This window comes from Stenotrophomonas sp. Sm2128 (genome assembly GCF_030985535.1).
Lineage (GTDB): Bacteria > Pseudomonadota > Gammaproteobacteria > Xanthomonadales > Xanthomonadaceae > Stenotrophomonas > Stenotrophomonas maltophilia.
The window spans coordinates 1-57,005 of record NZ_JAPTFQ010000021.1 but is presented as its reverse complement, the minus strand read 5'-3'; the positions used below and the strand labels follow the sequence as shown (position 1 = coordinate 57,005).

Below are 57,005 nucleotides of genomic sequence, written 5' to 3'. Positions count from 1 at the left end.
GATGTCGATGTTGTCATCGATTTCCGGCGACACGAACACCGAGGTGAAGCTGGTGTGGCGGCGGTTGTCCGAGTCGAAGGGCGACTTGCGCACCAGGCGGTGCACGCCGGTTTCAGTCTTCAGCCAGCCATAGGCGTAGTCGCCTTCCACGCGCAGCGTCGCCGACTTGATGCCAGCGACGTCGCCGCCGGAGACTTCCATCAGCTCGGTCTTCCAGCCGCGCGATTCACACCAGCGCAGGTACATGCGCAGCAGGATCTCGGCCCAGTCCTGGGCTTCGGTGCCACCGGCACCGGCCTGGATGTCGACGAACGCAGCGGCATTGTCCATCTCGCCGGAGAACATGCGCTGGAACTCCAGCTTCTCCACGTGCGCCTGGTGCTTGTCCAGGTCGGCGACCACCGCCAGTGCGGTGTCCTCGTCCTGCTCGGACTCGGCCAGCTCGAGCAGTTCGGTGGCGTCGTTCAGGCCATCCAGCACCGAGGCGATGCCGCCCACGGTCTTTTCCAGGCTGGAACGTTCGCGGCCCAGGTTCTGGGCGTACTCGGCGTTGTTCCAGACGTCGGGGCTTTCCAGCTCCCGCGTTACTTCTTCAAGACGCTCTTTCTTGGCGTCGTAGTCAAAGATACCCCCGAAGCGACAGCACGCGATCAGTCAGATCGGTGATGCGCTGGCGGACAGGATTCAGTTCGATCATGTCGGCGGTTATGCATTCAAAAGATGACTGCCAATGATACCGCAGGCCGGGGGCGCCCGGAATGAGGGACCAGCCCCGCAGCTGGGAGCCAACCACTGGTAGACCCGCCTCAGTAGAGTCGACTGTCAGTCGACTGCTTTTCATTCAGGTTGCGGTGGAGCCCGCGCTGCGCGCGATAGTCGACCGACAGTCGACTCTACCCGCGCCCGCGCCGCCCAGCGCCTGCCGCAGGACCGGCAGCTGGCGCCGGCTGCAGGGCACTTTGGCTCCATCGGCCATGTGCAGCAGGGCCTCGCCTCCGTCCAGCGGCTCGATCGAGCGCAACTGGCCGCGATTGATCAGCCAGCTGCGATGTGGGCGCAGGAACTCGCCCGGGTCCAGCCGCTGCTCCAGCACCGCCATGGTGATCCGCAGCGGGTAGTCGTGCCCGCGCACCCGCAAGTTCACGTAGTTGCCCGCCGACTGCGCGTACTCCACATCTGCGGTGGCAACCAGGAATTCCTTGCCCAGCTTGCGCACCAGGAAGTGCTGGGGGCGCTCGACCGGCTCCACCGGCGGGCCGACGTCGGGCTCGGCCAGCAGGCTCGCTTCGCCCTGCCTGCGCCTGCCGAACCAGCTGGCAAAGTGCTCGAGGGCCACGAACATCGCGAACGTGCGCACATCCTTCAGGTACTCGTAGGCAAAACGCTCCAACAAACCGGCATCGTCCTGGTAGCGGTAGCCCAGCGACGCGTAGGCCAGATGCCGCAGCAGCATCATCCCCATCACGTGCAGCAGCGACCAGCCGACGCTGGCCAGCAGATACAGCGGCAACCGCCGCCTCCAGGTATCGGCATGCAGCGGCCAGCGCTCGCAGCCCCACCACAGCAACGGCAGGGTCAACAGGATCAGGGCGAGGCTGCTGAACTCCCAGATCATCGGCTCCCACAGCCCAAGATCCGCGCCGCGGCGACTGGCGTCCATCACTTCCACCAGCGCATTGGTCACTGCCGAGGCCGACAGGATCGCCGCCCATACCAGCAGGCGGGTTGACGTACGCCAGCGCGATGGTCGGCCCTGGGTCATTGCTGCATCCATGTCGTTGCGGTGCTCCAGCCTGCCTCAAGGGACCAAGGGTAGCGGCTCCATTGGTCCCACCACCCCCGCCATTGGTCACTGCGTCGGTTCCAGCGGCCCCTTGCCAGTCGCCGCAAGGATCCGGACGGCGTCACCTTGGCTCGACTCTCCGGCACACCACCACCATGCCCCGACGCTACGACATCGACGCCCTGCGCGTGTTCGCCTTCGCCCTGCTGATCCTCTACCACACCGCCATGGCCTACGTGGACGACTGGGGCTTTCACCTCAAGAGCGTGCATACCGCCGAATGGCTGCAGTGGCCGATGCTGTTCGTCAACCGCTGGCGGATGTCGCTGCTGTTCCTGATCTCGGGTATCGCCATCGCGCTGATGCGGCCGGAAGGCAGGTTGCTGCGCTTCGCCGGCCTGCGCACCTGGCGGCTGCTGCTGCCGCTGCTGTTTGGCATGTTCGTGATCGTGCCGATCCAGCCCTACTGCGAAGGCGTAGCCAACGGCCACGTGGCACCCGGCTTCGGCCACTTCCTGCTGCGCTATTGGCAGGTGCGGCCGTGGCCGGAAGGGAGCTTTGCCGGTTGGCAGTACGGCATCACCTGGAACCATCTGTGGTACCTGGCGTATCTCTGGAACTACACGCTGGCCCTGGCCCTGTTGATGCCGTTGCTGGGAACGGCGGTGGTGCGCCGCGCGGTGGCGTTCTGCGCAGCATCGCCGATGCTGCTGATCGGCCTTCCGTCCGCCCTGCTGCTGGCCTGGGTGATCTGGCTGGAGCCGATCTATCCGTCCACCAATGCCCTGCTTGGCGACTGGTACCAGCACGCCAAATACGCAACGGTGTTCCTGGCAGGCTACCTGCTCGGTCGCGAGCCGGTGTTCTGGCAGCGTGTGGTCGCCCTGCGCCGCACCACGCTATGGCTGGCGCTGGCCGCGATCGCCTGGTATCTGGGGTTGCGCATCCTCGGCGAGGTACTGCCGGCTGATTCCTTGCTGCGGCAATGGCCTGAAACGTTCTGGGACCTGCAGGGCCGCACCAGCCAGTCGCTGTACGTCTGGACCGCGCTGCTGACCATCCTGGGCTGGGGCAAGGTCGCCCTCGACCGCCCGTTCGGCTGGCTGCCGTACTGCACCGAGGCGATCTATCCCTGGTACGTGCTGCACCAGAGCCTGATCATCGTGCTGTTGTTCTGGCTCAAGCCGCTACAGCTGGGGCCGTGGGCCGAACCGGCCCTGCTGCTCGGCGGTACCGTCGGCGGCTGCCTGCTGATCCATGAACTGCTGATCCGTCGTTCGCGCTGGCTGCGGCCGCTGTTCGGCCTGAAAGCCGATCCGCTATCGTCACCGACGGTACGCGCCGCGACGGCGCAATGAGGACAACGGATGTTCCAGACCCATTGGCACCTGTGGCTGCAGCAGACCTTCGATGCCGGCTGGGTGCTGTCGCAGATGCAGTTCGTCAGCCTGCTCGGCTACGAAACGGCCTATACCGCGCTGATACTGCTTTGCGCGTTTGGCGGGCGACTCCGCGCCGGGTTGTGCGTGATGCTGGCTGCCTAGGCGGCGGTGTGGCGCTGGCGAGGCGGATTCCGCGTGGGACCTGATACGGGCAACGGATACGCGCCCCTTCACGGCATTTGCAACTATTCGCATTGGATGTTCCACATCGCCCTGCCAGCCTAGGAGGTCGCCTTCCCGCCAGAAGGCCCCTTTGCCTGGAGACCTGCAATGGATCAATCCGACCTCAAGCTGCTGGTAGCCTTTGTTGACTCAGAAGAAGCTGCGCTTGCTGAGAAGCGTCAAGGCGACATTTACCCGGCTTATCACTACCAACTCGGCGTACTTGCACCGAAAGCAGGTCGCCACCTGTCTGGGGACATGCTGCAACGCTTCTACTTCCACTGGCTGCGAGTGGGGGACTGGAAGGTCGCCGGACTTCCCGAAAAGGATCTACCGGCACTGAATGCCGCCTACCGTGAACTCACGCGGCTTCCTGTTGGCTATTACTCGCGCCTGCCAAGGCTCGGCCTTGAGCATCTTTTCTGCTTCGGCTTCGACGAGAACGGCGAGCTCCCAAGTGGCTCTCTTGGCAGCGCGGGAGAGCTCAAGCAGCGCGTGCGCCTGGTCGAGCATTGCAGAAAGTACCAGTCGTACTACGCCCAACGTGACAAAGTGGAGAGATTTCTGCCCTATCGCAGCTTGGCACCACAGGTCCTCGAAGCCATTCAACACGTTCAACACGATGCCGAACAGCTCGACAGCATCCTGTACTGGGGCATGATTCTGGTCACGTTGCTGGATACTCGAACCCGCCTCGGCGCGCTGCGAATTCAGCTTGATCGCGATCACGCAGGGAGCGCAGCCCGTGAACGATTTCTCTCGCTTCTCCACTACACAGCGATGGCAGCCCAGCCGCATGGTCCTGAAGACCCGGCGTTCAACACCCTCTGCGAACAGCTGTCGACACTGCACAACGAGCGCGTCATGGCAGGCGCCGCCATTCAGTTGGTCCAGAGGCAGGCATGGACGGTGGAGAACATCCGAGACTGGAACGCGCGTATCACGCTGTATCAGGATGGCGAGTACAGCTCCCAGAACGGCCATCCACGTGTCAGCCTCACTCTCAGCAGCTGGCCCGATAGTTCGTGGTCGATCAGTTTGTCCGCAGGTGATGGAACGTACGAGGCATATGGGGACCGGCCCATCAGCAATGACCTCGAACTGCCGCCAATTACAGGCGTCAATCTTGCACAGTTCCCACAATGGATCAGGCAGGTCAATGCACAACTGGGCATCAATCTGGCACCAGGCAAAGGCATGGTCGCCAGCGCGCACAAGAACCGCGTGCTGGCAAAACAGCTGGATAGCTGGATACGCGGTTAGAGTAAATGGCCGGGTGGCGCTGGCGCGATGGATTTCGCGTCAGTACCGGCTCGATGAATAAGGCCGGATTGATTTTGGCTCTTCTGTCGCCGGAAGCCGAGCATCCGAATCTGCGTGGCGTGCGTACTGAGTGGCTCGTCTCGGAATGGGCACACTGGATCTACCCGGAGTGCCCGGTCGGAAAAGTCCGGGTCCTCCGCTCCTATCCTGCACCGCTTGCGGGAGAAATGCAGAGTCGAGCAAGCTCGACTCTACACGGGTGTCCGGGCGTTCAACGCACCTCGAACTCGCCCACCAGCACGGTTTCGGCACGATCCTTCAGCCGCATCGTCACCATCTGGTCCTTCTGCTTGGCCGTGCCCCAGTGGGTGGTCAGGCGCAGCATCAGGGTCGTGGCACCGGTCACCAGCTGCTGGCGGCTGCCGAAGTAGTTCGCTTCCACCTTGTATTTGCCCGGCTTGGCGGTACGCAGCGAGAACTGCTCGGGGCCATAGCCGCCGGTGAAATCCTGCGACATCTGTCCGCCCTGGTAGGTCAGGCGGTTGCCGTAGTACGCGCGCTCGCCGTTCGGGTCGGTCACCCACAGGTCCATGTCGCTGTTGTCGGCATCCCACGACAGCACCACGCGCAGGTCCAGCGGCATCGCCTGCAGCAGGCGCGGGTCGATACTGGTGGTATCCAGCCGGGGCGTGCTGCGGGCCACCAGGTTGGTCAGTTCATCCAGTGCGATCAGGGCGATGCCATCGAAGCGGCTGTCCCACGGCCGCACAACCACCTGGTACAGCGGCGCCAGCGCCTGCTGCGGCTTGCCGGCCGCGGCCAGTGCCAGGCCCAGGTCGCGGAAGCTCTGCGGCTCTTCTTGGCCCATCGCCAGCACCTGCTCGAACACCGGCACCGCCAGTGCGGGGGCATCAGCCTGCATCAGCCGGTAACCGAGCACGCGCAGCAGGTGGCGGTTGTCCAGGTCCATCTCGGCCAGGTTCGACAGCACGCGCAGTGCCAGGTCGCGCTTACCCTGCTCCAGCAGCAGGTCGGCCACGTCGAGGAAGAACGCGCTGCTGTCGGCATGCGCATCGCGCTCGGCCAGGTAGCGGTCATACAGTTGCGACGCCGGGCCCTGGCGCAGGCGCCGGGCGATGGCCGAATCCGGCTGCCAGGCCGCCAGCTGGATGCCGAGCTCGCCCTCGTTGGCGGCAGCGGGCGCAGCGACACGACCACCAGTGACCGTAATTGAATCCAGGGCCTTGTTCGATGCAGGCGCAGAGCGACGTGCACGCGCGCTGCTGGCTTCCATGCGCTGCTCGGCGGCGGCTATCGGTGCCGGGGCGGGCGGTGCCGCAGGGGCCGGCGCGGCGAGCATTGCCACCGGCGCCGATTCCATCGCATGGTCCGCCGAGGCCACTTCCAGTGCCCCGCCCTTCGCCTGCGGTGGCACACCCTTCGGCCAGCTGCGGCTCCACCACTGCTGGCGCTCCTTCCAGCGTGCCGCCACCTCATCCAGGCGCTGGCGATCAGCAGCGGCGCGGTCTGTCACCTGCCGTGCGAACCGCGCGTCGTAGTCCGCGCGCAGCTTGCCGGACGGACGGATGGCATAACGCAGGTAATCCTCCAACGTCTCCAGCACGATCAGCGAGGTGTCCGGGCCGACCAGGCCAAACTGCTGCGACAGCCGCTGCATGGCCTCGCGGTTGCCACGGCGGTCGGCAGCCAGCTGCTGCAGGCGCGCCTGCGCCCACAAGCCCGCCAGCAGTTCACCGTCGTTGCTCTTCTGCGTGGCGGGCAGCGCCTGCCATTCGCCGCCACCCACGCGCACCCGCATCGGCACTCCGTCGGCCGCCAGTCGTGCGTGCAGCCACAGCCAGCCCTGGGCTTCACTGCGACGATCGATCACCACGTCCTGCACGCCGCGCCCCGCATCGACCTGCACATCCAGCGGCGACGACAGCAGCTCGCGCGCCGCCGCATCGACATCCGTACCCAGCGCGACGAAGCGACCGCCATGCGCCTCGCTCCAACCACGCAGTCGCACGGCATCGGTGCGCGCACCGGCGCTGCTGACCGCAAACAGGCGTTGATCCGGCGCCATCGCCGGCAGCTGTTCCGGCCCGTAGGTCAGCAGGCCATCGCTGACCAGCAGGTACTCCTTCACGCCCGGCTGCGACTGCCACTGCGCCAGCGCGCTGGCACCGTCCGGGCGCACCGCCTGCAGTGCTGCGCGCAGCTCACTCCAGTTACCGGCGCGGATGCGGAAGCGACGCACCGGTTCGGCGCGATCACGCAGCACGGTCAAGGCCACGGTGCCCTCACCCAGCGCGGCGAAATAGCGATCCAGCAGGGCGAACTCACGCGTGCGATCGCGCTGCCCCGCCGAACCGGAGCCGTCCCACAGCAGGCCGATCTCGCTCGGCAACGTGCGGGGTGTACTGCTGGCCGTCACCGGCAGCTGTGCCAACAGGTAGTGCCCATCCTGCCAGGGCGCCACCTGTACCTGTGCGTGGCGGGCTGCCGGCAGGCTCCACTGCAGTTGCTTCGGCAGCTGCGCACCCTTGCCCTGCCACTGCAGCTGGCCCGCGCTGATGCGGAATGGCGCAGTACCTGCGGTGGCCGCGTCGGGAGCATGCACCTTCAGTTCAACCGAGGCTGCACCGGCGGCGAACTGCAGCGGCAGCGTCCACTGCCAGCTTTGGCCGGCGAAGGCCAGAGGTTCGCGGATCACCAGCTGCACACGCCGACTGCCACCGGGCGGCAGCGGGTAGACGCGCAGGAGGAACTGGTTGCCGGCGGTCTGTTCCAGCAGGCCCGGATCGACACCACGGCGGGCGACTTCCTCGAACACCTGGCGGCCGCGGTCCTTGGCCACCGGCACCGCGTCACGCATCTCGCCGTTGATATCCAGCGCGAAGCCGCTGATCTGCTGGCCATCGGCCAGCGGGAACTGCAGCTCGCCCTCCAGTACCCGCCGGTTGGGGTTGTGGAATTCCAGCGTGATCCGGGTCTGGGCGATGCCGGCCTGCACTTCGCCTTCGATGCGGGCTTGTCGTAATTGAACCGGCTGCTCAGCCGCCGGCGCGATCAGCAGCGGCGTGGCGGACTGCGGCCGGGAGATCGTCGGCGACTGTGCGCCAGCGGGCCAGGCCGCAAGGGCCAACAACAACACAGTGCAGCAACGGGCGAAGACCATGACCGGACTCCAGTGGGATCGTGGACCTTTGAACGCACCAGCAACCGTAATGGGGTTGGCGCCCCCCCAAAAAAAGGGGACGGAGGGGATTAAGTCGCAATTGGCAAACAAGGCAAAAGCGGCTTAATCCCCTCCGTCCCCTTTTTCTAGGCGGGCAGGCAGTGTTCGATGATCAGCTGGATGGCGCTGCCACCGCGATAGTCGTCGCAGGCCAGGCGGTAGGCGAGGTGCACGTGGCGGCCAGGCGCATTGCCGTGCCAGCCGCCGAAATGGATGGCGTTGATGGTGCCGGGCACGCCGGGCAGGCGCAGCTCCAGCTTGAGGTGGCGTTCCTTCAGAACGCGCCAGTTGGCCACTTCGAAGTGGCCGTCGAACAGTGGCTCGGGGAAACCCTGGCCCCACGGCCCGGCCAGGCGCAGCGCATCGGCGTGGCGATGGTCCAGCTCATCTGCCGCCAGTTCGCCGTCACTGAGCACCTGCTGCTGCAATGCGGCCGGATCGAGCATCTCCAGCACCACGGCGACGAAGGCGGCCTTGAAGTCATCGACGTGGTCACGCCGCAGGCTGAGGCCGGCCGCCATGGCATGCCCACCGAAGCGCTCGATCAGGCCCGGATGGCGCGCATCGACCAACGCCAGCGCGTCACGGATGTGCAGGCCGGGAATCGAGCGCGCCGAGCCGCGCAGGGTGTCGGCGCCGGGTTCGGCCGGGGCAAAGGCGATCACCGGACGGTGCAGGCGATCCTTCATCTTCGAAGCGACCAGGCCGACCACACCGGGATGCCAGTCGGCATCGAACAGGCAGGCCGCGACCGGTCGCTGCCCGGCCATGTCCAGCACCACGCGGCTCAACGCCTGCTCGGCGTCGTCAGTCATCGACTGCTGGACGGCGCGCCGTTCCGAGTTGATCTGCTCCAGCGTCTGCGCGATCTCGCGTGCCTGGCGCGGGTCTTCGGTCAGCAACAGCGCGATGCCCAGCGCCATGTCTTCCAGCCGGCCCGCCGCGTTCAGGCGTGGGCCGAGTGCGAAGCCGATGTCGGTGGCGGTCAGCCGCGCCGCGTCACGGCCGCTGGCTTCGATCAGCGCTCGCAGGCCGACGCAGCCCTGCCCCGCGCGCAGACGGCGCAGGCCCGCGCTGACGAGTGCCCGGTTGTTCGGATCCAGCGCCACCAGGTCGGCGACGGTGCCGACCGCCACCAGGTCCAGCAGCGTGGTCAGGTCCGGCCCCTTGCCATCGGCGAAGACGCCGGCCTCGCGCATGTGACGGCGCAGCGCCATCAGCACGTAGAAGATCACACCGACGCCGGCCAGCGACTTGCTGGGGAACGCATCACCGTCGAGATTGGGATCGACGATGACATCGGCCGGCGGCAGCTGCGGCCCGGGAAGGTGATGGTCGGTGACCAGCACCTGCCAGCCCCGCGCCTTGGCCGCGATCACGCCCGCATGGCAGGCGATGCCGTGGTCGACCGTGACCAGCAGGTCCGGCTGCAGCGCGGCCAGCTCCTCCACCAGAGAAGGTGACAGGCCGTAGCCGTGCACCATGCGGTTCGGCACCGCGTGGAAGACGTGTTGCGCGCCGAGCATGCGCAGGCCACGCACGCCGACCGCACAGGCGGTGGCGCCATCGCAATCGAAATCGCCGACCACCAGGATGCGCTTGTCGTTGGCGATGGCCTCGATCAGCAGACCCACCGCATCATCGATGCCGGTCAGCAGCTCCGGCGCGTGGAGGCTGCCCAGCTTCGGCAGTGCCAGCTCTGGCGTACCGGCGCCGCGGCTGGCATAGAGTCGCGCCAGCAGTGGCAGCATGCCGTCTGGCCAGCTGTCGGGTACGACCGCATCGCGGCGGCGGATCATCGGCATATCAGAGGACGGCTGCGCAGCATCGGCGGCAAGGGACATCGGCATCGCCGGGTTGCGGAAGACATCCCCATGATAGCGCGGGGTCGGATCTCTCTGCCCGCAGGAGGCTCCCCCCGATCGATAGCATTTGGAATCTGCCAGCCTATCTTCCATGCTTGTCGGCCCGGAAATGGACTTCAACGCATGCATCGCACGCTCCTTCCCGCGCTGCTGGGCCTCGCCATGGCCCCGGCCACCCACGCCGCCACGCCCGAACCGAAGGCCGGCGTGCAGTTCCAGCACAACGACTGGTCGCTGGCCTGTGACAACACCCGCACCTGCCGCGCCGCCGGCTACAGTCCGCAACAACCCGGCAATCTGCTCAGCCTGATGCTGGAACGCGCGGGCGGCCCGGGTACGAAGGTGCTCGCGCGGCTGCGCAATGGCGAGGATGGCGAAAGCGCGACGCCGACCGGGGCGCTGCGCCTGCGCCTGAACGGCAAGGACCTGGGCCCGGTGCGCGACACCGGCGACGGAGATCAAGTACTGCTGCAGCAGGGACAGACCGATGCGCTGGTCGCCGCGCTGCCGCGCCACGCACGCATCGACATCATCGACGGCAAGGGCAAGGCGTGGCCGATCTCCGACAGCGGTGCAGCGGCCGTACTGCTGAAGATGGACGAGGCCCAGGGCCGGCTGGGCACACCCGGTGCGCTGGTGCGGCGTGGCGACAAGCCCGAAGCGAGCGTGCCTGCGGCGTTGCCGGTGCCAGTGATCATGCGCGGCACGCTGATGGCACCGCGCGCCTCGGACGCGGCACTGGCGAACGCACCGGGCCTGCGCAAGGCACTGATCGCCAGCCTGCCGAAGCCGGATGAGTGCGGCCGCCTGAGCGAGGGTGGGACAGACGAGATCGAGATCCAGCGACTGGACGCCCAGCATGTACTGGCAAGCACCAGCTGCTTCATGGGTGCCTACAACTTCAGCAGCGGCTACTGGGTAGTGCAGGACAAGGCGCCGTACCAGGCGAAGTTCGTGACCTCCAACGCGGAGGACTTTGATCGCGATGACGCGACGCTGCGCGGGCGCTTCCGTGGGCGCGGCATCGGTGACTGCTTCTCCGGCCACGACTGGGCCTGGGATGGCGCGCGATTCGTGAAGAGCGGCGAGTTCACCACCGGGCAGTGCCGCGGCGTGGCGGGCGGGCATTGGCAGCTGCCGACGGTGGTCAGCACGGTGAGGTGATTGTTTGCAGGGCTGCGCCCTGCACCTGCCGAAGCAACATCCGAAGCAACAGCAACAGCGGGGAGTCCGTGGGTTGGCGGGGCGGTGTCGGATTGCGGGGACGCCGCAAGTACGTCCCTGTAGGCTTGGCAGCCGCATCCATGCGGCTGACACCCCGCAATCTGACACCGCCCCACCTTCGACAGGTTCACGCCGCTGCTGGTAGGTGTCGACCTTGGTCGACACATCTTTCAGATATCGATAGACAAAATGGGGTCAGAGCCGTTTTCCCTAGGAAAACGGATCCGACCCCGCTCGGCCGAGCCCCGATCAGTCGTGAAGCTGGCGCGGCTTCTTCCAGAACTGCCAGCGCTGTCCGCGATCCAGCTGGAACTGCAGGCCGTCCTCGAAATCCAGCACCAGCCGCTGCAGCTCGCCGCGCTTCAGCGCGGCCAGCAGCGGACGGATCGCATCGTTGCCGAGCTGCTGCAGCGAGCGCAGCTGGCGCAGATCAACCAGTGCATCGACCGCCTGCTCGCCATCCACGGCTACGCCAGCCGCAAGAGCCAAGCCCTGCAGCAGCGCATCGCGGCTGCGCACCTGCGCATGCGGCGTGCTGACCGATACCGGCATCACGCCGCCACCCCAGAACCACAGCGAATTGATTGGCTGTTGTCCCTGCGCGGCGCGCTGCTGGTTCCAGGAATGGTTGTGCAGCACTACCTGCGCTTCGGTCATCAGCGCCCGCCAACGGCGGCCGCCCTCGCCTTCCGGCAGGTGCGAGAACAGGTCATCGCCCAGCACCTCGTCCGGACTGTCGAAGTCCGGCAGGGCCAGGTCGATCGGCAGGCGCAGGTACCAGCGCGAAGGGTCCGGTGCGTCGAGCACGAATCCGGCATCGGCGAACAACGGCTGCAGCACCGGCAGCAGGGCCAGGCAGTCGGCCAGGGTCGGTCGCAGCGTTTCGCCGTAGGCCATCATCCGCGCGCCATGCATGTCCGGCACCATGCAGGCCGGATCGGCACGCAGCCAGCTGGCGCCAGCGGCATCGCCGACGTCGCGCTGGCGGGTCAACGCGGCCACCGGCCAGTGCGGCGCGGCGACCGTGAAATGGCGCGTCAGCTGCGCGCGTTCACCCGGTGCGACCTGCACCGTCGTGGCGCGGCCAAGCGCGCGCGCCACATCGTCCGGCAACGCAGCCGCGGCAAAGCGGCTGCGTGCCGGCAACAGCAGGGTCGCCGTTGCCACCGGGTCAGTCCACGTAGCTGACGCTGACGATCTCGTACTCGCGTTGGCCGGCCGGGGCGTCGATCACGATCGAATCACCTTCCAGCTTGCCGATCATCGCGCGCGCCACCGGCGAGGAAATCGCGATCAGGCCCTGCTTGATGTCCGCCTCCAGGTCACCGACGATCTGGTACTTCTTCTCTTCGTCGGTTTCCACGTCGGCCAGCGTCACGCTGGCGCCGAACACCACCTTGGAGCCGGCATTGAGCTTGCTCACGTCGATGATCTCGGCGTGCGACAGCTCGCCTTCGAGCTGCTTGATGCGGCCTTCGATGAAGCCCTGTTCCTCGCGCGCGGCGTGGTACTCGGCGTTTTCCTTCAGGTCGCCATGCTCACGCGCTTCGGCGATCGCGGCGATCACCTTCGGGCGCTTGACCGACTTCAGGTGATCCAGTTCGTCGCGCAGCTTCTGCGCGCCCTTCATCGTGATGGGGGCTCTCATGCATTCAACTCCTTGTGCAGCTCCTGCAGCGACCAGACGGGGCCGGTGCCGCGGAATTCCAGTGAATCCACCAGCGCCTTGGCGCCGGCAATGGTGGTCGAGTAGGTGACGCGATGCTGCAGCGCCTCGCGACGGATCGAGAACGAGTCGTTGATCGCCGAACGACCTTCGGTCGTGTTGACGATGTAGACGATCTCGCCGTTCTTGATCGAGTCGACGATGTGCGGACGGCCTTCGACCACCTTGTTGATGATCTCGCAGTCCATGCCGTGCTGCTGCAGCCACGCGGCGGTGCCACGGGTCGCGACCAGGCTGTAGCCACGCGCCAGCAGCGCCTTGGCCACCGGCAACACGCGCTTCTTGTCCGGATCGCGGACCGAAACGAAGGCCTTGCCGACCGGCGGCGCCTTGATGCCGCCGGCTTCCTGCGCACGCGCGAAGGCGGCGTTGAAGCTGCGGCCCACGCCCATCACCTCACCGGTGGAGCGCATCTCCGGCCCGAGGATCGGGTCGACGCCCTGGAACTTGGCGAACGGGAAGATCGCCTCCTTCACCGAGTAATAGTCCGGCACGATTTCCTTGGTCGCGCCCTGCTCGGCCAGGCTCTTGCCGGCCATGCAGCGCGCGGCGATCTTGGCCAGCGGCATGCCGGTAGCCTTGGACACGAACGGCACGGTGCGCGAGGCACGCGGGTTCACTTCCAGCAGGTAGATGGTGTCGGCACCTTCGTCGCTGGTCTGGATCGCGAACTGGGTGTTCATCAGGCCGACCACGTTCAGGGCCTTGGCCAGCTCCACCACCTGGCGGCGCAGTTCGGCCTGGGTTTCAGCCGACAGCGAGTACGGCGGCAGCGAGCAGGAGGAATCGCCCGAGTGCACGCCGGCTTCTTCGATGTGCTCCATCACGCCACCGATCAGGACGTTGCCCTCCTTGTCGGCGATGATGTCGACGTCGCACTCCACGGCGTTGTCGAGGAAGCGATCCAGCAGCACCGGCGAATCATTGGACACCTTCACCGCGTCGCGCACGTAGCGGGCCAGGTCGGCTTCGCCGTAGACGATTTCCATCGCACGGCCGCCCAGCACGTAGCTCGGGCGCACCACCAGCGGGTAGCCGATCTCGCGGGCCAGCAGCAGCGCTTCCTGGTCGTTGCGGGCGATGCGGTTCGGCGGCTGCTTCAGGCCCAGCTTGTCGACCAGCTGCTGGAAGCGCTCGCGGTCCTCGGCCAGGTCGATCGAATCCGGGCTGGTACCGATCACCGGCACGCCGTTGGCTTCCAGCGCGCGCGCCAGCTTCAGCGGGGTCTGGCCGCCGTACTGCACGATCACGCCCTTCGGCTGTTCCAGTTCGACGATTTCCAGCACGTCTTCCAGGGTCAGCGGTTCGAAGTACAGGCGGTCGGAGGTGTCGTAGTCGGTCGACACGGTTTCCGGGTTGCAGTTGACCATGATGGTTTCATAACCATCCTCGCGCAGCGCCAGTGCCGCATGCACGCAGCAGTAGTCGAACTCGATGCCCTGACCGATGCGGTTCGGGCCACCGCCCAGGATCATGATCTTGTCGCGGTTGCTCGGCGCGGCCTCGCACTCGTCCTCGTAGGTCGAGTAGAGGTAGGCGGTACCGGTGGAGAATTCACCGGCACAGGAGTCCACGCGCTTGTAGACCGGGCGCACCTTGTGCGCACGACGCAGCGCGCGGATGGCGGCTTCGTTGGTGCCGGTCAGCTGCGCCAGGCGTGCGTCGGAGAAGCCGGCGCGCTTCAGCCTGCGCAGGCGTGCAGCGTCCAGCGCGTCGATGCCACCGGCGGCGACGTCAGCTTCGGCAGCGATGATTTCCTCGATCTGGTCCAGGAACCAGTGGTCGATGAACGACAGTGCGTAGATCTCTTCCACGCTCATGCCGGCGCGGAATGCATCGGCGACGAAGAACAGGCGCTCCGGACCCGGTGCCTTCAGTTCGCGGCGCAGGGTCTGCAGGTCGTCTTCGTTGCCCAGGTCCAGGCCGGTCGGGTCGAAGCCGACCTTGCCGGTTTCCAGGCCACGCAGGGCCTTCTGCACCGACTCCTGGAAGGTGCGGCCCATCGCCATCACCTCGCCCACCGACTTCATCTGGGTGGTCAGGCGGGCGTCGGCGGCCGGGAACTTCTCGAAGGCGAAGCGCGGGATCTTGGTAACAACGTAGTCGATGGACGGCTCGAACGAGGCCGGGGTCAGGCCGCCGGTGATCTCGTTCTTCAGTTCGTCCAGGGTGTAGCCCACGGCCAGCTTGGCGGCGACCTTGGCGATCGGGAAGCCGGTGGCCTTGGACGCCAGCGCCGAGGAACGCGACACGCGCGGGTTCATCTCGATGACGACCACGCGGCCGGTCTTCGGGTTGATGCCGAACTGCACGTTCGAGCCACCGGTATCGACGCCGATCTTGCGCAGCACGGCGATGGAGGCATCGCGCAGGCGCTGGTATTCCTTGTCGGTCAGGGTCTGCGCCGGGGCCACGGTGATCGAGTCACCGGTATGCACGCCCATCGGGTCGAGGTTTTCGATCGAGCAGACGATGATGCAGTTGTCCGCGGTATCGCGGACCACTTCCATCTCGAACTCCTTCCAGCCCAGCACCGACTCTTCCACCAGCACTTCGGTGGTCGGCGACAGTTCCAGGCCGCGGCTGACGATTTCGACCAGCTCTTCGCGGTTGTAGGCGATGCCGCCACCGCTGCCGCCCAGGGTGAAGCTGGGGCGGATGATGGTCGGGTAGCCAACGCGGGTCTGGATCTCCAGCGCTTCGTCCAGGGTGTGGGCGACGGCGGCGGTCGGGCATTCCAGGCCGATCTCACCCATGGCCACGCGGAACAGCTCGCGGTCTTCGGCCATGCGGATCGCTTCGCGCTTGGCGCCGATCAGTTCGACGTTGTACTTCTCCAGCACGCCGTGGTCGGCCAGGTCCAGCGCGCAGTTCAGCGCGGTCTGGCCACCCATGGTCGGCAGCAGCGCATCGGGCTTTTCCTTGGCGATGATCTTCTCGACCGTCTGCCAGTTGATCGGCTCGATGTAGACGGCGTCGGCCATCTCCGGGTCGGTCATGATCGTGGCCGGGTTGCTGTTGACCAGCACCACGCGGTAACCCTCGTCACGCAGGGCCTTGCAGGCCTGGGCGCCGGAGTAGTCGAACTCGCAGGCCTGGCCGATGACGATCGGGCCAGCACCGATGATGAGGATGGTCTTGAGGTCAGTGCGCTTGGGCATTTTCTTCTCTAAGTCAGTACAGCGTGACAAGGGGGAGTGATCGCACGCTGTCGATCAGGAATCTTGATCCGCAGCACCGCGCCAGCGGCAGCAGCGATGCGGGGTTTACGGTCCATCGCGACGCCACCGGCGGGCCGGCGGCGTACTGATCACGCCTTGGCCTGCTCCATCAGCACCACGAAGCGGTCGAACAGCGGACCGACATCGGTCGGGCCCGGCGACGCTTCCGGGTGGCCCTGGAACGAGAACGCCGGCACGTCGGTGCGGGCGACACCCTGGTTGGTGCCGTCGAACAGTGAACGGTGGGTCACGCGCAGGGTCGGCGGCAGGGTCGCTTCATCGATCGCGAAGCCATGGTTCTGCGAGGTGATCATCACCCGGCCGCTGTCCAGGTCCTGCACCGGGTGGTTGGCACCGTGGTGGCCGTGGCCCATCTTCATGGTCTGCGCGCCCGAGGCCAGGCCCAGCAGCTGGTGGCCCAGGCAGATGCCGAAGGTCGGGATCTTCACGTCGATGAAGGTCTTGATCGCTTCGATGGCGTAGTCGCACGGTTCCGGGTCACCCGGGCCGTTGGACAGGAACACGCCGTCCGGCTTCAGCGCCAGCACTTCGGCGGCCGGGGTCTGTGCCGGCACCACGGTCACTTCGCAGCCGCGCTCGGCCAGCATGCGCAGGATGTTGGTCTTCACGCCGAAATCGTAGGCCACGACCTTGAACTTCGCCGGCACGCTGACGAAGGCATTGGCATCCAGGTCCAGCTGGCCCTCGGTCCAGGTGTAGGTCTTCTCGGTAGTGACGACCTTGGCCAGATCCATGCCCTTCAGCCCCGGGAACTTGCGGGCGGCTTCCAGTGCCTTTTCCACGTCGATGTCGCCGGCCATCAGCGCACCGTTCTGCGCGCCCTTCTCGCGCAGGATGCGGGTCAGCTTGCGGGTGTCGATGCCGGCGATGGCAACCACGCCACGCTGGATCAGCCAGTCCTGCAGCGACACCTGGCTGCGCCAGTTGCTGGGGCGACGCGGAACATCGCGCACGATCAGGCCGGCCGACCACACCTTGGACGCTTCATTGTCCTGGTCGGTCATGCCGGTGTTGCCGATATGCGGATAGGTCAGCGTGACCATCTGCCGGGCGTAGGACGGGTCGGTCAGCACTTCCTGGTAGCCGGTCATGGCGGTGTTGAACACCACCTCACCGACGGACAGGCCGGGCGCGCCTACGGATTCGCCCTCGAATACGGTGCCGTCTTCGAGGACGAGGATTGCGGCTTGGGTCACGGGAATCTCACTTTGGCTACCGAGGGGGCTGCCGAAGTCACGCCTGCGCTTCACGGAAATCCGGTTGCAAAAAAGCGCGGACGTGCGGTCTGGGACCGGTCCGGCTTTCGTGATTCGGCGAGTGCGAATTGTAGCGCTGCCGGGGCGCTCGCGCCAGCGGTTATCGCGCTTCATGAACGGGCGATTGCGCATTCATTTCAATCCGGCGGCGTATGCGGCACCCGCTACCGGGTAGTGCCGGCCGCTGGCCGGCAATCCCATTGGCGCCCCGTAACCCAAGGTTGCCGGCCAGCGGCCGGCACTACCGCCTTACGCCAGCAGGTCCCGTACCCGGTAGCTGCCCGGGGCGCGGCCCTGCAGCTGGCGGGCGGCGAACAGGGCGCCGCGGGCGAAAATGTCGCGGTTGGTGGCCCGGTGCACCAGCTCGATGCGCTCGCCCAGCCCGGTGAACTGGACCAGATGCTCGCCGACGATGTCACCGGCGCGCAGGCTGGCATAGTGCGGCTCCGCCCCGCCCCGCTGCGCGGCCGCGCCCAGGGTCAGCGCGGTGCCCGACGGCGCGTCCTTCTTCTGGGTGTGGTGCGATTCGACGATGTCACAGTCCCAGCCGGCCAGCGCCTGCGCCGCGCGCTCGACCAGCTCGTCCAGCACCGCCACGCCCAGGCTGAAGTTCGAGGCCCAGACCAGCGGGATCCTCGCCGCCGCCGCCTCCAGCGCCTGCCGCTGCGTGCTGGAGATGCCGGTAGTGCCCGAGACCAGCCCCGCACCACGTTCCACGCACAGTGCCAGCATCGGGTCGAAACCCTCCGGCAGGCTGAAGTCGATCGCCACGTCGAATGCCGGCGCACCGGGCAGCTCACTGGCGCCGAAGAACGGCACGCCGTCGACCACGCGCTGTGCCGGCGCACGGCCGGTCACTGCGGCCACGATCTGCAGGGTTTCGGGATGTTCGGCGGCCAGCCGCAGCAGGGCCTGGCCCATGCGCCCGGAGGCACCGTGGATGAGCAATCGCAGGGGAGTCTGGTTCATGCCTGCAGGCTAGCGGCAGCACGCCCGCTCCGGCAAGCGCCATCGCTGCTACGCTGCATGCCCTTTCATGCAATGGATGGCAGTTCCCTCATGCATATCAGCGAACAGCTGGTGCTGGTCACCGGTGCCGGCCGCGGCCTTGGCCAGCACATCGCCCGCGCCTTCGCCGCCCAGGGCGCGCGCGTCATCATCAACTACCACCGAAGCGAAGGCGCCGCACGTGCTCTGGCTGCCGAGCTGGGCGGACAGGCGATCGCGCTGCCGGCCGATGTCACCGAGCGCGCCGAGGTCGATGCAATGCTGCAGCACGCCCTGGCCCACTTCGGCCAGGGCGTCACCACCGTAGTCAACAACGCACTGGCAGCGTTCTCGTTCAATGGTGATGCCCGCGACGGCGCCGCCGACATCGGCTGGCCGGCGTTCCAGGCGCAGTTCGAGGGCAGCGTGCGCGGCGCGCTGAACACCGTGCAGGCCGCACTGCCTGGCATGCAGGCCCGTCGCTTCGGCCGCATCATCAACATCGGCACCAACCTGTTCCAGAACCCGGTGGTGCCCTACCACGACTACACCGCCGCCAAGGCCGCGCTACTGTCCCTCACGCGCACGCTGGCCGGCGACCTCGGCCCGCATGGCATCACCGTGAACATGTTGTCGGGCGGCCTGCTGCGCACCACCGATGCCAGCGCCGCCACGCCGGAAGCAGTGTTCGACTACATCGCCGCCAACACGCCACTGCGCAGCGTCACCACGCCGGCCGAGTTCGCCGATGCCGCGCTGTTCTTCGCCAGCCCCTGGTCGCGCGCGGTGACCGGTCAGAACTTGGTGGTCGATGGCGGGCTGGTGCGGGACTGAGTCGATGCGCATCTCCGAAGTCAGCCGCCTGACCGGCGCCAGTGCCAAGGCCATCCGCCTGTACGAGGCGCGCGGACTACTGCCGCCGGTGCCACGCCTGAACCGCTATCGCGACTACAGCGAACAGGACGTGGCCTGGGTGCAGCTGATCCGTCAGGCACTGGGGCTGGGCATCACCCTGGCCGCGATCTCACGCCTGCAGGGCCGCGATGGACGGCTCGACTGGCCAGCGGTACTGGCCTTGCTGGAGCAGCAGCGCGGCCGCATCGCCGACGAGCGGATGCGGCTGGCACAAGTCGAGCGCGACCTGCAGCTGGTCAGCGACGAACTGCAGCAGTGGCTGCACTCCGGCAGCGGCGACTGCATCCTGGAACCCAGCGGCTGCACCACCCCGGTTTGACTCTGCCCCTGGGGCAGACCCCAACCTCGCGCACTTTCCATTGCCCGAGGTTGCCGTGTCCCGCTCCATCCTGATCCTGCTCGGCCATCCTGACCGTAACAGCCTGTGCGGCGCCCTCGCCCAGCGCTATGCCACCGCCGCCGAAAACGCCGGCCACCGGGTGCGCCTGATCGCATTGGGCGACCTTGAATTCGACCCGGTGCTGCGCCACGGCTACCGCCAGATCCAGCCGCTGGAGGCCGATCTGCAGGACGCCGCCGAGGCGATTCAAGCCTGCGATCACCTGGTCCTGGTCTATCCCACCTGGTGGGGCGCGATGCCGGCGCTGCTGAAGGGCTTCTTCGATCGCGTGCTGTTGCCGGGATACGCCTTCCGCTACCGGCGCGATTCGGTGTGGTGGGACCGCCTGCTGGCCGGGCGCAGCGCGCGGGTGATCACCACGCTGGACACGCCGCCCTGGTACTACCGCTGGATCTACCGCGACCCGGGCATCACCCAGATCCGCGCCACCATCCTGGAGTTCTGCGGCATCCGCCCGGTGCGGGTCAGCCGCGTGGGCGCGGTGCGCAGCAGCACCCCGGCGCAGTGCAGCAAGTGGCTGGCGCTGGCAGCGGAGCTGGGAGCGCGGGCCGGCTAGATCCAGGCCACGGGCAAGGCGTGCGAACCAAGGTTCGCACCCACCTGGGGCGCTCGTTGCGCGTGTCGCATTTGCCAATTGACCGGAAACCACTGCGCCTCAAGGCTGTGGACCCCTCTTCCGGCCCAGGCAGAATGCATGAAATCCGCGACAGTCTTCAGCAGATGTGCCAGGAAAACAGGCTTTGCCGGAACAACGACCACACGCTACCGGTTGCTGGACGGCGCTTCGCTTGTCGTAAATCACCAGGCCGCCAGTCACGGCAGGGGCTTCTATGTAAATGCCGGGCTCTACTTTGCGGAGCTGCTTGAGCACCCGCTTGAACCGTGCGACCTCGAGAAGGCCTTCAGGTACCGCACCAGCATTCCCACCCCCCATGTGGACTGGCGGATCGAAGAGACGCCAGGGCTGCGCCGGGTCTTCACCCAACAGGACCTTCATGACCTGCTTGAAGCTGGTGATCGCAACGCGATGAAGCGCCTGCTGCTCAATGCCCTTGCCGACGTGGCGGGCTTCGCGGCAATCCATGGAAACCGCGCCTCGGTACGGCGGATGCAGCAGGAGGGACGCTTTCGCGCGATCATCCGCAAAGAGGTCTGAACCCCGGAAGCGTGCGAACCAAGGTTCGCACCCACCAGGCGGCCGCGGTCGAGCATGGCTCGACGCTACTTCTTCGTCGGCCCGCAGCTGTCGCAACTGCCACAGGCACCACCACTCCCGCTCGCCGGCGGCGCGACCTTCCGCCCCAGCGCCTGCAGCCAGGCAGCGCGGCCCGGCTTGAGCAGCGCCAGCGCCAATACCCCACGCAGCTTGCGCACGGTGCCGGGAAACTGCTTCTTCAGCACCACCCAGGCACTGACCAGCACGGCCACCGCGATGATCAGGTACTGGATCAGCAGGCCGGTATCCATCAGCCGCCTCCCAGCGCCTTGGTCACCTGGTAGGTGATCAGCGCCGCCACGTAGGCTGCGGCAAACAGGTAGAACGCAGCAAAGCCCATCTGCTTCCACGAGTTGGTCTCGCGCTTGATGGTGGCCAGCGTCGAGATGCACATCGGGGCGTAGATGTACCAGACCAGCAGCGAAAGAGCGGTCGCCAGCGACCAGCCATCGCTGATCAACGGGGTCAGCGCCTGGCTGGCCGCATCGTCATCGGCGGCCGACAGTGCATACACGGTGGCCAGCGAAGACACCGCCACCTCGCGCGCGGCCAGGCCCGGGATCAACGCGATGCAGATCTGCCAGTTGAAGCCCAGCGGCGCGAAGAACACCGCCATCGCATGGCCGATCTGGCCGGCGTAACTGTAATCAATTGCTGGCATCGTGGCGTCGGCCGGTGCCGCCGGGAACGACAGCAGCACCCACAACAGGATGGTCAGCGCCAGGATGATGCCACCGACGCGCTTGAGGAAGATCATGCCGCGCTCGTAAAGCCCCACCGCCAGGTCGCGCACGTGCGGCAACCGGTACGACGGCAGCTCCAGCATCAGCGGATGCTCGCTCTTGTCGCGACGCCACTTCTTCATGATCCACGACATCGCCAGCGCGCTGAGAATGCCCGCCGCATACAGGCCGAACAGCACCAGGCCCTGCTGGTTGAACACGCCCCACACCGTCTTCTGCGGAATGAACGCACCGATCAGCAGCGCGTACACCGGCAGGCGCGCCGAGCAGGTCATCAGCGGCGCCACCAGGATCGTGGCCAGGCGGTCACGCGGGTCCTGGATGCTGCGCGTGGACATGATACCCGGCACCGCGCAGGCGAAGCTGGACAGCAGCGGGATGAACGAGCGACCGGACAGGCCGGCAGCGGCCATCATGCGGTCGAGCAGGAACGCCGCACGCGGCAGGTAGCCGGATTCCTCCAGCACCAGGATGAAGAAGAACAGGATCAGGATCTGCGGCAGGAACACCACCACGCCACCGACACCGGCGATGATGCCGTCGGTCAGCAGGCTGGCCAGCGGGCCTTCCGGCAGCACGCTGCCGACGAAGGCGCCGAGCCAGGCGAAACCGGCCTCGATGGCGTCCATCAGCGGCGTCGCCCAGGCGTACACGGCCTGGAAGATCAGGAACATCACCACCGCCAGGCTGATCAGCCCGAACACCGGGTGCAGCAGCCAGCGGTCCAGCGCGTCGTCGATCTTCGCGGTCCGCGCCGGCATGCGCACGGCCACCGACAGGATCTCGCGCACCTTGGCGTGATAATCGATGCCACCTTCCGGGCCCGCCGGCACCGGTGCATCCAGGTGCGGGACCATCGCATCCAGGCGTTCGACCAGGGCCTTGGCGCCCTGCTTGCGCACCGCCACGGTCTCCACTACCGGCACGCCCAGCTCGCGCTCCAGCGCGGCCACGTCCACCTGGATGCCACGGCGCTGGGCCGCATCAACCATGTTCAGCGCCACCATCATCGGCTTGCCCAGCTCGCGCAGTTCCAGCGCGAAGCGCAGGTGCAGGCGCAGGTTGGTGGCGTCGATCACGCACAGCAGCACATCCGGCGCGGCTTCGCCCGGGTAGAAGCCCCGGCACAGGTCACGGGTGATCGCCTCGTCCAGGCTGGCCGGATGCAGGCTGTAGGCGCCCGGAAGATCGAGTACCGCGAACTCGCGGCCGGACGGCGCACGCAGGCGGCCTTCCTTGCGCTCGACGGTGACGCCAGTGTAGTTGGCAACCTTCTGCCGGCTGCCGGTCAGCTGGTTGAACAGTGCGGTCTTGCCGCTGTTGGGGTTACCAACCAGCGCAACGCGCAGGGGGGCGGTAGTGGCAGTAGCAGTCATGCGCGTCGTTCCTGGCTGGCGGCGTCGACCACGACCCGCCTGGCTTCACTGATCCGCAGCGCGAAACGGGTGAACCCGACCTGCACCAGCAGCGGCTCTCCCCCCACCGGACCCTTGGCCACCAGGCGCACTTCCTCGCCCTTCACGAAACCCAGCTCGCGCAGGCGACGGGCGATGGCATCGTTGGCATGCAGGTCCTGCACGGACTCGACCACGGCCGAGGTGTGCAGCGGCAGTTCGGACAGCGTCATCTAGCGTGTTCTCTGCTGGATGTAAATGGTTCTCGATTCTAACATTCCCGCGTCGCGTCATGGCCCATGACCAATGGCCCGCTATGATCCATACAGGTATGGAGTGACCCTGGAATCCCATGAACGATGCTTTGCAGATCGAGCGCAGCGGCGCCGTCCTCACTCTCTGGCTGAACCGGCCGGAGCTGCACAACGCCTTTGACGCCGGGCTTATCGCCCGGCTGACCGCCGCACTGGAGGCCGCCGGCCACGATGCTTCGGTGCGCGCGGTGGTGCTGGCCGGCCACGGCGCCTCCTTCTCGGCCGGTGCCGACATGCAGTGGATGCGCGGCATGGCGGCAGCCAGCGAAGCCGATAACCGCGAGGACTCGCTGGCCCTGGCCCGGCTGATGCGCACCCTGGACGAGCTGCCCAAGCCGACCCTGGCCCGGGTCCACGGCGCGGCCTTCGGTGGCGGCGTCGGCCTGGTCGCCTGCTGCGACATTGCCATCGCCAGCACCTCGGCCCGCTTCGGCCTGACCGAAAGCCGCCTGGGCCTGCTGCCGGCGGTGATCTCGCCCTATGTGATCGAAGCCATCGGCCCGCGCCAGGCCCGTCGCTGGTTCGCCACCGGCGAGCATTTCGACGCCGACACCGCGCTGCGCATCGGCCTGGTCCACCAGCTGGTCGAGCCCGAACGCCTGGACGAGGCCGTGCAACGCCAGCTGGCCCTGCTCGACAAGGCCGGCCCGATCGCCTCGTCCACCGCCAAGCAACTGGTCCGCCAGGTCCGCGACAGCCATGACCGCGACACCCTGGATCGCGATAATGCCGCCCTGATCGCGCGCCTGCGGGTGTCGGCCGAGGGCCAGGAAGGCCTGGGCGCCTTCCTCGACAAGCGCGCGCCCCACTGGGTCACGGAAGCCTGAACATGCTCGATCATCTTGGTTTGACCAGCGCCGACCTGGCGCGCAGCAAGGCCTTCTTCCTGCAGGCACTGGCGCCGCTGCAGATCGGCGTGGTGATGGAAGTGACCGCCGAACAGACCGGCGCGCACGACCACATCGGCTTCGGCAGCGACGGCAAGCCGTTCTTCTGGCTTGGCAATGGCGGCACCGCCAGCCATGGCGTGCACGTGGCTTTCGCCTGCGCCAGCCGCGACCAGGTGGACGCCTTCCATGCCGCCGCCCTCGCCGCCGGTGGCCGCGACAACGGCGCCCCGGGCCTGCGCCCGTGGTATCACCCGGACTACTACGGCGCCTTCGTGCTGGACCCGGACGGCAACAACATCGAGGCGGTCTGCCACCGCCCTGCCAATGGGGCAACCGCATGAGCGACTACGTCCGCATCGTCGAGGTCGGGCCGCGTGACGGCCTGCAGAACGAAAAGCAGTCGGTCTCCACCGGCGACAAGATCGAACTGATCAACCGCCTGTCGGCCACCGGCCTGCGCAGCATCGAGGCGACCAGCTTCGTCAGCCCGAAGTGGATCCCGCAGCTGGCCGATGCCGCCGAGGTCTACGCCGGCATCCAGCGCCGGCCCGGCATCCACTACCCGGTACTGGTGCCGAACGAACAGGGCTACGACCGCGCCCGTGCGGTGGGCGTCGAGGAAGTAGCGGTGTTCACCGCCGCGTCCGAGGCGTTCAACCGCACCAACACCAATGCCGGCATCGACGAGTCGCTGGCCCGCTTTGAGCCGATCCTGCGCCGCGCCGCCGCCGATGGCGTGCGCGTGCGCGGCTACGTCTCCACCGTGCTCGGCTGCCCCTACCAGGGCGAAGTGCCGCTGGCTGATGTGGTGCGCGTTGCTCGCGCCCTGCACCAGATGGGCTGTTACGAAATCTCGCTGGGCGACACCATCGGCGTCGGCACCCCACGCAAGGCACGGGCGATGCTGCAAGCGGTCGCTGCCGAGATTCCGATGGAAGCACTGGCCGTGCACTTCCACGATACGTACGGCCAGGCCATCGCCAACATCGCCACCTGCCTGGAAGCAGGCGTGCGCGTGGTCGACAGTGCGGTGTCGGGTGCCGGTGGCTGCCCGTATGCCAAGGGCGCCAGCGGCAATGTGGCCAGCGAAGACGTGGTCTACCTGCTGCAGGGCCTCGGCCTGGACAGCGGCGTGGACCTGCCGGCACTGGCCGAGACCGGCCGCTGGCTGGCCGGCCTGCTCGGCCGCGCCACCGCCAGCCGCACCGGGCAGGCGCTGGCCGCCGCCGGTTGACCCCCGCACTGCGCCGCCCCGCAAAGGCGGCGCAGTGCACAACAGCGGCGGTCGCGGCTTCCGTTAGAATCGGCGGTTCTCGAACCTGCAGGACCGTTCAATGCAGCTGTCTTCCGTACGTGCCGTGATCACTGGCGGCGTCTCCGGCCTCGGCCTGGCCGTGGCCCAGCACCTCGTCGCCCAGGGCGGCAAGGTGGCCCTGTTCGACCTCAACGATGACAAGGGCGCTGCCGCCATTGCCGGGCTGGGTGCCGACAAGGCCCGCTATTTCAACGTCAACGTCAGCGATGAGGCGGCGGTGACCGCGGCCATCGACCAGGCCCACGATTTCCTCGGCGGCCTGAACGTGGCGATGAACTGCGCCGGCATCCTGGGCGCCGGCCGCGTGCTGGGCAAGGAAGGCCCGATGCCGCTGGCCGGCTTCCAGGGCACGGTGATGGTGAACCTGGTCGGCAGCTTCAACGTGGCCAAGGCCGCGGCCAACCGCATGCAGCACAACGAAGCGGGCACTGACGGCGAGCGCGGCGTGATCATCAACACCGCCAGCATCGCCGCCTATGAAGGCCAGATCGGCCAGGCCGCGTATGCCGCCAGCAAGGGTGGCGTGGTCTCGATGACGCTGCCGATGGCACGCGAACTGTCGCGCTTCGGCATCCGCGTCAATACGATTGCTCCGGGCGTGTTCTGGACGCCGATGGTCGACGGCATGCCCGAAGCCGTGCAGCAGTCGCTGGCCGCCTCGATTCCGTTCCCGTCGCGCCTGGGCAAGCCGGAAGACTTCGCCAGCCTGGTCGGCTTCATCCTCGGCAACACCTACCTCAACGGCGAGACCATCCGCCTGGACGGCGCTACCCGCCTCGCTCCGAAGTGATTCCCCACGGGCGCCGGGACGGCGCCCTCCCCCAACGACCTAGATCACCATGAAAGCCAACGACATCAAGAAGGGCAACGTCGTCGAGTACAACAACGGCGTGTACCAGATCCGCGACATCGAGCGCAGCTCGCCGCAGGGTCGCGGCGGCAACGTCCGCTTCCGCTTCATCATGTACAGCGTGCCGGGCGGCAACAAGCTCGACGCCAGCTTCGATGCCGACGACAACCTGGTCGAGGTCGAACTGCTGCGCCGCCAGTCCACCTATTCGTACAAGGACGGCGACGCGTTCGTGTTCCTCGATGACGAGGACTACACCCCCTACACCCTGGACGCGGACGTGATCGGCGACGACGCCGGCTACATCACCGATGGCCTGACCGGCATCTACGTGCAGGTCATCGACGAGCAGCCGGTGGCGATCCAGCTGCCGGCCTCGGTGGTGCTGGAAGTGATCGAGACGCCGCCGGAACTGAAGGGTGGCACCGCCACCAAGCGCCCGAAGCCGGCCAAGCTCAACACCGGCATCGAGATCATGGTGCCGGAGTACATCGTCAACGGCGAACGCGTGCTGGTGAACACCGCCACCGGCGAATTCGCGGGCCGTGCCGACTAAGCGCCTCGCGCTGATCGGCTGCCTGTCCCTGCCTGCGGCGTGTTCGCCGCAGGCAGGCCATCGGATGTAGCAGTCGTGTAGCACCGAGCCCACGCACGGCTGCTGTGCGTTGGACAGGGACTGCAGCCGAGCGTGGCTCGGCTCTACAGGTAGCTTACGGCTGCTTCGCGCCGAAGTTGCCGCAGCCGTGGTACTGGCGGGTGCCGATGGTCAGGTTCACCTTGGCATCGAACGCCTCGCCACTCATGTCGTCCTGGCAGGTCGTGCGCTGGAAGCTGAGCTTGACGTCGGTGCCATCAGACGCCTTGCCACTCCAGCCGTCAGCACCTGCGGTGGGCTGGGCGACATCGAAACGACGCTCACCGTAATCCACTTCCACCTGCAGGCCCGGCGTGTCGCCGTCGACAACCGCCAGCCAGCCCGGCTCATTGCCGGTGGCACGGAACGCGGCATTGCCGGCGCTGCCATCGCCTTCAGTGGCTTCGACCGCATGGCACTCGCGATCGGCTTCGCCCTTCAGGCTCAACAGGCCGTCATCGCTGCCCTTGGTCCAGAAGCTGTTGCCCTTGCCATCGCCGTACTTGGCACCCGACGCCGCACGCTCGGAGCTCATGGCGAAGGTGCGTTCGCCGATCACCACCGTGGCCGCATCCTCGCCATTGAAGGTCGCGCGCACGCTCAGATCACCACACTGGTACGTGGTCTCGCTGCCACCTTCGGTGCTGGCGCTCGGCTGCGGCGCGGCAGGCGCGGCATCATTGCCGCTCGCAGCGGGCGGCTGGGCCGGCTGGCACGCGGCCAGCACCAACCCGAGGGAGGCTGCCAACAGACTGGGAACTACACGCATGGCTCGACTCCTTGTCGACACTACAGAGAGGCTCGACCCTACCACCTGTCGGTGAGCGGGGCCTGAAAGCGGCCTGACCGCGCTCATGCGGCCAGTACCGCCATCGACAACAGCTGCGCGCCGCTTTCGCCGGAACTGCAGGTCCACACCCGCAGCAGGCGCAGTTTCAGCTCGCGCTCCTGGCCCTGCCCGCGCACCGACAAGCGCACGTCGCTGGACAACAATGCCAGGCGCCCGCACAGCAGCGTTTCCACCGCGTACGACTGCAGGCTGCGCACCTGCAGGTTTCCGGCCAGCCAGTCGCCCAGCCACGGCAGGTCGAGCAAGCGTCCGCCCTGCCCGTCCATCATGAACAATGCCGGCGATACCAGCGCGGTCAGCGCATCGTGGTCGTCATCCAGCAATGCCTGCCGCAGGCGCTGTTCTAGCGCTGCCAACTGCCGCTCATGCAGGTCTTCAACGATGTCCCGTTCCATCCACGGATCCTTCCGGCATCGGCCGGCGCCTGCGCAGGCGTTGCGCGATCCACTGCCGCGCGCCCTGCACCACTACATAGAAGACCGGCACGAAGAACACCGCCAGCACCGTCGCACTGACCATGCCGCCGAACACACCGGTTCCAATCGCCTGCTGGGTTTCCTTCGACGCGCCCTGCGCCAGCATCAGCGGCACCACGCCCAGCGCGAATGCCAACGAGGTCATCACGATCGGCCGCAGGCGCAGCCGCGCCGCCTCCAGCGCTGCTTCAACCAGGCCGCGACCCTGCTGCTGCAGCTGGCGCGCGAACTCGACGATGAGGATGGCGTTCTTCGCCGACAGCCCGATCACGGTGATCATGCCGACCTTGAAGAACACGTCGTTGGGCATGCCCCGCAACAACACCGCAGCAACCGCACCGAGCAGGCCCAGCGGCACCACCAGCATCACCGCCAGCGGGATCGACCAGCTCTCGTACAGTGCCGCCAGCACCAGGAACACCACCAGCATCGACAACAGCAGCAACCACGGCGCCTGCGCACCGGACTCCCGCTCCTGCAGCGACTGGCTGGTCCACTGCAGGGCAAAACCGGACGGCAGCTTCTCCGCCAACCGCTCCATCTCCGCCATGGCCTGGCCGGTCGACACGCCGGAGGCCGGTGCGCCGGACAGGTTCAGCGCCGGGAAGCCGAGATAGCGCTGCAGCTGCAGCGGCGCCTCGGTCCAGTGCGGCGTCACCAGCTCCGACAACGCCACCATGCCGCCTTCGCTGTTGCGCACGTACAGCTTCAGCACGTCCTCCAGCTCCATCCGGTGGGGTGCATCGGCCTGCAGGATCACCTGCTGCAGCCGCCCCTTGTTGGGGAAGTCGTTGACGTACTGCGAGCCCATCGCCGCCGACAGCGTGCTGCTGATCTGCTCGAACCCCACGCCCATCGCCTCGGCCTTGGCGCGATCGATGTCCAGCCGCACGCTGGTACCTGCCGGCAGGCCATCGGCATGCACCTCCGACAGCAGCGGACTGGCCTCGGCCAGCTTCAGCAGCTGCTGCAGGGCCGCACGCAGTTCGGCCTGGCTCTGCCCGGTGCGCGCCTGCAGCGCCAGCGAGAAGCCGGACGAACGGCCCAGGCTGTCGATCGCCGGCGGCATCACGCTCATCACCTCGCCCTCGGCAATCGTCGCCATCGCCTTCTGCGCGGCCTCCACTTCGCCGGCCGCGGTGGCCCCTGCACGCTCGCCCCAGTCCTTCAGCATCGTGTAGGTCAGCGCCGCGCTCGGGCCGGAACCGGAGAAGCTGTAGCCGAGGATCGACTGGTTGGAGCCGATGCCCGGGCGTGACGCCACGTGCCGTTCGTAGGCTTCGACCACGGCCAGCGTGCGTTCGGCGGTGGCTTCGGCCGGCAGCTGGATCGAGGTCATGAAGTAGCCCTGGTCCTCTTCCGGCAGGAAGGCGCCCGGCAGCCAGTGCAGGCCCAGCAGCAGCGCCGCCACCAGCGCGGCGAACACGCCCATCACCCGCCCGCTCCGCTGCAGCACCGACGCCACGCCACGCTGGTAGCGCCCGGTCATCTTCTCGAAGCCACGATTGAAGGCGCCGAACAGACCGCCCCGACCATGGTGGCCATGGGTGTTCGGGCGCAGCAGGGTCGCGCACAGCGCCGGCGTCAGGCTCAATGCCAGCAGCGCCGAGAACAGGATCGACACCGCCATCGCCACGGTGAACTGGCGGTAGATCGCGCCCACCGAGCCGCTGGCCAGCGCCATCGGAATGAACACCGCAGTCAGCACCAGGGTGATGCCGATCACCGCACCGGTCAGTTCGCGCATCGCCTTGATGGTGGCCTCGCGCGGCGGCAGGCCTTCCTCGGCCATGATCCGTTCCACGCCCTCGACCACCACGATGGCGTCGTCGACGATGATGCCGATTGCCAGCACCATGCCGAACATGGTCAGCACATTGATCGAGAAGCCCAGCGCCAGCATCACCGCGAAGGTGCCCAGCAACGCGATCGGTGCGACCAGTGCCGGAATCAGCGTGTAGCGCCAGTTCTGCAGAAACAGGTACATCACTGCGAACACCAGCAGCATCGCCTCCAGCAGCGTCTGCACCACCTTCTGGATCGAGATCTTGACGAACGGCGCGGTGTCGAACGGAATGCTCGATTCCACGCCGCGCGGCAGCAGCGGCGCCAGTTCGGCCATGCGCTCACGCACCGCCGACGCGGTACGCACCGCGTTCGCGCCAGGACGCAGCTGCACGCCGGCGGCGGTGGCCGGATGGCCATCCTCGCGGGTGCCCCAGGCATAGCTCTGCGCGCCCAGTTCAACGCGGGCGACATCGCCCAGCACCACCCGCGAGCCGTCGGCCCCGGCGCGCAGCACGATGGCAGCGAACTGCTCCGGCGTGGACAGCTGGCCATCGGCACTCAGCGGCACGGTGATGCGCTGGCCTGGAACACCCGGCGAATCACCAATGCGTCCCGGCGAGATCTCCAGGTTCTGCTGCTCGATGGCGGTGGCCACATCGCCCATGGTCAGGCCGTAGCCGGTCAACCGGGTCGGGTCCAGCCACACGCGCATCGCCTGCTCGGCACCGAACAGCTGCACGCGGCCGACGCCATCGATGCGGCGCAGCTCCTCGATGATGTTGCGCGCCATGAAGTCGCCCAGTGCGGCCTCGCTGACGCTGGCATCCGGCGAACGCAGGCCGACCAGCATCAGGAAGCCGGAATCGGCGGCCTCCACGAACAGGCCGTTCTGGCGCACGCTGCGCGGCAGGCGCGGCTCGATCGCCTTGATCCGGTTCTGCACGTCCACCTGCGCCAGCTCCGGGTTGGTACCCGGCTTGAAGGTCGCAGTGATCGAGGCTTCGCCGGACGTGTCCACCGACGACTCGAAGTACAGCAGGTGCTTGACGCTGGACAGCTCGCGCTCGATCAGGCCGACCACCGCGTCATTCAGCGTCTGCGGGCTCGCACCCGGGTAACTGGCATAGATGCTGACGCTGGGCGGGGCAACCGCCGGATAGCGCTCCACCGCCAGCCGCGGGATCGCCAGCACACCGGCCAGGATGATGAAGATCGCCAGCACCCAGGCGAACACCGGGCGATCGATGAAGAAACGTGCCATGTTGGATTTTCCTGGAGGGACCGGCCCGGTAGAGGCTCAGCCCTTGCTGCCGGCCTGCACCGCGCCGGCGCTGGCGACCGGCATCTGCCAGTCGCGCGCATCGACCACCACGCCTTCCTGCAGGCGTTCCTGGCCTTCGACCACCACCTTTTCGCCCACCTTCAGGCCGGTGCGCACCAGCCATTGGCGATCGACACTACCGTCCACTTCCAGCGTGCGGATCACCGCCTTGCCATCGCCACCGATCACCCAGGCATAGGCCTGGCCACCGGCACTGCGCAGCACGGCCTGCTGTGGCACGGTCAGTGCGCTGGCCGGCGCACCCCGCGGCACCTTCGCGCGCACGTACATGCCGGGCAGCAGCTGGCGCTGCGGGTTGTCGACCAGGATGCGCAGGATCACATCACCGGTGCGCGCATCGACATTGATACCGGAGAACAGCATCTGGCCACGTTCGGGCAGTGGCTTGCCGGCCGCACCGATGATCGTCACCGGCAGCTCGCCGCCACCGGCACTGCGTTGCAGCGACTCGAGCTGCGCCGCTGGCTGGCGCACATCGACGTAGACCTGGTCGATCTGCTGCACCACCGCCATCGGCTCGGCATCGGCCACGCCGACCAGTGCACCTTCGGTCACCAGGGCCTGGTCGATGCGACCGGCAATCGGTGCACTGACCGTTGCATAGCGCAGGTCGAGCTGGCGGCGGGCCAGGATCGCGCGCGCCTCGTTCACCGCGGCACGGGCCTGTTCGTACTCGGCACTGGCATCGTCGCGGTGCTGCTGGCTGACCGCCTGCGCGGCCGCCAGCGCATGCAGGCGCTGCGACTGCACGCGACTGCGGCCCAGGGCTGCCTCACTGCGCTGCAGCGCGGCCAGTGCCGAGTCAACATCGGCACGGAACGCCGCCGGATCGATCTGGAACAGGGCCTGGCCGGCGCGCACTTCCGCACCCTGCTCAAACAGCCGGCGCTGCACGATGCCGCCCACCTGGGCACGGATCTGTGCGGTGCGTACGGCGGCCACGCGGCCGGGCAGTTCGTCATCGCGCTGCACGAACTGCGGGCCGACCGTGACCACGCTGACGCGCGGTGCCGCTTCGGGCGTGGCTTCGGGGGCGGAGCAGGCCGTCATGGCCAGGGCGAGGGCCGCGATCAACGCGACCGGAGTCCTGAAGGTTCTCATTGCTGTGCACAATGCCGCGCGGGCGGCTGATAGGTTCTGAAGCGTGCAGTCTGCGGGGCGATGATGGGGTTTCGATGGAGGAACTGTGGAGATACGATGGAGGCAAGCACCTTAAGGCCCCGCCCCTGCATGCATGCCTCCCCTGCCCTCGCCGCCCTCGTCCTGATCGTCGAGGATGAGGCCGAGATCGCCGATATTCTTACCGCCTACCTGGAACGCGAAGGACTACGCACCCTGCGTGCCGCCGATGGCCACAGTGCACTGGACCTGCACCGCAGCGCCCGCCCCGACCTGGTCCTGCTCGACGTACAACTGCCGCGGCTGGATGGCTGGAGCGTACTGACCCAGCTGCGCCAGCGCGGCGAAACGCCGGTGATCATGCTGACCGCGCTGGACCAGGACCTGGACAAGCTGACTGCGCTGCGCATGGGCGCCGACGACTACGTGGTCAAGCCGTTCAATCCAGCCGAAGTGGCAGCGCGCGTGCGCGCCGTGCTGCGGCGTACGCTGCGTGGCTCGCGGGTGGACGCACCGACCGCACTGCGCGCGGGCCCGTTGCTGATCGACTCGGCCACCCATGCCGTGCATGTGGAAGGCGACGGCTACAGCCACGAAGTGCTGCTCACCCTCACCGAGTTCAAGCTGCTGCACTGCATGGCGCTGGCGCCGACCCGCATCTTCAGCCGCAGCGAACTGATGCACGAATGCCTGCCGGAAAGCGAGGCGCTGGAGCGCACGGTCGACAGCCATGTCAGCAAGCTGCGCCGCAAGCTGGATGAAGTGGGCATGGTCAATGTTCCGGCCAGCGTGCGCGGTGTCGGCTACCGGTTGATGGCCGACCGCTGATGGCCCGCCTGCGCCGCTCCGGGCTCAGTCGCCACATCATCGTCTCGATGTCGCTGATGGTGATCGGCGTCATCGTGATAATGATCCTGTCGTCGTGGCTGCTGTACGCGGTGCTGGTCGAGTTCTTCCCCGGCAGTGCCGAAGAGCCGGAAAGCTGGCTGCCGACCGGGCCAGAGCTGGCATGGATGGTCGGGGTGATCCTGACCGGCCTGGCACTGGCCATCGCCGCCTCGTTCCGTCTTGCCCATCGCATCCTGTCGCCGTTGAATTCACTGGTTGACAGCGTGCGCGCGCTTGCCGGCGGCGACCTCGGTGCGCGCGCCAGCGCCCAGGAAAACTCGCCCGGCGAAGTGGCCACCCTGGTCGAGGATTTCAATGCGATGGCGCGCCGCCTGCAGCACATGGAGAGCGAGCGCGCGATGTGGCATGCGGCCATTGCCCATGAACTGCGGACTCCGGTGACGATCCTGCGTGGTCGCCTGCAGGGGCTGGCCGAGGGCGTGTTCCAGCCAGACGAATCCCAGTTCCGCAGCCTGCTGGCACAGGTCGAAGGCCTCTCACGCCTGATCGAGGATCTGCGCGTGTTGAGCCTGTCCGACAACGCGCGGTTGGACGTACGACGCGCGCGCACCGACGTGGTGGCCGAAGTGCATTCGGTGATGACCCTGGTCGACCCGCAGTTCCGCGCCGCCGGCTTCGTGCTGGAGCTGGAAACCAGCCGCGAGGAACACAACGCGCACTGTGACCCGACACGCTTGCGCCAGGCCCTGCTGGCACTGCTGGAGAATGCGCGCCGCTACGCCAGCCCGGGCAAGGTGCGGATTGCCGTGCACGACACGCCCGGACACGTGCAGGTGGCGATCGAGGACGAAGGCCCGGGCATCGACCCGGAACTTCACACCGACATCTTCACTCCGTTCATGCGCGCCGACGGCTCGCGCTCGCGCCAGGGCGGCGGCAGCGGGCTGGGCCTGGCGGTGGTCAAGGCCATCGCCGATGCACATGGCGGCCGCGTCTACTGCATGCCCGGCAGCGTCGGCGGCAGCCGCTTCGTCATCGAGCTTCCGCGCCAGTAGCGGGCGTGGCTGCCTGTTCCCGCAGGCGTGCGCCGAGCGCGGCGAGGTTGGCATCGATCGCATCCATCTCGTTGCGCTGGCCCGCCGGCAACTGCTGGCGCAGCTGCACGCGCAGCGCCTGCCAGGCCGGCACCGCCTCTGCGCTGGCAGTGGCAACCGCGTCGGCCAGCACCGCCTGCTCATCGGCAAGCGGCAACCCGTAGCCATCGTCGACCAGCAGCGTACCCGGGCGCAGCCATTGCCCGCTTTGCTCCAGCAACCCCCGCAGGCTGCGCGTTTCAGCGCTGTGCGGTGCGGCCAGCAGGCGCCGTTTCAGCACATCGCGCGCGCGCAGTTCGGCGCGGCGTTGCGCAGCCTGTTCCAGCAGCAGCAGCCCGGCGCTGGCACGCAGGTCACCCTGCAGCAGCCACTGCGCACGCTGCTGTGCGGGCAGCTTCAGCCAGGCGCGCACATCGCGCACCGGCAGCCCCAGCTGTGAGCTCGCCACCGCGAACAACTGCTGATAGTGATCGCGCGCCGAGGCAAAGTAGTAGCCCTGCACCTGCGCTGCATTCCGGTCCGTCAGCACCTGCTCGTCCAGCACATGCAGCCGGGACAGCCGACGCTTCAACCCGCGCGGACTCAGCTGGGCCAGCCCGGCCTCCCCCAGGCGCGGCACACCCGCCTGCAGCAGCTTTGCAGTTTCCACCGCGCAGTTGTTGCTGACGAAGTAATAGCGCCCGTCATAGCTCCAGTGCACCTGTGCAGTGCGCTCGAGCAGGCCGGCGATCTCGCCGGGCGACAACTGCAACGGCAGCGACTGCAACCCACGCAGTTCCACCTTGGTGTACTCGTCCACCACCTGCTGCAGCGGCAGCACGAACAGGCGCGAGGGATAGCCGCCGGTCAGGCCACGCCAGTTGGAAATCTGCACATCACCTACGAATGCGCGGAACGACAGCACGCGGTGGTACTCCAGGTCCAGGCGGCAGTCTGGCCCCGGCGCACGGCCCGGCCGGCAGATCACCAGCCGCAGCATGCTGTGCCCCCAGCGGCTCATCGGCTGCGCACTGCCTTCGGCGAACAGGTAGTCCACGGCGTAGACGCGCGAAGGATCGAGCTGCAGCAGCGATGCCGCACCCTCTTCCGATTCGGCCTGCAGCAATGGCAACGTGGCCGCGCAGTGCGACTGCGGCAGCGATGGCGGGGTTCCGAAATGGGCCTGGTACCACTGCGCCAGCGCCGGGCGCCGGCAGGCAAACTCGCTGTCGAGCACGAAATGCTCGGCGTTCACTGCCAGGTACTCGGCCGGATCCTTCAGTTCATAGGCATCCGGACTACGGTCACGGAAGTCGTTGCCACCACGGCCGAGATGCCAGGGCTTGCGCTGCCATCCGGCCAGGTCGCGCCAGCGCGCACTGCGCGACCAGTTCGCGCCGCTACGGTCTGCAACATGGGTCAGTTCATGCACCAGCGCGCTGCGTCGTGCACGGCGTGCGCCGGGCACAGCATCATCCAGCAGCTCGCGACGCAGGTCGATGCGGCCGGCGAAAGCGCGACCATGCACATCGGCCGGCAGGTGGTCGCTCCAGCGCACCTGCACGTGTGCTGGCAATGCGCGCAGCAGACCATCTGGCAGCAAGGACTGCACGTCGGCCAGGGTCTGGCTGGCGAGCTGCTGCTGTGCCGGATCGAGACCGGAAGGGTCGAGCTGCAGGCGATCAGCTGCGTGCGCGACGTGGGCGATCAGCAGTAGAGCCACGCCATGCGTGGCTGTTGTGATCGTCCATCTGCGCCGGGCGTTCAGCCGAGCAAAGCTCGGCTCTGCAGAAAGCGACGACGCCGAGGTCATGCAGCCAGGATCAACGCGCCAGCAGCGCGCGGGCCAGTTCCAGGTCGCTCTGCTGCTGCGCGGCAGCGCTCTGCTCACGCAGGTGGACCAGCGCGGCCTGCAGGCGGGCGCCACGGATCTGGCCGTCGCTGGCGATGAACGCGGCGGCATCGTCGCGTGCGGCCTGCACCACCTTGTCGTCGCCCGAGCTGCTGGCCGAAGAGCCCGACGATGCACCGGTGGCGGAACCGGCCGAGGTGCCGGCGAAGCTGGAAGCGAAGCCGGCCAGCGGCAGGGACAGCAGGGCGAGCAGCAGAAGCGGACGGGTCATCGGTTCGAAGCCGGTTGTGAGGATGCGTGGAGCGTAACGGGTGCGTGAAGGATTTGCCCGGCTCAAACGTCGAACAGCTTGCCGGGATTCAGCCGCGCTTGGGGATCGAACGCACGTTTGACCGCCTTCATCAGGGCGATCTCGGCCGGGCCGCGGGTGCTGTCCAGGTAGCCCTTCTTGACCAGGCCGATGCCGTGTTCAGCCGAGATGCTGCCATCGAACCGGGCCAGCACCTGCGCCAGCAGCTTGGTCACATGCTCGCACTGCGCCACGAAATCGGCGTCGCTGGTGTCATCGGGCTTGAGCACGTTGATGTGCAGGTTGCCGTCACCGATATGACCGAACCACACCACATCGAAGTGCGGGTAGGCCTGCCCGATCAATGCCTGGGTCTCGGCCAGGAACGCCGGCATCGCCGAGATCCGCACCGAGACGTCGTTCTTGTAGGGCTTGTAGCGCGCCAGCGATTCGGTGATGCCTTCGCGCAGGCGCCACAACTGGGCGGCCTGGGCATCGCTGGCACTGATCACGCCGTCGCTGACCCAGCCGTTGCCCATGCAGTCCTCGAAGGCCGCCATCGCAGCCGCTTCCTGGGCGTCGTCGCCGGCTGCGAATTCGGTGACCACGTAGTACGGATGCACCTCATCGAACGGCGCCTGCGCACCGTGCGCCAGCACGTGCTCCAGCGCCCGGTCGGTAAAGAATTCGAAGGCCTGCAGCTGCAGCCGCGCGCGGAACGCGGCGAATACCTGCATCAGCACTTCGAAGCTGGGCAGCGCCAGCAGCATCACGTTGCTGGCCGGCGGCGGATCGGTCAGCTTCACCGTCGCTTCGACGATCACGCCCAGCGTGCCTTCCGAACCGATCAGAAGCTGGCGGAAGTCATAGCCGCTGGAGTTCTTGATCAGGCCCTTGTTGAGCTCCAGCAGTTCGCCGCTGGCGGTGACCACCTTCAGCCCGGCGATCCACTCGCGGGTGTTGCCGTAGCGGATCACGCGGATGCCGCCGGCATTGGTGGCGATGTTGCCGCCGATCGTGCAGGAACCACGCGCGGCGAAATCCACCGGGTAGATCAGGCCGTGGTCCAGCGCGGCGTTGTGCACTGCTTCCAGCGGCATGCCGGCCTGCACCACCAGGGTGCGATCGACCGCGTCGTAGGCCAGCGCCTTGTTCATCCGTTCCAGGCTGAGCACCAGCTCGCCGTTGGCAGCCACCGCGCCACCGGAGAGGCCGGTACGGCCACCGGACGGCACCACGGCCACGCCCTCGCCTGCGCTCCAGCGCATCACCGCCTGCACTTCCTCGACCGTGGCCGGCAGTGCGATCGCCAGCGGCGCCGGCGTCCAGCGCCGGGTCCAGTCGCGCCCGTAATGCTCCAGGTCGGCCGGGTCGGTCTTCAGCTTCAGGCCGGGACAGGCGTGCTGCAGCGAGGCAATGCGGGAATCGGTCATGGCGGTCCAGCGCGGTGCGTGAAGAACGGGCAAGCGTGCCAGCGGTACGCGCCAGCGTCCAGCCCCACAGCATTGCAGATAGCTACGGATGCAACCAATTGCGCACTGCACCATGGGCGCTTCGATCTGGCATAGTGGTCAGCCCCTGTCCCACTGGCCGTGTTGCCCCATGTCGCCGAAGAAGACCTCGTTCCCCAAGCAGGATATCCGCGTGCTGTTGCTGGAGGGGGTCAGCCAGACCGCCGTGGAGGTGTTCAGCGCCGCCGGCTACAGCCAGATCGAGGCGCACACCAAGGCGCTGCCCGAGGACGAACTGAAGGCGCGCATCGCCGAGGCGCACATCGTCGGCATCCGTTCGCGCACCCAGCTCAGCGCCGAGGTGCTGGCCGAGGCCAAGCGCCTGATCGCGGTGGGCTGCTTCTGCATCGGCACCAACCAGGTCGACCTGGACGCGGCCGAGCTGGCCGGCATCCCGGTGTTCAACGCGCCCTATTCCAACACCCGCAGCGTGGCCGAGCTGGTGATTGCCGAGGCGATCATGCTCACCCGTGGCATTCCGCAGAAGAATGCCGAGTGCCATCGCGGCGGCTGGTCGAAGTCGGCCAGCGGCAGCCATGAGGTGCGTGGCAAGACCCTGGGCATCATCGGCTATGGCCACATCGGCACCCAGGTCGGCGTGCTGGCCGAATCGCTGGGCATGCAGGTGATCTTCCACGACGTGGAAACCAAGCTGGCGCTGGGCAATGCGCGTGCTGCGGCCAGCCTGGACGACCTGCTGGCCCGCGCCGACATCGTCACCCTGCACGTGCCGGAGACCCCGGCCACGCAGTGGATGATCGGCAGCACCGAGCTGGCGAAGATGCGCAAGGGCGCGCACCTGATCAACGCCGCGCGCGGCACCGTGGTCGACATCGATGCGCTGGACGCGGCGCTGGCCAGCGGCCACGTCGGCGGTGCCGCGCTGGACGTGTTCCCGGTCGAGCCGAAGGGCAATGGCGATATCTTCGAATCGCCGCTGACCCGCCACGACAATGTGATCCTGACCCCGCACGTGGGCGGCAGCACGCTGGAGGCGCAGGACAACATCGGCGTGGAGGTGGCGGCCAAGCTGGTGCGCTACAGCGACAACGGCAGCACCCTGTCGGCGGTCAACTTCCCGGAAGTGACCCTGCCCGAACACGAAGACAGCCTGCGCCTGCTGCACATCCACCAGAACGTGCCGGGCGTGCTGTCCAAGGTCAACGAGATCTTCTCGCGCCACAACGTCAACATCGACGGCCAGTTCCTGCGCACCGACCCGAAGGTGGGCTACGTGGTGATCGACATCACCGCCAGCGAGGCACAGGCCGCCGCCGTGCGCGACGAACTGGCCGCGATTCCGGGCACGCTGCGGACGCGCATCCTGTATTGAAAAAAGGGGACGGAGGGGATTAAGTCGTTTGCGGCACATGCGCTATAAACGACTTAATCCCCTCCGTCCCCTTTTTACCTCAGCGTGCCAACCACCGGCGCGCCATGCGCTGCATGGATTCATCCGATTCGGGGTCGGCCGCGACTTCGGTCACCGGCCGCCATGCCAGGTCAAGTGACTCCTCGCTGGGCACGAATGCCTCGCCACCGAGCGCGCGGATCACGAAACGCACGTCGTAGTGCCAGTGCCCCGGCACGTCCTTGCGCTCCGGGATCCAGTGCTTGTCCAGATCGAAGATGGCCGGATCTTCCAGCACCAGGCCGCTCAGGCCCGACTCCTCCTCGGCTTCCTTCAGTGCCACCTGGGCCAGGTCGCGGTCACCGTCGGCGTGGCCGCCCAGCTGCAGCCAGCGTTGCAGCTTGCGGTGGTGGGTCAGCAGCAGGCGCTGGCCATCGGCACTGACCAGCCAGCAGCTGGCGGTGAAGTGGCCGGCCAGGCGCTCGCGGCGGAACGAATCTTCCGGATCGTCCAGCAATGTGCCGAATTCGGCAGCCAGTGCGTCGTGGGCAGGCTCACGGCGGGCATAGTCCCGCAGCAGGCCACGCAGGCGATCGTCAAGCACGGCAAGGGTTTCGGCGGTCTGGCGCATGAATGGGGGCGGTCTGGAAAAATACTGCTCATTATCGCCGTTCATTGTTGCGATTGCGCTTGTGCGTTGGCTTCAGCTTTGGCTAAGGTACAGCGGGCCGTTCGCGCGGCCTTCACCATTCCAGGGTTGCCGGCAACGTATCGGCGGCCCACCCCATCCGATCACTAGGAAGTACTGCATGCTGAAAGCTCTGTTGAGGGTCAAGCCGGTTGAACCGGCCGGGCACGTCGATGCCGGCGAACCCATCGAAGGCAGCCTGGACGGCGAAGCCACGTTGAAACGGACCCTCACGGCTAAACACCTCATCCTGCTTGGCGTGGGTGCGGTGATCGGCGCTGGTATCTTCGTGCTGACCGGCCAGGCCGCGGCCAACCATGCCGGCCCGGCGGTGATGCTTTCGTTCGTGCTGGCCGGTTTCGCCTGTGCCCTGGCGGGCCTGTGCTACGCAGAGTTCGCGGCGATGATGCCGGTCTCCGGCAGTGCCTATTCGTACTCCTACGCCACCCTGGGCGAAGGCATGGCCTGGTTCATCGGCTGGTGCCTGGTGCTGGAGTACCTGTTCGCCTCGGCCTCGGTCGCGGTGGGCTGGTCGGCATACCTGATCAGCTTCATCACCACCACCCTGCACATGCCGTTCCCGGACCTGCTCAGCGCCGCGCCCATCGCCTGGACCGGCAGCGAGTTCGTCTCCTCCGGCAAGCTGTTCAACCTGCCGGCGGTGCTGATCGTGGCGGCGGTGTCCGGCCTGCTGTACGTGGGCGTGACCCAGTCGGCCTTCGTCAACGCCATCATCGTGGCGATCAAGGTCACCGTCATCTGCCTGTTCATCGGCATCGGCGCGGCCCATATCGACCCGGCCAACTGGCAGCCGTTCATCCCGGAAAACACCGGCGTGCCGGGTGAGTTCGGCTGGAGCGGCATCTTCCGCGCGGCCACCATCGTGTTCTTCGCCTACATCGGCTTCGACGCGGTCTCCACCGCCGCCGGCGAAACCAAGGACCCACAGCGCAACATGCCGATCGGCCTGCTCGGCTCGCTGGCGGTGTGCACCATCGTCTACATCATCGTCTGTGCGGTGCTGACCGGCATGATGCCGTACCACCTGCTCGGCACCGACAAGCCGGTGGCGACCGCGCTGGAGCCCTACCCGACCCTGTCCTGGCTGAAGACGTTCGTGGAAATCGGCGCCATCGCCGGCCTGTCCTCGGTGGTGCTGGTGATGATGATGGGCCAGACCCGCATCGCCTACACCATCTCCCGCGACGGCCTGCTGCCGAAGTTCTTCGGCAAGGTCCACGCCCGCTTCCGCACCCCGTACGTCGCCACCATCGTGGTCGGCGTGATCGCCGCCGCGCTGGCCGGCCTGGTGCCACTGAACGTGCTCGGCGAACTCGTCTCGATGGGCACCCTGCTGGCCTTCGCCACCGTGTGCGTCGGCGTGCTGGTGCTGCGCTATACCAAGCCGGACCTGCACCGCCCGTTCCGCGTGCCGATGGTCTGGATCATCTGCCCGCTCGGCGCTGCCACCTGCCTGTTCCTGTTCTGGCAGGCGTTCGTGGTGCATTGGCACCTGTTCGTTGGCTGGACCCTGCTCGGCCTGCTGATCTACCTGGGCTACGGCATCCGCAACAGCAAGCTGGCCAAGTCGCCCTGATCCGCCTACGGGCCGGCCTCGCGCCGGCCCGTCCGTTTTCCCCGCGCGCCGCCCGTGGCGCGCTTCGACAAGACCACCACACATGTTCAAGCAACTGTGGGCCACCAAGCACCCGCATGCCGCCCATGAAGACGCCAACGGCCTGAGCCTGCGCCGCCACCTCGGCCCCTGGGGCCTGACCGCCCTCGGTATCGGCGCGGTGATCGGCGGCGGCATCTTCGTCATCACGGGCCAAGCCGCCGCCAACCACGCCGGCCCGGCCATCATGCTGTCCTTCGTACTGGCCGCCATCTGCTGCGCCTTCTGCGCGCTGGCCTATGCCGAATTCGCCTCGATGGTGCCGATCTCCGGCAGCGCCTACACCTACACCTACGCCACCTTCGGCGAGCTCTCGGCCTGGTTCATCGGCTGGATGCTGGTGCTCGAGTACGGCGTGTCCGCCTCGGCGGTCGCAGTCAGCTGGACCGGCTATTTCCTCAGCCTGCTCAGCCAGTTCGACATCCATCTACCGGCGGCGCTGGTCAGCGCCCCGCTCGATGCACAGCTGCGCCCCACCGGCGCGATCGCCAACCTGCCGGCCGCCGCGCTGGTACTGCTGCTGACCTGGCTGTGCTACGTCGGCATCAGCAAGTCCTCGGCGATGAACATGGCAATGGTCGTGCTGAAGACCGGCCTGATCCTGCTGGTCATCGTGGTCGGCTGGAAGTATGTGGACACCAGCAACTGGACCCCGTTCATTCCCGCCAACGAAGGCCCCGGCAAGTACGGCATGGAAGGCGTGCTGCGTGGCGCGGCGATGGTGTTCTTCGCCTACATCGGTTTCGAAGCGGTGTCGGTGGCGGCGCAGGAATCGAAGAATCCGCAGCGTGACATGCCGTTCGGCATGATGCTGTCGCTGGTGATCTGCACCGTGCTGTACATCGCGATGGCTGCGGTGATGACCGGCCTGGTGCCGTTCCAGCTGCTCGGCACCGACGAGCCGGTGGTGACTGCCGTGGCCGCGCATCCGCAGCTGGGCTGGCTGCGCTGGGTGGTCGAGGTCGGCGCACTGGTCGGCCTGTCCTCGGTGGTGCTGGTGATGATCATCGGCCAGCCGCGCATCTTCATGATCATGGGCCGCGACGGCCTGCTGCCGCCGGTGTTCACCAGGATCCACCCGAAGTACCGCACTCCGCATATCAACACCGTGATCACCGGCATCGGCATCGCGCTGCTGGCGGCGCTGTTCCCGCTGGACATCCTCGGCGAGCTGACCTCGATGGGCACGCTGATCGCGTTCGCCGCAGTCTGCGCCGGCGTGCTGATCCTGCGCCGTACCCAGCCGGACCTGCCGCGCCCGTTCCGCATGCCGATGGCGTGGCTGATCTGCAGCCTGGGCGTGCTGAGTTGCCTTGCCCTGCTGTCGGCGATGACGATGCACAACTGGATGCTGATGGGGGTGTGGACGTTCGTCGGATTCGTGATCTATTTCTGCTACGGCTTCAGGCACAGCCGCCTGCGGGTGAAGTAAAGGGATTGCAGGGCCTGCGGCCCTGCACCCGCCTTTGAAGCCGGAGCAACGGCAACGGCAACAGCGGGTCTGAGGGTTTGGCGGGGAGGGGCGAGATTGCGGGGGGCGCTGCAAGTACATCCCTGTAAGCTCGGTCGCCGCATCCATGCGGCTCACGCCCCCGCAACCTCACCCCTCCCCACCTTCGACACTCTCCCGGCGCATCCGGTGGATCCACGCCATGCGTGGATGATGGTCATTCCCAGCGACCAGGGCGCCCGACGATGATCATCTGCGGCCAAACCAGATGGTCTTCTGTATCCAGCCTGCGCCGCCCATGCAGCCCATGAAGTGCTCGTGATTCTCCTTGGCGTTGACGTCCACGGTGTAGCGCTCGGTCTTTGGCATCAGCATCTTCTTGTATTTGCCATCCACGTCGCATGTCTCGCCTTCCTTGCAGACCGTCAGCACCTCGATCTCCTCGGTGCGCTCGACAACGTCCATCTTCTCCGGCCACTTCTCGTTGGCCTCTGCCCTGCAGCGCCACCGCGACTCATCCAGCGGATCAGCATGATCACTGAAGCGGGCCCATTCGGTCGCACAACCGCCGGTCAACAGCGCAAGCCCCGCAGCAACGGCCAGTCGCATACACGTAGCCATCTCCCTCATCCTTCTCGATTTCCGGTCGCTGCACGCGCTCGTACTTTCCGTCCACGTCGTACGTGTTCTTGTCCTGCCCCCTGCTCGTCTCCAGCCTCAGCGCCTGAACGGTTCGCAGAGCCACGTCATTCTCCGCTGGCCACTGTTGCCTCGAGTCCGTTGAGCAGCAACCGGTCGAGCCGCTGCCGTCCGCCGCGCCGGCTCCGCCTAGCGGCGATTGAACCAGATGAGCTGCTGCTGCCAGCCGGCACCGGCCATGCAGGCATTGAACTCGCTGCTGCGGTCGGACGCATTGACGTCCACGATGTAACTCTCCTCTTTCGGCATGGGTACCATGTTGTACTTGCCGTCAATGGCGCAGACTTCATCAAGCCTGCAGGGCACCTTGCGGTCTTCGTAGACGGTGCGCGTGGCCACTTCATTCCTGACCGGCCAGTGATCGTCGGCCTGCGCCCTGCAACTCGAATGGGCGGGGCCGAATGACCGCGCACCCGCATCCATCTTCACCCATTCCATCGTGCAGCCACTGCTGGCAAGCATGATGCCAATCGCCCCCATCATCCCCATCGCGCGCGCGATCATCGAAGTACTCCTTTCCTTGGCGCTCGCCGGAACTTCTGCGGCAATCCGATGATGTTTCGCGGCAAGAGGGCTGTCCACGACCGGAATCGCTTCCAGCGGGAGCGCTGCCCTCCCCATTCAGCCAGCGCTGTGCTTGCCTCGATCCAACCCCTGCGCGCCGCCTGCCAGCACACCGCTTCGCGTTGCCCACGCAGCAGGCAGGCGGTACCCGCGCGGGCCCAGCATCGGGCCGGATCACGTAAAATGCCGTCCATGGACACCACCACCTTTCCCTACGACACCGCCCGCCTGGGCGAACTGGCCCAGCTGCTGATCGACAACGTCCGCGAACTGGCCCAGGCCGGCTGGACCCCGGCCACCAGCAGCAACTTCTCCCACCGCCTGGACGACCGCCACGCCGCGATCACCGTCTCGGGCAAGGACAAGGGCCGCCTGATCGAGGACGACATCATGGTGGTGGACTTCGACGGCCAGGCCGTGGGCCGCCCGTTGCGCCCCTCCGCCGAAACCCTGCTGCACACCCAGCTGTACCGCCGCTTCCCGGAAATCGGCTGCGTACTGCACACCCATTCGCCGGTGCAGACCATTGCCTCGCGCCTGTACGCGCCGCAGGGTCATGTGCACCTGGAAGGCTACGAACTGCTGAAGGCCTTCGCCGGCAACAGCACCCACGAGATGGCCATCGACGTACCGGTGTTCGCCAACACCCAGGACATGAACGTGCTTTCGAAGCAGGTCGATGATCTGCTCGACCGCCAGAACCTGTGGGGCTACCTGATCGACGGCCACGGCCTGTACGCCTGGGGCCGTGACATGGCCGAGGCGCGTCGCCACCTGGAAGCCTTCGAATTCCTGTTCCACTGCGAACTGGAACTGCGCAAGCTGCGCGGCTGAACCCGTGCGCAGGTGCAGATGCCGATCCGGAATCTGCGCCTCGTCCCCACCCTGCTACCCTGTCTTCCCCCCGAGACGTTCAAGCTGCCGCCATGAGCCGACTGCGCATCTACGACGACACCCGCCCCGAATCGCCGCTGCTGGACACCCAGGACGGCGCGGTCATCGCTGCCGAACTGCAGAAGATCGGCGTCACCTTTGAGCGCTGGCAGGCCACCGCGCCAGTCGCGCCGGGCGCCAGCCAGGAGGAAGTGTTCGCTGCCTACCGTGCGGACATCGACCGCCTGGTCGCCGAGCGCGGCTTCAAGAGCGTGGACGTCGCCTCGATCGCCCCGGACAACCCGAACCGCGCCGAGCTGCGGAAGAAGTTCCTCGACGAGCACTTCCACAAGGAAGACGAGGTGCGCTTCTTCGTCGCAGGCTCCGGCCTGTTCACCCTGCACGTGGGCGACAAGGTCTACGAGATCGAGTGCGTGAAGGACGACCTGATCGCCGTGCCCGATGGCACCACCCACTGGTTCGACATGGGCGATGAACCGAGCTTCGTGGCGATCCGCTTCTTCACCGAGCCGGACGGCTGGGTGGGTCATTTCACCGGCACCGACATCGCGCAGAAGTTCCCCCGTTACGTACCCACCCAGGCGTCCTGATCCATGCAGCCCCGCGTCATCCTGACCGACATCGAAGGCACCACCAGCAGCATCTCGTTCGTCAAGAACGTGCTGTTCCCCTATGCCCGCAAGGCCTTGCCGGCGTTCGTTGCCGAACATGGCCAGCAGCCGGAGGTCCGCCGCTGGCTGGACGCAGTGGCTACCGAGATCGGTGGCGCCTGCCAGGACAGCCTGGTCGCCGAGACGCTGCAGGGCTGGATCGACCAGGACCGCAAGCACACCGCGCTGAAGGCGCTGCAGGGCCTGATCTGGGATGAAGGCTACCGCCGCGGCGACTACACCGCGCACTTCTACCCGGAAGTGGCGCCGGTGCTGAAGGGCTGGCACGCTGCCGGCCTGCCGCTGTACGTGTACTCCTCCGGCTCGGTGCCGGCGCAGAAGCTGTTCTTCGGTTTCAGCGATGCCGGTGACCTCAGCCCGCTGGTGTCGGGCTGGTTCGATACCGAGATCGGCGGCAAGCGCGAGGCCGACAGCTACCGCCGCATCGTGCAGGCGATCGGCGTGCCGGCCGGCGAGATCCTGTTCCTGTCCGATGTGGTGGAGGAATTGGACGCCGCCCGCGAAGCCGGCCTGCAGACCCGCCTGATCGATCGCCTGGATGATTACCCGATGCCGCGCATCGGCCAGGCCGCCAATGGCCACGAGCGGGTCGAGAACTTCCAGCAGATCCAGCTGTAAAGAAGAGAGGTGTGCGGACCAACGGTCCGCACCTACCCGTCTCCGCGTCTGGTGGATGCCAACCTTGGTTGGCATGTTCGGTGTGTGCCAACCAAGGTTGGCACCTGCCAATGCGGGATACGCCGCCCTCAACGATCGTTGAGGGTCTTCAGCTTCATTGCTTCGCGCAGGGTCGTCAGGTCCACCGGGCCGCGCACCGCAATGTCCCGGGTCTCGCCCGGCAGCAGATCCAGCAGGTTGTCTTCGACCTGCACATCCAGCGCACCGAAATCGATCCACGTCGCGCGCACGTAAGCTGCGCTGTCCAGCCGCAGTCGATAGTGGTCGCCTTCGATGGACAGGGTGGCCTTCAGCTTCTGCCGCGGCAACACCTGGTCTTTTGCTTCGACGAATCCGACGACCTGGCGGGCACTGACCGCCCCGTTCTGCAGCAGCTCGAACACGGCCACCGTGCGCTTCGGATCGGCACCGGCCAGCAGCTCGGCATCGCGGAAATCACCAATCGAGGTGACGCCCGCCGCCGTCAACGCCACCGCGTCCTCGCGACGACGCAGCACCTTGCCATCCACATCCATCACCCGCAGCCGCCAACGTGCGTCTGCGGCAGCGCCATCATTGATCAGGCGCACCCGCGTACTGCCCTCATCACGCAATGCCGCCAGCGTGACCGGCGCGAAGAAGCGCCGCGCGGCGTAGTGCAGCGCCTTCCAGCGACCGAAGTAGTCCACGCTGGACCATGAAGCACCCGGCCAGACGTCGTTGAGCTGCCAGTACAGCGAGCCCATCGTGTACGGCCGCGAGGCGCGATGGTGCAGCGCGGCCAGCGCGATGCCATCGGCCTGCATCACCTGGCTGAGGTAGACGAAGTCCTCGAAGTCCTTCGGCGTGCCGTAGCCCAGTTCGATGTAGTGCAGCAGGCGGCTGTTGCCCTCGCCGGCCATGAATTTCTGGTGCGCGCGGATCACCGGGCTGTCGATGCGCTGCTCGGCGCGGGTGGCGATCTGGTCCACGGTGGCCACCGACGGCCATGCCTGCAGGCCGTACTCGGACATGAAGCGCGGCGTCTCGCGCAGGTAAGCCTGCACCGGCAGCGCCGGATTGCCCCAGACCTGCCAGTAGTGCTTGTCGCCACGGGTCGAGTCGTTAGCTTTTTCGTCAAGATCGTTGCTCGGCGAACTGGACCAGTACGGCACGCCCAGTCCCTCCTCACCCACCACCCGGCGCAGGTCATTGCCGAACAGGTCGACATAGCCCTGCCAGACCTTCGCTGCAAACGCCGGGTCGGCCGCCTTCAGGTCGCGGCCGTGGCCCCAGTCCTTCCAGGCGGTTTCTTCCTCGTTGTTGCCACACCACAGCACGATGCTGGGGTGATGGCGCAGCCGGCGCACATTGTCGCGTGCCTCGGCCACCACGCTGGCACGGAAGGCCGGATCGTAGCCCGGCTGCATGCCACCACCGAACATGAAGTCCTGCCAGACCAGCAGGCCCAGTTCGTCGGCGATGTCGAAGAAGGCATCGTCCTCGTAGTAGCCGCCCCCCCAGTTGCGCAGCATGTTCATGTTGGCGTCGCGTGCGGCGGTCAGCACCTGGCGCAGGCGCGCGGCGTCGACCCGTGCGGGGAAGGCATCGAACGGAATGACGTTGGCGCCCTTTGCGAAGATCTCCACGCCGTTGATGACGAAAGCGAAGCCCTGCCCGCCCTTGCCGTCTTGCTCGCGGCGCAGTTCAACCGTGCGCAGGCCGATGCGCTGCTCGCGCACCAGCGCTGCATCGGCGCCACCGTCCAGGCGGGCCTGCACGGTGTAGCGGTCCTGTGCACCGTGGCCGACCGGCCACCAGCGCTGCGGCTTGACCAGTTCGACCGGTACTTCGACGGCGTTCTGGCCGGGCTTCAGCAGCACCGTGCGCTGCACCTGGGCCACGATGCGACCCTGCGGATCGCGCACATCGACATTCACCACCGCAGAACCGGCCGCCGCGCCCTGCTCCATCTCCAGCAGCACGGCCAGCTTCGCCTGCTCCGCGCTCAATGCATCGGTACGCACGGCAAGATCGGTCAGGCGGTGCGCATCCCAGGCCTGCAGGTCGACCCCGCGCCACACGCCGGCGGTGACATAGCGCGGGCCCCAGTCCCAGCCGAAGTGATAGGCCGGCTTGCGCGCGAAGTTGCCGACCATCGCGTCCTTGGGCTCATCGCCATAGGGCGAAGGATAGTTGCCGGCGATCTTGTGCGGCATCGCCTGCACATCCGGCAACAGCGTGCGGATTGGTGAACGGAACACGATCTGCAGTTCATTGCCATTCGCGCGCAGGCGCCCGTCCACGCGCGCACGCCAGGTGCGGTGCGCGTTGTCCGCGCTCAGCAGCGGCCTGCCGTTGAGGCTGACTTCGGCATAGGTATCCAGCCCGTCGAAGCGCAGCTCGGCATTGGGCTTGGCCAGCGTCGCCGCATCCACGTCGAAGCGAGCGCGGTACTCCCAGGCAGCCAGCCCGATCCATTGCAGCTCGGCCTCAGGCGCACCGACGTACGGATCGCGGATCAGCGCGTGGGCGAGCAGGTCGGTGTGCACGCTGCCCGGCACCTTCGCCGCACGCCATTGCTGCAGGCCCGGGTGGGCGGCACCCTGCGCATCACCGGGCAGCATGCGGAATTCCCACTGTGCCTGCAGCGGGGCTGCAGTTGCCGGGAAGGCGGAGGCTGCGATCAGCAGCAGGAGCAGACGGACAACGAGGGAAAGACGATGCACGCGGAGCTCCTGTTTTTCCGCCGGGCGTCGCCCGGCGCTACCGATTCCGGATTGCCAGGCATGGCCTGGCATTACTGCATCCAAACGATCTTCAGCGCACCACGTTCAACACTTCGTAGCACGCGCCCATGGTGTGGTAATCCACCTTGCCGGCCGGGCTCTTCTCGTCGCTGTACTTGCGGTTGTCCGCATCAAGGATGCGGAACCAGGCACCGTACTGGTGGTCGACGAAATGCTCCCACGAGTACGCCCAGATGCGCTCGTACCACTGCCAGTAGCGGTCATCACCGGTGCGCTTGGCCATCAGTGCGGCGGTGGCCAGCGTTTCGGCCTGCACCCAGAAATACTTGTCGTCGTCGCAGACGAAGCTGTCGCCACCGATCGGCGCACCGTCCATGCCCGGCTGTCGGCGCGTTTCCGGTGCGAAACCGTAGTACAAACCACCGCGCGCTTCGTCCCAGCTGCGCGCCACGGCCACATCGAACAGGTGCTGCGCGGTCGGCACCAGCCAGTCGGCCTGCACGTGGCGATCGAGGATCAGCAACAGCTTGGCCCATTCGGTCTGGTGGCCGGGCTGGAAGCCCCATGGGCGGAACAGGTGCTTGGGGTCGTCCAGGTTGTAGTCCCAGTCGATCTCCCAGTTCTCATCGTAGTGCTCCCAGACCAGCCCGCCGGCCTTGGCCGCCTGGCGGCGGGTCATGTTGTCGGCCAGCTGCAGCGCACGCTGGACATAGCGCTGCTCGCCACTGGCCTCGAACGCCGCCAGCATCGCCTCGCACATGTGCATGTTGGCGTTCTGGCCGCGATAGCCGGTGAAGTTCCACTGGCCATCGGCCTCGTCCTTGTACAGGCCGTGCTGTGGCTCCCAGAAGCGCGCTTCCAGCAGCTTCCAGGTTTCGTCCATCCACACACGCGCCTGTTCGATACCGGCCTTCAGCGCGCAACTGTAGGCCAGCAGCACGAACGCCACGCCGTAGCAGTGGTTCATGTCGTCCTCGACCTTGCCATCACGCAGGGTCCAGGCGTAGCCACCGGTGGCCGGGTTGCGGTGCACGTCCCGCAGGTAGCGCACGCCGTGCTCGACCGCCTCGCGGTACTCAGCATTGCCGAATTCGCGGTAGGCCATCGCGTAGTTGAAGACGAAGCGCGTGCTGCTCACCAGGTGCCGGTGGCTGGCATCGTAGACGCTGCCGTCATCCCGGAAGTAGTGGAAGAAGCCGCCGTCCGGATCGATGCAGCGCGGATGGTAGAACGCCATGGTATCGGCGATGTGCGCGCGCAGGAACGCGGGCGAACGGAAATCGGGCGAGGTGCTCATGCGGTAATGTCCTGTGCCTGCAGCAGCTGCTGCACTTCATCGAGCGAGGGCATTGCGGCGAACGCGCCCTTGCGGGTAACAGCCAGCGCCCCCACGGCGGCGCCGAAACGCAGCGTGGCGGTGATCGCCGCCGGGTCCTGGCAGAACGCAGCGAAACCAGCGCCCGCCCCACCGCGCTCCAGCAGGCCGACCAGCACGCCACCGACGAAGGCATCGCCCGCCGCCGTGGTGTCGACCGTGGCCACGCGGAAACTGGTGACCGTGCCGTGGTTGTCGCGGGTGTACCAGTGCAGTGTGGCCGCACCGTCGGTGACGATCACCCAGCGCGCCTGCGCGGCCAGCAGGCGCCGCAGCACCGTCGCCTCGCCGTCACTGCCCAGCGGCGCGGCCAGATAGTCCAGCTCCTCGCGCGACAGCTTCACCAGATCGGCGCGTTCCAGCGCCTGCCACAGGCGCGGCGTCGGATCCTCGTTCGCCGGCCACAGCGCGGGACGCAGGTTCAGATCGAGGCTGACCACCGCTCCGGCCGCACGTGCACGGTCCATGCCGGCAAAGGTCGCCTCGGCGATGCCCGGCTCGGTCAGGCTGTTGGAGCAGACGTGGAAGCACTGCGCGCTGTCGAAGCAGGCGGCCTGGAAATCGCTGTCACGGAACAGCAGGTCGGCGGCCGGCGGGCGGTAGAAGCTGAAGCTGCGCTCGCCACTGGCGTCGAGGGCGACGAAGGCCAGCGCGGTCTTCGCCGCATCGGTACGCACGATGTAATCCGTGCCCACGCCGTGCTCGACCAGGCTGTCGGCCAGGAAGTCACCGAACATGTCACGGCCGAGCATGCCGACGAACTGGGTCTTCGCGCCCAGCCGCGCAGCGGCCACGGCAACGTTGGCCGGCGCACCGCCGGCGTACTGCAGGAACGCCCGCGGCGTATCGGCCGAGGCCGGCGGCTGCGCCAGTAGATCGATCAAAATTTCGCCGAAGCAAACGATGGAACCCATTCCGGACTCAGCCTCCCTGCGTTGCGGAAGCCGGCGTACGTGCGCCGACCAGTCCGTAGAAAATGATGTAGCCGTAGCACAGCAGCGGCAGGATGAAGCTGGCCTGCACACCGATGTGGTCGGCCAGCACGCCCTGCAGGTACGGCACCACCGCACCGCCGACGATGGCCATGATCAGCAGGCTGGAACCCTTGTTGGTCAGCGGGCCCAGGCGCTCGATGCTCAGCGCGAAGATGGTCGGGAACATGATCGAATTGAACAGGCCGATCGCCACCACCGAGTACAGCGCGATGTTGCCGGAGGTCAGCATGGTCGTGACCAGCAGCCCCACGTTGACCAGCGCGAAGATCGCCAGCAGGCGGCTGGGCGAGAAGCGCGCCAGCAGCGCCGAGCCGGCGAAGCGGCCGATCATCGCCATCGTCCAGTAGGCCGACACGTAATGCGTGGCTTCCTGCTCGCTGAAGCCGCCGATGTTGGGCATCGACAGGTAGTTGACCAGGAAGCTGCCGATCGAAACTTCGGCACCGACGTAGAAGAAGATGCCCAGCACACCCAGCAGCAGGTGGCGCTTGCGCAGCGCATCCAGGTAGCTGTGGTGGTGGCCCTGGTCGGCCTGCTCGGTGGCGTCGCTCAGTGCCGGCAGGCGGAACAGGTATACGAACAGCGCCAGCAGCACCAGCGCAACGGCCAGCCCCACGTACGGGCCCTGCACGGCCTGCGCCTCGGCGGCACGGTAGGCCAGCTGTTCGGCGGCCGGCAGTGCCGCGATGTCATCGGCACTCTTCACCGTGTTGGACAGGATCAGCATGCCGCCGAAGATCGGGGCGATGGCCGTGCCCAGCGAGTTCAGTGCCTGCGCCAGGGTCAGGCGACTGGAGCTGGTCTGCTCCGGGCCCAGCAGCGCGACGTAGGGGTTCGCAGCAACCTGCAGCACGGTGATGCCGGTGGCCAGAACGAACAGTGCGCCCAGGAAGGCGCCATACACGCGCAGCTCGGCCGCCGGCCAGAAGCCCAGCGCACCGATACCGGCAATCACCAGGCCGGCCACGATGCCCTTCTTGTAGCCCAGCGCCGCCACCAGCCGACCCGCCGGCAGCGACATCAGGAAATAGGTGCCGAAGAAGGTGAACTGCACCAGCATCGCCTTGGCGTAGTTCAGCTCGAACACCGCCTTCAGGTGCGGGATCAGGATGTCATTGAGGCAGGTCAGGAAGCCCCACATGAAGAAGATCGTGGTGACCACGGCCAGCGCCTTGCCGTTGGTGACGGCAGGTGCGTTGCCCGAAGATCCCGTTGGACGGGGCGTTGCGGAGATCGGCATGCGGTACGCGCCTCGATGCGCGGAAGGTCGTTGTTGCGTGGAAGGGGTGTATGGAATAAATCAGTTCGGTCGTGCGGCACTGCTTTCGCGGATGCGCAACTGCACCGGCGCGACCGTGCGCCGTGGCGGCGCGTCCGGTTCGTCCAGTCGTTGCAGCAGCAGCGCCGCAGCTTGCCGGCCCCGCTCGCGCGGATCGGCGGTGAGCGTGGTCAACGGCGGCACCGCCACCGCAGCCTCGGAAATATCGTCGAAGCCGGTAACGGCAAAGTCACCTCCCGGACGGATGCCCCGTGAATTCAAGCCCAGCATCAGGCCCAGCGCGACGGTGTCGTTGTAGCAGACCGCCGCACTCGGCCGATGGCCATCGGCAAACAGCTCATCGGTGCGCGCTGCGGCTTCCAGGCGGTTCGGTGCCGACTCGATCATCCAGCCCGGCGGCAGCGACAGACCGGCCTCGGCCAGCGCCTGCTGGAAACCGGCACGGCGCTGGTGGCACGAGCTCGATGCGGCGTGGCCGCCGAAGAAGGCGATCTGGCGATGTCCGCGCTCGATCAGGTGGCGCGTGGCCAGATAGGCGCCGTGCTGGTTGTCCAGGGTCAGGAAATCCCAGTCGGCCCCTTCCAGCTCGCGGTTGAACAGCAGCACGTTGGCATTGGCACCCAGTGCCTGTCGCAACTGCACGGTATCGCTGCCCTCGGCCGGCGACAGGATCAGGCCGGCGGGGGTGTGCTCCATCAACGTGGACAGCACGGCCTGCTGGCGCTCCGGCGATTCGCCAGTGCTGCCGAGCAGGGTCACGTAACCGCGTCCGCCCAGCGCCTCGTCCACGCCGGACGCGAATTCGGCGAAGAACGGGTTGGAAAGATCGTTGATCACCAGCGCGATGCTCGACGAGGTACGCCGGCGCAGGTTGGCGGCAGCGCGGTTGTAGACATAGCGCTGCCGGCGCAGCTCGGCCTCGACCTTGGCACGGGTATCGACGTTGACCAGCGGGCTGCCGCGCAACACCAGCGACACGGTCGCCCGTGACACGCCGATGGCACGCGCGATGTCGGTCACCGTCACTGCCTTGCCGGCGCGCTTGCTGGGACTGCTGCCGTTGTCGTTCATCGTCTTCCCGGACTCCGCTGGAGGCTCAAGCCTAATGGATCAGGGCCGTGTCGTGCCGTGCCGTTCGCTGGGTCACCGCGAACGGCACAGTCCGGCTCAGCGCAGCTGGCTGCCCGGTGCCGCGCACCAGGACACCGGCAGGTCCTTCACCGCCGTACCCCAGCCCTGCTCCGGCGCCTTCGCGTCAAGCGCGAACTGCAGGCGCGGGCCCTGCTGCAGCTGGTTCCAGTCCAGCCAGACCGGCGCATGCGCCTGGCCATCGACCTGCACGCCCTGAACGTACTGCAGGCGGCGGCCATCGGCACCCGGCGCGTCGATGCGCAGCGTCCGGCCATTGCCCATGTCCAGTTCCACCTTGCTGAAGCGCGGGGTGTGCAGCAGGAACTGGCCGCTGCCCGGCACCGCCGGGTACACGCCGATGGCACTGAACAGGTACCAGGCCGACATCGTGCCGAGGTCGTCATTGCCGGTCACGCCATTGGGCGCGTTGGTGAACAACTGCTGCGCGGCACGCACCACGGCCGCGGTCTTCCACGGCTGGCCGATCAGCGTGTACAGCCACGGCGAGTGCAGGTCCGGCTCGTTGTTCGGGTTGTAGCGGAACTGGTTGTAGTAGCTGTACGGCCCGACCACCCACTCCTTGCGGGCGGCGTTGAGCGGATCGGCCTGCAGCGCGTCCATCGCGAAGAATGCGTCGAGGCGGCGGCCGGCCTGTTCGCGGCCCTGCATCGCTTCGACCAGCCCCGGCACGTCCTGCTGCGCCAGCCACTGGTACTGCCACGCCGTGCCTTCATGGAAACCGTGGTGCGAACGCGGGCTGTAGTGGCCATCGGCCGGGGTGTACCACTGGCCATCCTCGGTGCGCGGGCGCGGGAAACCGGTGAAGCCGGTCTCGGCGTCGCGCACCTGCGGGTCCCACACCTTGCGCCAGTTGCGGCCGCGCTCACGCAGCGTCGCCGCGTCCTGCGCATGGCCGAGGCCATCGGCCATCTGCGAAAGCGCACAGTCGGCCAGTGCGTATTCCAGCGTTGCCGAACCGCCGTGGTGCGGATCGACGTCCATGCCCTTGGACGGGAACGCGCGGTCGTAGACCACGTAGCCCTTTTCCAGGTAGGTCGGGTTGCCGGAACGGCCGGCCATGCGTGAGTTCAGCGGCGGCGTGCCGAAGGCATTGCGGCGCAGCGCATCCCAGGCCTGCGATTCACGGCCCTTGAGCGCACCGAAGCGCCACAGGTCGACCATGAACGGGGTGACCGGATCGCCGGTCATGATGTTGGTCTCGAAGTTGGCATAGCCCCAGCGCGGCAGCCAGCCGCCCTGCTCGTCGATCGCCAGCAGGGTACGGCCGATGTCGCGCGCCACGTCCGGGCGGGTCAGTGCCAGCCACTGGTTCTGCGCGCGGTAGGTATCCCACAGCGAGAAGTACTCGTAGTAGGTCCAGCCATCGGCACGGTGGATGCCATCGTCATAGCCGCGGTAGCGGCCGTCGGCGTCGTTGCCGGTCATCGGCTGCAGCAGCGCGTGGTAGACCGCGCTGTAGAACACAGCGCGGTCGTCGGCGGTGCCGCCCTGCACGCGCACCCGGCCCAGCTGCTCGCGCCACGACTGCTGGGACAGCGCCCGCATCCGATCGAAACCGAGCAGCGCGCCGCCCTGCATGCCTTCCGCGCGCAGGTTGATGCGCGCGCCCTCGGCATCCACGTGCGATATCGCGCTGATCGCCGTTACCGACTGGCCCTTGGCCAGGTCGAAGCTGAGCCAGGCACCGTTCGGCTTCTGTTCGCCTTCCATGCTGTGACGCGCGCCCGGCAGGCCGCCGCCCTCGCCCCAGGTGCCATGCGCCTTGAACGGGCGGTCGAACTCGATGCGGAACCAGGTGGTGTACTGATGGCCGCCGCAGAAACTCTTGGTGACCAGCTTGCCCTCGACCACGCGGTCGCCGACCACATCGACCACGCTGCCGATCACCGAGTGGCGTTCGTTGGCCTGGCCGACGTTGACCAGCACGTGGCCCTCGCCCTGGCGCTGGCTGAAGGTGTAGCGCTCGGCCGCGGCACGCGTACGCGCGGTGGCCTCGGCGTCGATGCCGCCGTAGCTGGTCAGGCGCACCTTGTAATAGCCGGCCTGGCCGATCTCGCCGTCATGCGTGTACGAAGCGGCATAGGTCTTGTGGTTGAAGTTCTTGGCGTCAGCAGTATCGAAATCGCCGCCCGGACCGATGCTGCCGGTGACCGGCAGGATCGACACCTGCCCGCCCTGCTCCCAGCAACCGGCGCCGGAGATGAAGGAGTGACCGAAACCGCGGATCTTCTCGTCGTCGTAGCGCCAGCCCGAATAGTGGCTGCCGATCGGGCTGACCTGGATCAGGCCGAACGGTGCCGATGCGCCGGGGAAGGTATTGCCGTCGTCCTTGCTGCCGATGAAGGTGTTGACCTCGCGCTCCAGCGCCGCCGGTGCGGCCTGCAGCAGCATCGGCATGGCCGAAAATGCCAGCAGACAGGCCAAGCGCGCCAGCGGGCGGGAGGACAATGGGACGGCGGGAGCGGACGGCACTGGACGCATGTCGGGTTCCTGTAGTCGATGACGCGGAGGCAGACGGCCGGGATCGTTCGGCACCGTTCCGCTGAGTCCCGCCGTGACCGGCAGAGAGCTCCCCCTGGAATGACGCCCGACCCACCAGACCGTGGATTTAGATCGATTCAAGTAGAGCATGCGGCTTCAGCCGAATGCATTCTGCGGCGCAGCATGAGAGGGGGTGTTCGGCAGGGCTGCGCCCTGCACCTGCCGAAGCCGAAGCAACAGCAAAAGCCGACTATCCGTGGGATGGCGGGGTGGGTCCGGTTGCGGGGGACGCCGTAAACCCGTCCCTGGGGGCTTGGCCGCGGCATCCATGCCG

48 protein-coding genes and 1 pseudogene (1 of these 49 running past the window's edge) are annotated in these 57,005 nt (G+C 67.1%); 21 read left to right on the top strand and 28 right to left on the bottom strand.

Annotated elements, in window-relative coordinates; all coding sequences use genetic code 11:
* Both prfB and O0K41_RS08535 read right to left on the bottom strand, forming a co-directional pair.
* Window positions 1-697 (bottom strand): peptide chain release factor 2 gene (gene prfB, locus O0K41_RS08540; protein ID WP_014037064.1). Its coding sequence is split into 2 segments (ribosomal slippage): window positions 1-621 and window positions 623-697, totalling 1,125 coding nucleotides (it extends 429 nt beyond the left edge of the window); the frame shifts between segments, so codons are not numbered across the junction.
* Window positions 698-841: 144 nt separating this feature from the next.
* Window positions 842-1,762, bottom strand: coding sequence for a LytTR family DNA-binding domain-containing protein (locus O0K41_RS08535; protein WP_049448345.1), 921 nt, complete (start codon window positions 1,760-1,762; stop codon window positions 842-844).
* 176 nt (window positions 1,763-1,938) lie between these two features.
* Here O0K41_RS08535 and O0K41_RS08530 point away from each other — a divergent pair, with 176 nt between their 5' ends.
* The 3 genes from O0K41_RS08530 (at window position 1,939) to O0K41_RS08520 (ending at window position 4,650) form a co-directional block, all read left to right on the top strand.
* The gene (locus O0K41_RS08530; protein ID WP_099605334.1) at window positions 1,939-3,141 is read left to right on the top strand and encodes an acyltransferase family protein; all 1,203 of its coding nucleotides are present in this window, start codon (window positions 1,939-1,941) and stop codon (window positions 3,139-3,141) included.
* A gap of 9 nt (window positions 3,142-3,150) precedes the next feature.
* Window positions 3,151-3,327: a hypothetical protein gene (locus O0K41_RS08525; RefSeq protein WP_232015537.1), complete on the top strand. Its 177-nt coding sequence runs from the start codon at window positions 3,151-3,153 to the stop codon at window positions 3,325-3,327.
* Between the two features lie 168 nt (window positions 3,328-3,495).
* Entirely contained in the window at window positions 3,496-4,650 is a 1,155-nt protein-coding gene (locus tag O0K41_RS08520) for a hypothetical protein (RefSeq protein WP_308304483.1), read from the top strand.
* A gap of 271 nt (window positions 4,651-4,921) precedes the next feature.
* On the opposite strand, the gene O0K41_RS08515 is transcribed toward O0K41_RS08520, so the two are convergent.
* Together O0K41_RS08515 and recJ are read right to left on the bottom strand one after the other, a co-directional pair.
* Window positions 4,922-7,831, bottom strand: coding sequence for a VIT domain-containing protein (locus O0K41_RS08515; RefSeq protein ID WP_164222551.1), 2,910 nt, complete (start codon window positions 7,829-7,831; stop codon window positions 4,922-4,924).
* 146 nt (window positions 7,832-7,977) lie between these two features.
* The gene (gene recJ / locus O0K41_RS08510; protein ID WP_099605344.1) at window positions 7,978-9,735 is read right to left on the bottom strand and encodes a single-stranded-DNA-specific exonuclease RecJ; all 1,758 of its coding nucleotides are present in this window, start codon (window positions 9,733-9,735) and stop codon (window positions 7,978-7,980) included.
* Between the two features lie 144 nt (window positions 9,736-9,879).
* Here recJ and O0K41_RS08505 point away from each other — a divergent pair, with 144 nt between their 5' ends.
* Window positions 9,880-10,920: a DUF1176 domain-containing protein gene (locus O0K41_RS08505; RefSeq protein ID WP_099605337.1), complete on the top strand. Its 1,041-nt coding sequence runs from the start codon at window positions 9,880-9,882 to the stop codon at window positions 10,918-10,920.
* A gap of 309 nt (window positions 10,921-11,229) precedes the next feature.
* On the opposite strand, the gene O0K41_RS08500 is transcribed toward O0K41_RS08505, so the two are convergent.
* The 5 genes from O0K41_RS08500 to O0K41_RS08480 all read right to left on the bottom strand — a co-directional run bounded on the left by O0K41_RS08500 (window position 11,230) and on the right by O0K41_RS08480 (window position 18,125).
* Window positions 11,230-12,147, bottom strand: a complete 918-nt coding sequence (locus tag O0K41_RS08500) for a phosphoglycerate mutase (protein WP_164222549.1) — start codon at window positions 12,145-12,147, stop codon at window positions 11,230-11,232.
* Between the two features lie 4 nt (window positions 12,148-12,151).
* Window positions 12,152-12,628: a transcription elongation factor GreA gene (gene greA / locus O0K41_RS08495; RefSeq protein WP_005409483.1), complete on the bottom strand. Its 477-nt coding sequence runs from the start codon at window positions 12,626-12,628 to the stop codon at window positions 12,152-12,154.
* Window positions 12,625-15,867, bottom strand: a complete 3,243-nt coding sequence (gene carB / locus O0K41_RS08490; RefSeq protein WP_164222547.1) for a carbamoyl-phosphate synthase large subunit — start codon at window positions 15,865-15,867, stop codon at window positions 12,625-12,627. Before carB ends, greA begins: the two co-directional genes overlap by 4 nt.
* Window positions 15,868-16,016: 149 nt before the next feature.
* The gene (gene carA, locus O0K41_RS08485) at window positions 16,017-17,144 is read right to left on the bottom strand and encodes a glutamine-hydrolyzing carbamoyl-phosphate synthase small subunit (RefSeq protein ID WP_094001949.1); all 1,128 of its coding nucleotides are present in this window, start codon (window positions 17,142-17,144) and stop codon (window positions 16,017-16,019) included.
* Between the two features lie 309 nt (window positions 17,145-17,453).
* A complete protein-coding gene (locus O0K41_RS08480; protein ID WP_239503583.1) occupies window positions 17,454-18,125 on the bottom strand; it encodes a 4-hydroxy-tetrahydrodipicolinate reductase in 672 nt (223 codons plus the stop codon).
* A 120-nt stretch (window positions 18,126-18,245) separates the two neighbouring features.
* On the opposite strand from O0K41_RS08480, the gene O0K41_RS08475 reads away from it, so the two are divergent.
* The 4 genes from O0K41_RS08475 to O0K41_RS08460 all read left to right on the top strand — a co-directional run bounded on the left by O0K41_RS08475 (window position 18,246) and on the right by O0K41_RS08460 (window position 20,662).
* Window positions 18,246-19,025, top strand: a complete 780-nt coding sequence (locus O0K41_RS08475; RefSeq protein WP_108270029.1) for a 3-oxoacyl-ACP reductase — start codon at window positions 18,246-18,248, stop codon at window positions 19,023-19,025.
* A 4-nt stretch (window positions 19,026-19,029) separates the two neighbouring features.
* Window positions 19,030-19,425, top strand: a complete 396-nt coding sequence (locus tag O0K41_RS08470; protein WP_012480067.1) for a MerR family transcriptional regulator — start codon at window positions 19,030-19,032, stop codon at window positions 19,423-19,425.
* Window positions 19,426-19,480: 55 nt separating this feature from the next.
* A complete protein-coding gene (locus tag O0K41_RS08465; protein ID WP_164222545.1) occupies window positions 19,481-20,062 on the top strand; it encodes an NAD(P)H-dependent oxidoreductase in 582 nt (193 codons plus the stop codon).
* Window positions 20,063-20,200: 138 nt separating this feature from the next.
* Window positions 20,201-20,662 (top strand): DUF4304 domain-containing protein, encoded by a 462-nt coding sequence (locus tag O0K41_RS08460; protein ID WP_049447122.1) that lies wholly within the window; start codon window positions 20,201-20,203, stop codon window positions 20,660-20,662.
* 65 nt (window positions 20,663-20,727) lie between these two features.
* Here O0K41_RS08460 and O0K41_RS08455 read toward each other — a convergent pair whose 3' ends face one another.
* Genes O0K41_RS08455 through O0K41_RS08445 form a run of 3 tightly spaced genes read right to left on the bottom strand, consistent with a single transcriptional unit; the run spans window position 20,728 to window position 23,092 of the window.
* A complete protein-coding gene (locus O0K41_RS08455; protein WP_164222544.1) occupies window positions 20,728-20,973 on the bottom strand; it encodes a DUF6587 family protein in 246 nt (81 codons plus the stop codon).
* Window positions 20,973-22,841 (bottom strand): ferrous iron transport protein B, encoded by a 1,869-nt coding sequence (gene feoB / locus O0K41_RS08450; protein ID WP_197592497.1) that lies wholly within the window; start codon window positions 22,839-22,841, stop codon window positions 20,973-20,975. Before feoB ends, O0K41_RS08455 begins: the two co-directional genes overlap by 1 nt.
* Window positions 22,838-23,092, bottom strand: a complete 255-nt coding sequence (locus O0K41_RS08445; protein ID WP_164222540.1) for a FeoA family protein — start codon at window positions 23,090-23,092, stop codon at window positions 22,838-22,840. Before O0K41_RS08445 ends, feoB begins: the two co-directional genes overlap by 4 nt.
* Window positions 23,093-23,211: 119 nt before the next feature.
* Here O0K41_RS08445 and O0K41_RS08440 point away from each other — a divergent pair, with 119 nt between their 5' ends.
* The 5 genes from O0K41_RS08440 to yeiP all read left to right on the top strand — a co-directional run bounded on the left by O0K41_RS08440 (window position 23,212) and on the right by yeiP (window position 26,784).
* Window positions 23,212-24,000, top strand: a complete 789-nt coding sequence (locus tag O0K41_RS08440; protein WP_005409472.1) for an enoyl-CoA hydratase/isomerase family protein — start codon at window positions 23,212-23,214, stop codon at window positions 23,998-24,000.
* Between the two features lie 2 nt (window positions 24,001-24,002).
* Entirely contained in the window at window positions 24,003-24,404 is a 402-nt protein-coding gene (locus tag O0K41_RS08435) for a VOC family protein (protein WP_005409471.1), read from the top strand.
* The gene (locus O0K41_RS08430; protein ID WP_012480063.1) at window positions 24,401-25,297 is read left to right on the top strand and encodes a hydroxymethylglutaryl-CoA lyase; all 897 of its coding nucleotides are present in this window, start codon (window positions 24,401-24,403) and stop codon (window positions 25,295-25,297) included. Before O0K41_RS08435 ends, O0K41_RS08430 begins: the two co-directional genes overlap by 4 nt.
* 100 nt (window positions 25,298-25,397) lie before the next feature.
* Window positions 25,398-26,168 (top strand): SDR family NAD(P)-dependent oxidoreductase, encoded by a 771-nt coding sequence (locus O0K41_RS08425; RefSeq protein WP_005409469.1) that lies wholly within the window; start codon window positions 25,398-25,400, stop codon window positions 26,166-26,168.
* A 49-nt stretch (window positions 26,169-26,217) separates the two neighbouring features.
* Complete coding sequence (yeiP, locus tag O0K41_RS08420) at window positions 26,218-26,784, top strand: elongation factor P-like protein YeiP (RefSeq protein ID WP_005409468.1); 567 nt, start codon at window positions 26,218-26,220, stop codon at window positions 26,782-26,784.
* Between the two features lie 154 nt (window positions 26,785-26,938).
* Here the strand turns inward: yeiP and O0K41_RS08415 are convergent, their stop codons facing one another.
* The 4 genes from O0K41_RS08415 to O0K41_RS08400 all read right to left on the bottom strand — a co-directional run bounded on the left by O0K41_RS08415 (window position 26,939) and on the right by O0K41_RS08400 (window position 32,419).
* Complete coding sequence (locus tag O0K41_RS08415; RefSeq protein ID WP_164222538.1) at window positions 26,939-27,631, bottom strand: MliC family protein; 693 nt, start codon at window positions 27,629-27,631, stop codon at window positions 26,939-26,941.
* Window positions 27,632-27,714: 83 nt separating this feature from the next.
* Entirely contained in the window at window positions 27,715-28,107 is a 393-nt protein-coding gene (locus O0K41_RS08410) for a nuclear transport factor 2 family protein (RefSeq protein ID WP_049448951.1), read from the bottom strand.
* On the bottom strand, window positions 28,088-31,237 hold the full coding sequence (locus O0K41_RS08405) for a multidrug efflux RND transporter permease subunit (protein ID WP_164255515.1): 3,150 nt from the start codon (window positions 31,235-31,237) through the stop codon (window positions 28,088-28,090). Before O0K41_RS08405 ends, O0K41_RS08410 begins: the two co-directional genes overlap by 20 nt.
* 36 nt (window positions 31,238-31,273) lie before the next feature.
* Window positions 31,274-32,419: an efflux RND transporter periplasmic adaptor subunit gene (locus O0K41_RS08400; RefSeq protein ID WP_049448947.1), complete on the bottom strand. Its 1,146-nt coding sequence runs from the start codon at window positions 32,417-32,419 to the stop codon at window positions 31,274-31,276.
* A 129-nt stretch (window positions 32,420-32,548) separates the two neighbouring features.
* Here O0K41_RS08400 and O0K41_RS08395 point away from each other — a divergent pair, with 129 nt between their 5' ends.
* On the top strand, window positions 32,549-33,265 hold the full coding sequence (locus O0K41_RS08395) for a response regulator (RefSeq protein WP_005413196.1): 717 nt from the start codon (window positions 32,549-32,551) through the stop codon (window positions 33,263-33,265).
* The gene (locus tag O0K41_RS08390) at window positions 33,265-34,341 is read left to right on the top strand and encodes an ATP-binding protein (protein WP_308304482.1); all 1,077 of its coding nucleotides are present in this window, start codon (window positions 33,265-33,267) and stop codon (window positions 34,339-34,341) included. The genes O0K41_RS08395 and O0K41_RS08390 overlap by 1 nt, the downstream gene beginning before the upstream one ends.
* Here the strand turns inward: O0K41_RS08390 and O0K41_RS08385 are convergent.
* The 3 genes from O0K41_RS08385 to O0K41_RS08375 form a co-directional block, all read right to left on the bottom strand.
* The gene (locus O0K41_RS08385) at window positions 34,319-36,082 is read right to left on the bottom strand and encodes a DUF4105 domain-containing protein (RefSeq protein WP_164222532.1); all 1,764 of its coding nucleotides are present in this window, start codon (window positions 36,080-36,082) and stop codon (window positions 34,319-34,321) included. The genes O0K41_RS08390 and O0K41_RS08385 overlap by 23 nt on opposite strands.
* Before the next feature lie 100 nt (window positions 36,083-36,182).
* Window positions 36,183-36,482, bottom strand: coding sequence for a DUF2388 domain-containing protein (locus tag O0K41_RS08380; RefSeq protein ID WP_005409460.1), 300 nt, complete (start codon window positions 36,480-36,482; stop codon window positions 36,183-36,185).
* 62 nt (window positions 36,483-36,544) lie between these two features.
* Complete coding sequence (locus O0K41_RS08375; protein WP_049448942.1) at window positions 36,545-37,933, bottom strand: FAD-binding oxidoreductase; 1,389 nt, start codon at window positions 37,931-37,933, stop codon at window positions 36,545-36,547.
* A 169-nt stretch (window positions 37,934-38,102) separates the two neighbouring features.
* Here O0K41_RS08375 and serA point away from each other — a divergent pair, with 169 nt between their 5' ends.
* Window positions 38,103-39,344 carry a phosphoglycerate dehydrogenase gene (gene serA, locus O0K41_RS08370; RefSeq protein ID WP_005409458.1) on the top strand — a complete coding sequence of 414 codons (1,242 nt, stop codon included), beginning with the start codon at window positions 38,103-38,105 and terminating at the stop codon, window positions 39,342-39,344.
* A 79-nt stretch (window positions 39,345-39,423) separates the two neighbouring features.
* Here the strand turns inward: serA and O0K41_RS08365 are convergent, their stop codons facing one another.
* On the bottom strand, window positions 39,424-40,038 hold the full coding sequence (locus tag O0K41_RS08365) for an NUDIX hydrolase (protein ID WP_123958521.1): 615 nt from the start codon (window positions 40,036-40,038) through the stop codon (window positions 39,424-39,426).
* Between the two features lie 133 nt (window positions 40,039-40,171).
* Here O0K41_RS08365 and O0K41_RS08360 point away from each other — a divergent pair, with 133 nt between their 5' ends.
* Both O0K41_RS08360 and O0K41_RS08355 read left to right on the top strand, forming a co-directional pair.
* Window positions 40,172-41,647: an amino acid permease gene (locus O0K41_RS08360; protein WP_005409456.1), complete on the top strand. Its 1,476-nt coding sequence runs from the start codon at window positions 40,172-40,174 to the stop codon at window positions 41,645-41,647.
* 82 nt (window positions 41,648-41,729) lie between these two features.
* Window positions 41,730-43,157 carry an amino acid permease gene (locus tag O0K41_RS08355; RefSeq protein ID WP_164222530.1) on the top strand — a complete coding sequence of 476 codons (1,428 nt, stop codon included), beginning with the start codon at window positions 41,730-41,732 and terminating at the stop codon, window positions 43,155-43,157.
* 267 nt (window positions 43,158-43,424) lie between these two features.
* Here O0K41_RS08355 and O0K41_RS08350 read toward each other — a convergent pair whose 3' ends face one another.
* Both O0K41_RS08350 and O0K41_RS08345 read right to left on the bottom strand, forming a co-directional pair.
* Entirely contained in the window at window positions 43,425-43,784 is a 360-nt protein-coding gene (locus O0K41_RS08350; RefSeq protein ID WP_164222552.1) for a hypothetical protein, read from the bottom strand.
* Window positions 43,785-44,003: 219 nt separating this feature from the next.
* Window positions 44,004-44,378, bottom strand: coding sequence for a hypothetical protein (locus O0K41_RS08345; RefSeq protein ID WP_032957971.1), 375 nt, complete (start codon window positions 44,376-44,378; stop codon window positions 44,004-44,006).
* Between the two features lie 252 nt (window positions 44,379-44,630).
* Here O0K41_RS08345 and O0K41_RS08340 point away from each other — a divergent pair, with 252 nt between their 5' ends.
* The 3 genes from O0K41_RS08340 to mtnC all read left to right on the top strand — a co-directional run bounded on the left by O0K41_RS08340 (window position 44,631) and on the right by mtnC (window position 46,621).
* Window positions 44,631-45,272 carry a methylthioribulose 1-phosphate dehydratase gene (locus O0K41_RS08340; protein ID WP_088435781.1) on the top strand — a complete coding sequence of 214 codons (642 nt, stop codon included), beginning with the start codon at window positions 44,631-44,633 and terminating at the stop codon, window positions 45,270-45,272.
* Between the two features lie 92 nt (window positions 45,273-45,364).
* Entirely contained in the window at window positions 45,365-45,922 is a 558-nt protein-coding gene (locus tag O0K41_RS08335; RefSeq protein WP_005409451.1) for an acireductone dioxygenase, read from the top strand.
* A gap of 3 nt (window positions 45,923-45,925) precedes the next feature.
* Window positions 45,926-46,621, top strand: coding sequence for an acireductone synthase (mtnC, locus tag O0K41_RS08330; RefSeq protein WP_033833463.1), 696 nt, complete (start codon window positions 45,926-45,928; stop codon window positions 46,619-46,621).
* Window positions 46,622-46,749: 128 nt separating this feature from the next.
* Here the strand turns inward: mtnC and O0K41_RS08325 are convergent, their stop codons facing one another.
* The 6 genes and pseudogenes from O0K41_RS08325 to O0K41_RS08300 all read right to left on the bottom strand — a co-directional run.
* Complete coding sequence (locus O0K41_RS08325; protein WP_164222527.1) at window positions 46,750-49,368, bottom strand: glycoside hydrolase family 2 protein; 2,619 nt, start codon at window positions 49,366-49,368, stop codon at window positions 46,750-46,752.
* 91 nt (window positions 49,369-49,459) lie between these two features.
* Window positions 49,460-50,686 (bottom strand): AGE family epimerase/isomerase, encoded by a 1,227-nt coding sequence (locus O0K41_RS08320; RefSeq protein ID WP_099527190.1) that lies wholly within the window; start codon window positions 50,684-50,686, stop codon window positions 49,460-49,462.
* Window positions 50,683-51,678, bottom strand: coding sequence for a carbohydrate kinase (locus O0K41_RS08315; RefSeq protein ID WP_149500989.1), 996 nt, complete (start codon window positions 51,676-51,678; stop codon window positions 50,683-50,685). The genes O0K41_RS08320 and O0K41_RS08315 overlap by 4 nt, the downstream gene beginning before the upstream one ends.
* 7 nt (window positions 51,679-51,685) lie before the next feature.
* Window positions 51,686-52,999, bottom strand: coding sequence for an L-fucose:H+ symporter permease (fucP, locus tag O0K41_RS08310; RefSeq protein WP_005409446.1), 1,314 nt, complete (start codon window positions 52,997-52,999; stop codon window positions 51,686-51,688).
* Window positions 53,000-53,059: 60 nt separating this feature from the next.
* On the bottom strand, window positions 53,060-54,109 hold the full coding sequence (locus O0K41_RS08305) for a LacI family DNA-binding transcriptional regulator (RefSeq protein WP_005413180.1): 1,050 nt from the start codon (window positions 54,107-54,109) through the stop codon (window positions 53,060-53,062).
* A 96-nt stretch (window positions 54,110-54,205) separates the two neighbouring features.
* Window positions 54,206-56,545: pseudogene (locus O0K41_RS08300) on the bottom strand (GH92 family glycosyl hydrolase); the annotation flags it as partial.
* Window positions 56,546-57,005: the final 460 nt, after the last annotated feature.

Excerpts from the sequence above, each read along its gene's own strand:
- O0K41_RS08535 (WP_049448345.1), bottom strand. The coding sequence starts at position 1,762 with ATGACCCAGGGCCGACCATCGCGCTGGCGTACGTCAACCCGCCTGCTG.
- O0K41_RS08530 (WP_099605334.1), top strand. The coding sequence starts at position 1,939 with ATGCCCCGACGCTACGACATCGACGCCCTGCGCGTGTTCGCCTTCGCC.
- O0K41_RS08525 (WP_232015537.1), top strand. The coding sequence starts at position 3,151 with ATGTTCCAGACCCATTGGCACCTGTGGCTGCAGCAGACCTTCGATGCC.
- O0K41_RS08520 (WP_308304483.1), top strand. The coding sequence starts at position 3,496 with ATGGATCAATCCGACCTCAAGCTGCTGGTAGCCTTTGTTGACTCAGAA.
- O0K41_RS08515 (WP_164222551.1), bottom strand. The coding sequence starts at position 7,831 with ATGGTCTTCGCCCGTTGCTGCACTGTGTTGTTGTTGGCCCTTGCGGCC.
- recJ (WP_099605344.1), bottom strand. The coding sequence starts at position 9,735 with ATGTCCCTTGCCGCCGATGCTGCGCAGCCGTCCTCTGATATGCCGATG.
- O0K41_RS08505 (WP_099605337.1), top strand. The coding sequence starts at position 9,880 with ATGCATCGCACGCTCCTTCCCGCGCTGCTGGGCCTCGCCATGGCCCCG.
- greA (WP_005409483.1), bottom strand. The coding sequence starts at position 12,628 with ATGAGAGCCCCCATCACGATGAAGGGCGCGCAGAAGCTGCGCGACGAA.
- carB (WP_164222547.1), bottom strand. The coding sequence starts at position 15,867 with ATGCCCAAGCGCACTGACCTCAAGACCATCCTCATCATCGGTGCTGGC.
- O0K41_RS08480 (WP_239503583.1), bottom strand. The coding sequence starts at position 18,125 with ATGGGCCAGGCCCTGCTGCGGCTGGCCGCCGAACATCCCGAAACCCTG.
- O0K41_RS08475 (WP_108270029.1), top strand. The coding sequence starts at position 18,246 with ATGGATGGCAGTTCCCTCATGCATATCAGCGAACAGCTGGTGCTGGTC.
- O0K41_RS08470 (WP_012480067.1), top strand. The coding sequence starts at position 19,030 with ATGCGCATCTCCGAAGTCAGCCGCCTGACCGGCGCCAGTGCCAAGGCC.
- O0K41_RS08460 (WP_049447122.1), top strand. The coding sequence starts at position 20,201 with ATGAAATCCGCGACAGTCTTCAGCAGATGTGCCAGGAAAACAGGCTTT.
- O0K41_RS08455 (WP_164222544.1), bottom strand. The coding sequence starts at position 20,973 with ATGGATACCGGCCTGCTGATCCAGTACCTGATCATCGCGGTGGCCGTG.
- feoB (WP_197592497.1), bottom strand. The coding sequence starts at position 22,841 with ATGACTGCTACTGCCACTACCGCCCCCCTGCGCGTTGCGCTGGTTGGT.
- O0K41_RS08445 (WP_164222540.1), bottom strand. The coding sequence starts at position 23,092 with ATGACGCTGTCCGAACTGCCGCTGCACACCTCGGCCGTGGTCGAGTCC.
- O0K41_RS08440 (WP_005409472.1), top strand. The coding sequence starts at position 23,212 with ATGAACGATGCTTTGCAGATCGAGCGCAGCGGCGCCGTCCTCACTCTC.
- O0K41_RS08435 (WP_005409471.1), top strand. The coding sequence starts at position 24,003 with ATGCTCGATCATCTTGGTTTGACCAGCGCCGACCTGGCGCGCAGCAAG.
- O0K41_RS08430 (WP_012480063.1), top strand. The coding sequence starts at position 24,401 with ATGAGCGACTACGTCCGCATCGTCGAGGTCGGGCCGCGTGACGGCCTG.
- O0K41_RS08425 (WP_005409469.1), top strand. The coding sequence starts at position 25,398 with ATGCAGCTGTCTTCCGTACGTGCCGTGATCACTGGCGGCGTCTCCGGC.
- yeiP (WP_005409468.1), top strand. The coding sequence starts at position 26,218 with ATGAAAGCCAACGACATCAAGAAGGGCAACGTCGTCGAGTACAACAAC.
- O0K41_RS08415 (WP_164222538.1), bottom strand. The coding sequence starts at position 27,631 with ATGCGTGTAGTTCCCAGTCTGTTGGCAGCCTCCCTCGGGTTGGTGCTG.
- O0K41_RS08410 (WP_049448951.1), bottom strand. The coding sequence starts at position 28,107 with ATGGAACGGGACATCGTTGAAGACCTGCATGAGCGGCAGTTGGCAGCG.
- O0K41_RS08405 (WP_164255515.1), bottom strand. The coding sequence starts at position 31,237 with ATGGCACGTTTCTTCATCGATCGCCCGGTGTTCGCCTGGGTGCTGGCG.
- O0K41_RS08400 (WP_049448947.1), bottom strand. The coding sequence starts at position 32,419 with ATGAGAACCTTCAGGACTCCGGTCGCGTTGATCGCGGCCCTCGCCCTG.
- O0K41_RS08395 (WP_005413196.1), top strand. The coding sequence starts at position 32,549 with ATGCATGCCTCCCCTGCCCTCGCCGCCCTCGTCCTGATCGTCGAGGAT.
- O0K41_RS08390 (WP_308304482.1), top strand. The coding sequence starts at position 33,265 with ATGGCCCGCCTGCGCCGCTCCGGGCTCAGTCGCCACATCATCGTCTCG.
- O0K41_RS08380 (WP_005409460.1), bottom strand. The coding sequence starts at position 36,482 with ATGACCCGTCCGCTTCTGCTGCTCGCCCTGCTGTCCCTGCCGCTGGCC.
- O0K41_RS08375 (WP_049448942.1), bottom strand. The coding sequence starts at position 37,933 with ATGACCGATTCCCGCATTGCCTCGCTGCAGCACGCCTGTCCCGGCCTG.
- serA (WP_005409458.1), top strand. The coding sequence starts at position 38,103 with ATGTCGCCGAAGAAGACCTCGTTCCCCAAGCAGGATATCCGCGTGCTG.
- O0K41_RS08365 (WP_123958521.1), bottom strand. The coding sequence starts at position 40,038 with ATGAACGGCGATAATGAGCAGTATTTTTCCAGACCGCCCCCATTCATG.
- O0K41_RS08360 (WP_005409456.1), top strand. The coding sequence starts at position 40,172 with ATGCTGAAAGCTCTGTTGAGGGTCAAGCCGGTTGAACCGGCCGGGCAC.
- O0K41_RS08355 (WP_164222530.1), top strand. The coding sequence starts at position 41,730 with ATGTTCAAGCAACTGTGGGCCACCAAGCACCCGCATGCCGCCCATGAA.
- O0K41_RS08350 (WP_164222552.1), bottom strand. The coding sequence starts at position 43,784 with ATGCGACTGGCCGTTGCTGCGGGGCTTGCGCTGTTGACCGGCGGTTGT.
- O0K41_RS08345 (WP_032957971.1), bottom strand. The coding sequence starts at position 44,378 with ATGATCGCGCGCGCGATGGGGATGATGGGGGCGATTGGCATCATGCTT.
- O0K41_RS08340 (WP_088435781.1), top strand. The coding sequence starts at position 44,631 with ATGGACACCACCACCTTTCCCTACGACACCGCCCGCCTGGGCGAACTG.
- O0K41_RS08335 (WP_005409451.1), top strand. The coding sequence starts at position 45,365 with ATGAGCCGACTGCGCATCTACGACGACACCCGCCCCGAATCGCCGCTG.
- mtnC (WP_033833463.1), top strand. The coding sequence starts at position 45,926 with ATGCAGCCCCGCGTCATCCTGACCGACATCGAAGGCACCACCAGCAGC.
- O0K41_RS08320 (WP_099527190.1), bottom strand. The coding sequence starts at position 50,686 with ATGAGCACCTCGCCCGATTTCCGTTCGCCCGCGTTCCTGCGCGCGCAC.
- O0K41_RS08315 (WP_149500989.1), bottom strand. The coding sequence starts at position 51,678 with ATGGGTTCCATCGTTTGCTTCGGCGAAATTTTGATCGATCTACTGGCG.
- fucP (WP_005409446.1), bottom strand. The coding sequence starts at position 52,999 with ATGCCGATCTCCGCAACGCCCCGTCCAACGGGATCTTCGGGCAACGCA.
- O0K41_RS08305 (WP_005413180.1), bottom strand. The coding sequence starts at position 54,109 with ATGAACGACAACGGCAGCAGTCCCAGCAAGCGCGCCGGCAAGGCAGTG.